The 57,671-nt window shown below is 45.4% G+C and carries 55 protein-coding genes and 7 tRNA genes (2 of these 62 only partly in view); 28 read left to right on the forward strand and 34 right to left on the reverse strand.

Annotation, left to right across the window (positions count from 1 at the left end):
* Both WC882_03215 and WC882_03220 read right to left on the reverse strand, forming a co-directional pair.
* Nucleotides 1–109: the 5' portion of an ATP-binding cassette domain-containing protein gene (locus WC882_03215; GenBank protein MFA5842657.1), read on the reverse strand. 710 nt of this gene lie to the left of the window's left edge; the window shows 109 of its 819 coding nt (coding positions 1–109); the start codon lies at nt 107–109; its stop codon lies off the left edge, out of view.
* Entirely contained in the window at nt 102–1,058 is a 957-nt protein-coding gene (locus WC882_03220) for a tyrosine-type recombinase/integrase (protein MFA5842658.1), read from the reverse strand. The genes WC882_03215 and WC882_03220 overlap by 8 nt, the downstream gene beginning before the upstream one ends.
* A 111-nt stretch (nt 1,059–1,169) precedes the next feature.
* On the opposite strand from WC882_03220, the gene WC882_03225 reads away from it, so the two are divergent.
* Together WC882_03225 and WC882_03230 are read left to right on the forward strand one after the other, a co-directional pair.
* Nucleotides 1,170–1,484 carry a hypothetical protein gene (locus WC882_03225; protein ID MFA5842659.1) on the forward strand — a complete coding sequence of 105 codons (315 nt, stop codon included), beginning with the start codon at nt 1,170–1,172 and terminating at the stop codon, nt 1,482–1,484.
* A gap of 18 nt (nt 1,485–1,502) precedes the next feature.
* Nucleotides 1,503–2,111 (forward strand): hypothetical protein, encoded by a 609-nt coding sequence (locus tag WC882_03230; GenBank protein MFA5842660.1) that lies wholly within the window; start codon nt 1,503–1,505, stop codon nt 2,109–2,111.
* Nucleotides 2,112–2,119: 8 nt separating this feature from the next.
* On the opposite strand, the gene WC882_03235 is transcribed toward WC882_03230, so the two are convergent.
* Complete coding sequence (locus tag WC882_03235) at nt 2,120–3,841, reverse strand: S-layer homology domain-containing protein (GenBank protein ID MFA5842661.1); 1,722 nt, start codon at nt 3,839–3,841, stop codon at nt 2,120–2,122.
* A gap of 224 nt (nt 3,842–4,065) precedes the next feature.
* Between WC882_03235 and WC882_03240 the strand changes: the two genes are divergently transcribed.
* From WC882_03240 to WC882_03280, 9 genes are all read left to right on the forward strand, one after another.
* On the forward strand, nt 4,066–5,196 hold the full coding sequence (locus tag WC882_03240; protein ID MFA5842662.1) for a deoxyguanosinetriphosphate triphosphohydrolase: 1,131 nt from the start codon (nt 4,066–4,068) through the stop codon (nt 5,194–5,196).
* A gap of 74 nt (nt 5,197–5,270) precedes the next feature.
* Nucleotides 5,271–7,478, forward strand: a complete 2,208-nt coding sequence (locus tag WC882_03245; GenBank protein ID MFA5842663.1) for a hypothetical protein — start codon at nt 5,271–5,273, stop codon at nt 7,476–7,478.
* A 97-nt stretch (nt 7,479–7,575) separates the two neighbouring features.
* Nucleotides 7,576–10,575 carry a hypothetical protein gene (locus WC882_03250; protein MFA5842664.1) on the forward strand — a complete coding sequence of 1,000 codons (3,000 nt, stop codon included), beginning with the start codon at nt 7,576–7,578 and terminating at the stop codon, nt 10,573–10,575.
* Between the two features lie 91 nt (nt 10,576–10,666).
* On the forward strand, nt 10,667–11,113 hold the full coding sequence (gene nrdR, locus WC882_03255) for a transcriptional regulator NrdR (GenBank protein ID MFA5842665.1): 447 nt from the start codon (nt 10,667–10,669) through the stop codon (nt 11,111–11,113).
* Between the two features lie 110 nt (nt 11,114–11,223).
* On the forward strand, nt 11,224–12,384 hold the full coding sequence (locus tag WC882_03260) for a L,D-transpeptidase family protein (GenBank protein MFA5842666.1): 1,161 nt from the start codon (nt 11,224–11,226) through the stop codon (nt 12,382–12,384).
* Between the two features lie 48 nt (nt 12,385–12,432).
* Entirely contained in the window at nt 12,433–14,778 is a 2,346-nt protein-coding gene (locus WC882_03265; protein MFA5842667.1) for a UvrD-helicase domain-containing protein, read from the forward strand.
* Between the two features lie 19 nt (nt 14,779–14,797).
* Nucleotides 14,798–15,520, forward strand: a complete 723-nt coding sequence (locus tag WC882_03270) for a hypothetical protein (protein MFA5842668.1) — start codon at nt 14,798–14,800, stop codon at nt 15,518–15,520.
* 3 nt (nt 15,521–15,523) lie between these two features.
* Complete coding sequence (locus WC882_03275) at nt 15,524–16,132, forward strand: nitroreductase family protein (GenBank protein ID MFA5842669.1); 609 nt, start codon at nt 15,524–15,526, stop codon at nt 16,130–16,132.
* Between the two features lie 91 nt (nt 16,133–16,223).
* Nucleotides 16,224–16,997, forward strand: coding sequence for a hypothetical protein (locus WC882_03280; GenBank protein ID MFA5842670.1), 774 nt, complete (start codon nt 16,224–16,226; stop codon nt 16,995–16,997).
* On the opposite strand, the gene WC882_03285 is transcribed toward WC882_03280, so the two are convergent.
* Nucleotides 16,967–19,219, reverse strand: a complete 2,253-nt coding sequence (locus tag WC882_03285) for a peptidoglycan DD-metalloendopeptidase family protein (GenBank protein ID MFA5842671.1) — start codon at nt 19,217–19,219, stop codon at nt 16,967–16,969. The two genes, WC882_03280 and WC882_03285, sit on opposite strands and share 31 nt — an antisense overlap.
* A gap of 180 nt (nt 19,220–19,399) precedes the next feature.
* Here WC882_03285 and WC882_03290 point away from each other — a divergent pair, with 180 nt between their 5' ends.
* Together WC882_03290 and WC882_03295 are read left to right on the forward strand one after the other, a co-directional pair.
* Complete coding sequence (locus tag WC882_03290; GenBank protein ID MFA5842672.1) at nt 19,400–20,188, forward strand: TIGR00282 family metallophosphoesterase; 789 nt, start codon at nt 19,400–19,402, stop codon at nt 20,186–20,188.
* A gap of 17 nt (nt 20,189–20,205) precedes the next feature.
* Entirely contained in the window at nt 20,206–21,423 is a 1,218-nt protein-coding gene (locus WC882_03295) for a S41 family peptidase (protein ID MFA5842673.1), read from the forward strand.
* Between the two features lie 45 nt (nt 21,424–21,468).
* On the opposite strand, the gene WC882_03300 is transcribed toward WC882_03295, so the two are convergent.
* The 15 genes from WC882_03300 to WC882_03370 form a co-directional block, all read right to left on the reverse strand.
* On the reverse strand, nt 21,469–22,167 hold the full coding sequence (locus WC882_03300; protein MFA5842674.1) for a PrsW family glutamic-type intramembrane protease: 699 nt from the start codon (nt 22,165–22,167) through the stop codon (nt 21,469–21,471).
* A 17-nt stretch (nt 22,168–22,184) separates the two neighbouring features.
* Entirely contained in the window at nt 22,185–23,018 is an 834-nt protein-coding gene (locus WC882_03305) for a hypothetical protein (protein ID MFA5842675.1), read from the reverse strand.
* Between the two features lie 375 nt (nt 23,019–23,393).
* Entirely contained in the window at nt 23,394–23,984 is a 591-nt protein-coding gene (locus WC882_03310; protein ID MFA5842676.1) for a hypothetical protein, read from the reverse strand.
* 101 nt (nt 23,985–24,085) lie between these two features.
* Nucleotides 24,086–24,178 (reverse strand) — tRNA-Ser (locus WC882_03315).
* Nucleotides 24,179–24,400: 222 nt separating this feature from the next.
* Complete coding sequence (locus tag WC882_03320; GenBank protein MFA5842677.1) at nt 24,401–25,192, reverse strand: aminotransferase class IV; 792 nt, start codon at nt 25,190–25,192, stop codon at nt 24,401–24,403.
* Nucleotides 25,193–25,209: 17 nt separating this feature from the next.
* The gene (locus WC882_03325) at nt 25,210–27,204 is read right to left on the reverse strand and encodes a chorismate-binding protein (protein MFA5842678.1); all 1,995 of its coding nucleotides are present in this window, start codon (nt 27,202–27,204) and stop codon (nt 25,210–25,212) included.
* Nucleotides 27,205–27,222: 18 nt separating this feature from the next.
* Nucleotides 27,223–28,416 (reverse strand): MFS transporter, encoded by a 1,194-nt coding sequence (locus WC882_03330; GenBank protein MFA5842679.1) that lies wholly within the window; start codon nt 28,414–28,416, stop codon nt 27,223–27,225.
* A gap of 12 nt (nt 28,417–28,428) precedes the next feature.
* Nucleotides 28,429–28,815 carry a carbonic anhydrase gene (locus tag WC882_03335; GenBank protein ID MFA5842680.1) on the reverse strand — a complete coding sequence of 129 codons (387 nt, stop codon included), beginning with the start codon at nt 28,813–28,815 and terminating at the stop codon, nt 28,429–28,431.
* A 24-nt stretch (nt 28,816–28,839) separates the two neighbouring features.
* Nucleotides 28,840–29,406 carry a hypothetical protein gene (locus tag WC882_03340; protein ID MFA5842681.1) on the reverse strand — a complete coding sequence of 189 codons (567 nt, stop codon included), beginning with the start codon at nt 29,404–29,406 and terminating at the stop codon, nt 28,840–28,842.
* Nucleotides 29,346–30,338, reverse strand: a complete 993-nt coding sequence (locus WC882_03345; protein MFA5842682.1) for a DUF475 domain-containing protein — start codon at nt 30,336–30,338, stop codon at nt 29,346–29,348. Before WC882_03345 ends, WC882_03340 begins: the two co-directional genes overlap by 61 nt.
* Nucleotides 30,326–30,949 (reverse strand): class I SAM-dependent methyltransferase, encoded by a 624-nt coding sequence (locus WC882_03350; GenBank protein MFA5842683.1) that lies wholly within the window; start codon nt 30,947–30,949, stop codon nt 30,326–30,328. The genes WC882_03345 and WC882_03350 overlap by 13 nt, the downstream gene beginning before the upstream one ends.
* Nucleotides 30,883–31,524, reverse strand: a complete 642-nt coding sequence (locus WC882_03355) for a Maf family protein (protein ID MFA5842684.1) — start codon at nt 31,522–31,524, stop codon at nt 30,883–30,885. The genes WC882_03350 and WC882_03355 overlap by 67 nt, the downstream gene beginning before the upstream one ends.
* Complete coding sequence (locus WC882_03360; protein MFA5842685.1) at nt 31,515–32,369, reverse strand: hypothetical protein; 855 nt, start codon at nt 32,367–32,369, stop codon at nt 31,515–31,517. Before WC882_03360 ends, WC882_03355 begins: the two co-directional genes overlap by 10 nt.
* 23 nt (nt 32,370–32,392) lie before the next feature.
* A complete protein-coding gene (locus WC882_03365) occupies nt 32,393–32,857 on the reverse strand; it encodes a TspO/MBR family protein (protein ID MFA5842686.1) in 465 nt (154 codons plus the stop codon).
* 129 nt (nt 32,858–32,986) lie between these two features.
* A tRNA-Ser gene (locus WC882_03370) sits at nt 32,987–33,077 on the reverse strand.
* Nucleotides 33,078–33,439: 362 nt separating this feature from the next.
* Between WC882_03370 and WC882_03375 the strand changes: the two genes are divergently transcribed.
* Nucleotides 33,440–34,393 (forward strand): hypothetical protein, encoded by a 954-nt coding sequence (locus tag WC882_03375; GenBank protein ID MFA5842687.1) that lies wholly within the window; start codon nt 33,440–33,442, stop codon nt 34,391–34,393.
* Between the two features lie 16 nt (nt 34,394–34,409).
* Here the strand turns inward: WC882_03375 and argS are convergent, their stop codons facing one another.
* On the reverse strand, nt 34,410–36,197 hold the full coding sequence (argS, locus tag WC882_03380; protein ID MFA5842688.1) for an arginine--tRNA ligase: 1,788 nt from the start codon (nt 36,195–36,197) through the stop codon (nt 34,410–34,412).
* Nucleotides 36,198–36,284: 87 nt separating this feature from the next.
* Nucleotides 36,285–36,899, reverse strand: a complete 615-nt coding sequence (locus WC882_03385) for a hypothetical protein (protein MFA5842689.1) — start codon at nt 36,897–36,899, stop codon at nt 36,285–36,287.
* Nucleotides 36,900–37,075: 176 nt separating this feature from the next.
* Between WC882_03385 and WC882_03390 the strand changes: the two genes are divergently transcribed.
* A complete protein-coding gene (locus WC882_03390) occupies nt 37,076–38,689 on the forward strand; it encodes an Ig-like domain-containing protein (protein MFA5842690.1) in 1,614 nt (537 codons plus the stop codon).
* An 88-nt stretch (nt 38,690–38,777) separates the two neighbouring features.
* Complete coding sequence (locus tag WC882_03395) at nt 38,778–39,572, forward strand: MBL fold metallo-hydrolase (GenBank protein MFA5842691.1); 795 nt, start codon at nt 38,778–38,780, stop codon at nt 39,570–39,572.
* Between the two features lie 9 nt (nt 39,573–39,581).
* Here WC882_03395 and murA read toward each other — a convergent pair whose 3' ends face one another.
* Nucleotides 39,582–40,844: a UDP-N-acetylglucosamine 1-carboxyvinyltransferase gene (gene murA, locus WC882_03400; GenBank protein MFA5842692.1), complete on the reverse strand. Its 1,263-nt coding sequence runs from the start codon at nt 40,842–40,844 to the stop codon at nt 39,582–39,584.
* Between the two features lie 91 nt (nt 40,845–40,935).
* Here murA and WC882_03405 point away from each other — a divergent pair, with 91 nt between their 5' ends.
* Entirely contained in the window at nt 40,936–41,574 is a 639-nt protein-coding gene (locus tag WC882_03405) for a hypothetical protein (protein MFA5842693.1), read from the forward strand.
* A 49-nt stretch (nt 41,575–41,623) separates the two neighbouring features.
* Here WC882_03405 and WC882_03410 read toward each other — a convergent pair.
* Together WC882_03410 and WC882_03415 are read right to left on the reverse strand one after the other, a co-directional pair.
* Nucleotides 41,624–41,708: transfer RNA gene (locus WC882_03410), tRNA-Tyr, on the reverse strand.
* Between the two features lie 74 nt (nt 41,709–41,782).
* Nucleotides 41,783–41,857: transfer RNA gene (locus tag WC882_03415), tRNA-Thr, on the reverse strand.
* Nucleotides 41,858–41,941: 84 nt separating this feature from the next.
* Here WC882_03415 and murB point away from each other — a divergent pair.
* The 7 genes from murB to WC882_03450 all read left to right on the forward strand — a co-directional run bounded on the left by murB (nt 41,942) and on the right by WC882_03450 (nt 48,371).
* A complete protein-coding gene (gene murB / locus WC882_03420; GenBank protein MFA5842694.1) occupies nt 41,942–42,856 on the forward strand; it encodes a UDP-N-acetylmuramate dehydrogenase in 915 nt (304 codons plus the stop codon).
* Nucleotides 42,857–42,977: 121 nt separating this feature from the next.
* Nucleotides 42,978–43,391: a pilin gene (locus WC882_03425; GenBank protein ID MFA5842695.1), complete on the forward strand. Its 414-nt coding sequence runs from the start codon at nt 42,978–42,980 to the stop codon at nt 43,389–43,391.
* Nucleotides 43,392–44,113: 722 nt separating this feature from the next.
* Nucleotides 44,114–44,572 carry a hypothetical protein gene (locus tag WC882_03430; protein ID MFA5842696.1) on the forward strand — a complete coding sequence of 153 codons (459 nt, stop codon included), beginning with the start codon at nt 44,114–44,116 and terminating at the stop codon, nt 44,570–44,572.
* Between the two features lie 69 nt (nt 44,573–44,641).
* Complete coding sequence (locus WC882_03435) at nt 44,642–44,968, forward strand: hypothetical protein (GenBank protein MFA5842697.1); 327 nt, start codon at nt 44,642–44,644, stop codon at nt 44,966–44,968.
* A gap of 3 nt (nt 44,969–44,971) precedes the next feature.
* Nucleotides 44,972–48,097 (forward strand): hypothetical protein, encoded by a 3,126-nt coding sequence (locus WC882_03440; GenBank protein ID MFA5842698.1) that lies wholly within the window; start codon nt 44,972–44,974, stop codon nt 48,095–48,097.
* Nucleotides 48,098–48,153: 56 nt separating this feature from the next.
* Nucleotides 48,154–48,230: transfer RNA gene (locus tag WC882_03445), tRNA-Pro, on the forward strand.
* Nucleotides 48,231–48,294: 64 nt separating this feature from the next.
* A tRNA-Pro gene (locus WC882_03450) sits at nt 48,295–48,371 on the forward strand.
* Between the two features lie 123 nt (nt 48,372–48,494).
* Here WC882_03450 and WC882_03455 read toward each other — a convergent pair.
* The gene (locus tag WC882_03455; GenBank protein ID MFA5842699.1) at nt 48,495–49,454 is read right to left on the reverse strand and encodes a hypothetical protein; all 960 of its coding nucleotides are present in this window, start codon (nt 49,452–49,454) and stop codon (nt 48,495–48,497) included.
* 155 nt (nt 49,455–49,609) lie between these two features.
* On the opposite strand from WC882_03455, the gene WC882_03460 reads away from it, so the two are divergent.
* Nucleotides 49,610–49,686 (forward strand) — tRNA-Pro (locus WC882_03460).
* 1 nt (nt 49,687) lies between these two features.
* Here WC882_03460 and dcd read toward each other — a convergent pair.
* Complete coding sequence (gene dcd / locus WC882_03465) at nt 49,688–50,230, reverse strand: dCTP deaminase (protein ID MFA5842700.1); 543 nt, start codon at nt 50,228–50,230, stop codon at nt 49,688–49,690.
* A gap of 10 nt (nt 50,231–50,240) precedes the next feature.
* Nucleotides 50,241–50,807, reverse strand: coding sequence for a redoxin domain-containing protein (locus WC882_03470; GenBank protein MFA5842701.1), 567 nt, complete (start codon nt 50,805–50,807; stop codon nt 50,241–50,243).
* 130 nt (nt 50,808–50,937) lie between these two features.
* Here WC882_03470 and efp point away from each other — a divergent pair, with 130 nt between their 5' ends.
* Nucleotides 50,938–51,504, forward strand: coding sequence for an elongation factor P (gene efp / locus WC882_03475; GenBank protein MFA5842702.1), 567 nt, complete (start codon nt 50,938–50,940; stop codon nt 51,502–51,504).
* Here efp and WC882_03480 read toward each other — a convergent pair.
* The gene (locus WC882_03480; protein MFA5842703.1) at nt 51,501–52,154 is read right to left on the reverse strand and encodes an RluA family pseudouridine synthase; all 654 of its coding nucleotides are present in this window, start codon (nt 52,152–52,154) and stop codon (nt 51,501–51,503) included. The two genes, efp and WC882_03480, sit on opposite strands and share 4 nt — an antisense overlap.
* Here WC882_03480 and WC882_03485 point away from each other — a divergent pair.
* Nucleotides 52,090–52,269 (forward strand): hypothetical protein, encoded by a 180-nt coding sequence (locus WC882_03485; protein ID MFA5842704.1) that lies wholly within the window; start codon nt 52,090–52,092, stop codon nt 52,267–52,269. The genes WC882_03480 and WC882_03485 overlap by 65 nt on opposite strands.
* A gap of 60 nt (nt 52,270–52,329) precedes the next feature.
* On the opposite strand, the gene WC882_03490 is transcribed toward WC882_03485, so the two are convergent.
* From WC882_03490 to ybeY, 3 genes are all read right to left on the reverse strand, one after another.
* The gene (locus tag WC882_03490) at nt 52,330–53,148 is read right to left on the reverse strand and encodes a hypothetical protein (GenBank protein MFA5842705.1); all 819 of its coding nucleotides are present in this window, start codon (nt 53,146–53,148) and stop codon (nt 52,330–52,332) included.
* 98 nt (nt 53,149–53,246) lie between these two features.
* On the reverse strand, nt 53,247–54,026 hold the full coding sequence (locus WC882_03495) for a helix-turn-helix domain-containing protein (protein MFA5842706.1): 780 nt from the start codon (nt 54,024–54,026) through the stop codon (nt 53,247–53,249).
* Nucleotides 54,027–54,109: 83 nt separating this feature from the next.
* Nucleotides 54,110–54,637: an rRNA maturation RNase YbeY gene (ybeY, locus tag WC882_03500; protein MFA5842707.1), complete on the reverse strand. Its 528-nt coding sequence runs from the start codon at nt 54,635–54,637 to the stop codon at nt 54,110–54,112.
* Nucleotides 54,638–54,983: 346 nt separating this feature from the next.
* Between ybeY and WC882_03505 the strand changes: the two genes are divergently transcribed.
* Complete coding sequence (locus WC882_03505; protein MFA5842708.1) at nt 54,984–55,658, forward strand: hypothetical protein; 675 nt, start codon at nt 54,984–54,986, stop codon at nt 55,656–55,658.
* Nucleotide 55,659: 1 nt separating this feature from the next.
* On the opposite strand, the gene WC882_03510 is transcribed toward WC882_03505, so the two are convergent.
* The 3 genes in view from WC882_03510 to WC882_03520 are tightly spaced (at most 32 nt apart) and all read right to left on the reverse strand, a layout consistent with a single transcriptional unit that may run on beyond the window.
* Nucleotides 55,660–56,208 (reverse strand): DUF881 domain-containing protein, encoded by a 549-nt coding sequence (locus WC882_03510; protein MFA5842709.1) that lies wholly within the window; start codon nt 56,206–56,208, stop codon nt 55,660–55,662.
* Nucleotides 56,124–57,008: a DUF881 domain-containing protein gene (locus WC882_03515; GenBank protein MFA5842710.1), complete on the reverse strand. Its 885-nt coding sequence runs from the start codon at nt 57,006–57,008 to the stop codon at nt 56,124–56,126. The genes WC882_03510 and WC882_03515 overlap by 85 nt, the downstream gene beginning before the upstream one ends.
* A 32-nt stretch (nt 57,009–57,040) precedes the next feature.
* On the reverse strand, nt 57,041–57,671 hold the final stretch of the coding sequence (locus tag WC882_03520) for a hypothetical protein (protein MFA5842711.1). Its footprint extends 998 nt past the window's final position; the window shows 631 of its 1,629 coding nt (coding positions 999–1,629); its start codon lies off the right edge, out of view; its stop codon occupies nt 57,041–57,043.

Below are 57,671 nucleotides of genomic sequence, written 5' to 3' on the forward strand. Positions count from 1 at the left end.
CGGACGGACCGACAATCGTCACAAATTCGCCGCCGTCGATCTCCAAATTGACGTGATCGAGCACTTTACGTTCGCCGTATTTTTTGACGATGTCGGTGAATTTAATCATGATATTTTCGATGCACCTCATGCAATTGCGGGTTGGTGAGGTGCGTGTAAATTTGAGTGGTGGTGATGGAGGAATGACCCAACATTTCCTGCACCGACCGAAGGTCTGCGCCGCGCGTCAACAAATGAGTTGCGAACGAGTGACGAAGAGTGTGAGGCGTAACTTTTTTTATAATACCAGCGAACACGGTGGTGCGTCGAACAATGTTTTCAATCGAGACCGTGGTGAGCCGAAATTTTTCACCGATTTCCAACCCATCGACCGCCCGATGACGACGCATATTGATAAAAAGCGGGCTCCAATTATCCTCACGCGATTTCAAGTAAAGCTCGAGCCATTCGGCGCAGCGGTCTGACAAAAAAACGATGCGTGGTTTTTTCCCTTTGCCTCGAACCATGAATTCTTTTCGCTTTAAATCCACCTGATTTCGATTAAGATTGGCGAGTTCGCTCACACGCAAGCCGGTGGAAAATAAAGTTTCCAAAATCGTGCGATCGCGAAGTCCGGTTTTGGTGTCCAACGGCACGGCCAGTAACAAACGTTCCACTTCTTCTCGCGTTAAAAATTCAACGGTGCGCTTGGGTGTTTTCCCGAGTTCAATTTTTTCCGGGGCGAGAGTGGGGATGTCGTTTTTAACCAAATATTTGAGAAAAGCGCGAAGTGCGATGAGGTGATAATTTTGCGTTTTAAGTGAAAGGGAATGGCCCGATTTTTTTCTAAGTTGCTTTTTTAATGTCGCGGCTTGAGCATTCTCCTCTTGAGGAAATCGATTCAAATACAAACGGTAGCGATGCACGAGGTCGAGGGTAATTTTATCCGGTTCAATGTCTCCGGCCCATGTCAAAAATCGCGTCAAATAATGATGATAATTTTCAATGGTTTTGACGGATTGTTGCTTACCGATTTCCGCGTGCTCGAGGAAACGAGTGATGAATTGAGAGAGGGGCATGAAGATATTGTACAAAATTTGTAACTTTCTTGTGGCTTTTTTTACAGATTAACGTTGCCTTTTATCTATTTTTATAGTATAATTATAGGATATTTTTTAACCTTTACTCTCTTGCCTTCCTCTTCATCTCTTCTCATCCAAGCCGTTATTGCCCAAGCAAAAGCCTCCCCTTTTCTTGATGCCGAGCGTATGAAAAAAATTGAAGAGATGGCCCCTAAAATGAATGAGGCTCAACTCAAAAATCTACAAAAAGCGATCCTGACTCTAGATCAAAATTCCTTGAATTTTATGAAAAAAGAACTTGAGTTTTGGCAAGATGTAGCCCGAGAATATAAGGTTTACAAAAACCAAAAACGCAAAGATGACGAAACTGAAGATCGCGCAAAAGAAGAAAAAACCATCGATGACCTTCTCAAAAATATTTAATATCTAAAACAAAAATACATGCCAAATCCTGAAGAATTCCATGCGGCCGAAGAAATCCAGGCCTTACGAACGAGCATCGATACTGAAGAACGGATCAAATCAAATTTGGCCGAAGTAACTCAAGGTCTACGAACGAGCATTGATGCCGCTCGACGAGTGGTTGCGGATGCTCCTGAGGTGGTTCTAAATGCGGCCATAAATAAAAAGGCCCAATTAAATAAAGCTGTGACGCGGGGGTTAGATGCAATCCCTGCAACTGCCATTGCCGGACCTTATGCTCCTATTTTAGCGTTAGGATCAACAATCTCCGGCGAAGTAGATGAGGCAAAGGGAAGTTCTGCTCCCAGGCCCGCCGTTGATCGATTTAAAGATGCTCTTTATCAATATGAGACTGTGGCGGATGGAATGAATAAAATCGCTGAGGCAGGGCAACCCATGCGTACAGCATTGGGATCCGTTGCGGCTCGTATGAATGAAGCAGAGACCCATATTAAGAAAGAAGGACTCGCCCTTATCGATAATGCCCTTTCTAAGGCAAGGGAAGAATTGACCCCATCAGAAAATCAACCGGCTACCCCTCAAGCTCCCGTTGCATCGCCGGAAACCAATCCCCCTTCAAACAGTTAAAAAAGGGATTACTTCCCAAGCAATCGATAGATCGTCTCCGCCACTTCGCCACGCGTCACCGCAGCACCGGGGTTAAAATTGCCGTCTCCATCCACATCCATCAGCCTATTATCCTTGGAATATTGAACATAGATTGCATACCAGGCGTCTTTTTCGGTGTCCGGATATAAACCGGTGATGGGATAATCGCCCAAATTCAAACCAAAGGCGCGCGTGAGAATTTTTAAAAATTCCACACGATTCAATGTTCCCCCCGGAAGATAAGTCCCATCGTCATAACCTTGAACGATATCCAGACTCAACGCGTAATTTAAATACGACACATACCAACTTCCTTTTTCCACATCACTGAAATCCGGAACACTCTCGTTGGTCGGAACTTCATATCCAAATCCCAACAACAACATTTTTAAAATTTCCACACGATTCACTTTTTGCTCCGCTCGAAATGTGCCGTCGTCATACCCGGTGATGATGCCTTCATCTTTTAAATATTCAATGGCCTCGGCGTATTCGTGCGCCTCACTCACATCTGAAAAAATCAAGCTCCCTTCCAAGTCATCGAGACGAACTCCATTATCATTCACGTCAAAAGTCGTTTCAACCCCTTTTACATATCCCACGAAACTCTGACTCGCTCCATCCCCGGGATAATCTCCCAAATAAACCGAACTTGCCGTGCGTGAGGTTCTCACATCGCACGTTGCTTTTTTCTCCCCATTCACATAAAGCTCCAATCCGCTTTGCGCCCCATATCCGATTTGAATTTCTTGCCATTCATATAAATCGAGCGAAGTCCCGCTTGAAATCGTATGCCAGCCGTCTCCGTGTGCACATTCGGAATCTATTGAAGGGGCGTAAAATTGATAATCAAGCTCCGCATTTTCATTGAGGCTGAGTAAAAAAGAACCGCTGGTTGGAGTTGTGTTCCCTTTCATATCCAAAATGGTTCCTATTTCCGAGGCGTCGTCGATATAGAGGTCCAATGTTAAATTCCCGTTTCGAGAAATGCCGTACAAATCGGATAAGTTTAAACCATAAGTGGCTCCCGTGGCATGATAAGCGTAGTCGCTCGGCCCTTCAACCGAGAATGTACTTCCCAAATAAAACTTAAGCGCTTCTTCCACATACACCCCCAATTCATTCATGACGGAAAGCGTTTCTTCATAATTTTCCAAATACGTGAGATAAGCGGAAACGTTATTTTTTAAATATTGCCCTGCGGTTCGATAAAAATTTACAATAATGATCACATTATCGTAATAGCGAACGAAATGAAGACTCCCGGCCTCGAGAGACCGATATTTAATGAGATCACTGGCGGTGGCGGACTCCGTATAATAAGAAAAATAATCCGCGCCTTCGGATTTCTTAATCCAATTTCCGTTCAAAAAATTGCCGGACGCGGCCCACAAATTGAATTGAAGTTGCGCTGCATTTTCAGAGGCCATGGGAAGAATGTAGGCATTGATCGTAGGCAATTCATCGCCAAATTCCGGGGCTTGGTCGAAAAGCGCTTCGTAAGTGACCTCAATCCCGGACGTGACGGTCATATTGCTGCGACTCACTTCTTGCCAAGTGGAATGATATTCAAGCCCGGAAAGATAACCCGGATCCGGAAAAAGATAATCAAGGTTGGTTTGAAGATCGCCCAATGTGACTACGGTTTCTCCTGTGGCCGCCTCGGTGGTTTGGAAAAATGAAAACGCTTGCGCCCCGGGGACGACCATGGAAAACGAAAATAAAAAAAGAACGAAAAAAGAGAAAAGTCGTAAGGATTGAAATGAAGAAAATATTTTTTGCATAATGAAAGGAAAATTCGGGGGAAAAAAGGCGGGAAGAAATACGGGATGCGTCACTTTGCGCCGCGTTGCGGCGCTGCGTGACTACTATAGCATTTTTTTAATTGTGAAGGTATTTTTTTAATAGCCTCATCAGATAGATTAAAAAGGTTATGATTTTCGATCGAGACCGCCAGTTCCAACACGAAGCCCTTTTATTGGCTCCTTACGGGATAAAAAGCCAGTTTTCCCGTGGACGCGAACACTCCGAGCCGGACGATCCGATGCGCACCCCGTTCCAAAAAGACCGCGACCGCATCATCCATTCTCGTGCGTTTCGCCGACTTAAAATGAAAACTCAAGTGTTTGTGGCCCACTATGGCGACCATTATCGAACCCGCCTCACCCACAGTATGGAAGTGGCGCAAATCAGTCGCGATGTGGCGCGCGCACTGGGTCTCAACGAAGATCTTGCCGAAACCATTGCCCTGGCACACGACCTTGGCCACACCCCTTTCGGGCATGCGGGAGAAGAAACCCTCAATCAATTGCTTCAGCCTTTCGGCCTGCGTTTTGAACACAATGAACAAAGTCGCCGTATCGTTGAAAAACTCGAATGCGTGTATCCGAATTTTTGCGGACTCAATCTCACGTTTGAGGTGCGACAAGGCCTCATGAAACACCAAACACCGTGGGACCAAAATCACAAAGAATTCAAAGGCGCGAGCCTCGAGGCGGCGGTCGTGAACCTCGCGGACGAAATCGCGTACACCAATCATGACGTGGACGATGGCCTGCGTTCCGGAATTTTAAAAGAACGTGACCTTGAACCGCTTGGGCTCTGGCAAAACGCCACTGAATTGGTTTTTAATCATTATGGAAGAATTTCCGACCCTTCGATCCGTTGGTCTCGCCTTGTGAGCCAAATGATCGGAGTCATGATTCAAGATCTTATCGCTCATTCATCCCAAAAAATCGACTCCGCACATTTAAAATCTCCGGAGGATGTTTATCGCAGTTCCGAATCGTGGATTTCTTTCAGCCCTAAACAAGCTCAGTTTAATCGAGAGATGCAATCGTTTTTAATGCAAAATCTTTATTTTCATCCTCGGGTTTTAAAACGTTCGCAAGACGGCCAAAAAATCCTCGAAAAATTATTTAAAACGTATCACAAAAATCCCGGAAAACTCCCGCTTGAAGCGCAACTTCTCATCCGATCCGGTGAAAAGCCGGAAATTGTGATTAAGGATTATATCGCCGGCATGACGGATGAGTTCGCAAAAAAATCATTGAAGGAAATGTAAAGAGGCGCTTGTAAGAATTCCTAAAATTTCATGTTAATATTGAATGGATTTTATTCTTTCTTTTCATCTTTTTTATGTCCAAAAAATATTATTTTATCGCTTTTTTACTTGCCCTCACTGCTTTTGGCGGGACGTTTTGGGCGTTGGAACGACAAAACACCTCAACTTCCGATCGCATCGAATCCAATGATGTGATCACGGAAGAAAATTCTACGGAAGAACAAGGCGCGATTTCTCGGGATGCGGTTTCTGAAATTCTTGCTCCGGCATGGACGGGGGTAATCTTGGCGGAAAATAATTATGAAGAAGGGGCCGAAGTGACCACTCGACAAGTAGCGTTTGAAAAAACAGCGACGTATTCCATGAACGCTTATTTGGGGTTCCCATCCGGAGGAAACACCCTCAAAACCCACGGGCTTTGTTATGATGAAAGTCTTGATCAAGGCTACATTGCCGGGATTATGACCTCCACGATCGCGGTGTTTAAAGGGGATGAGGTTACTTCTTATGTAGACACGGGATTGGGGGCTGGAGACTTTTTAATTAAAGATTTATTTTGCGACAATGGGGTGGTGTGGGTGGTGACGGACGGGGATGCGGTCAAAATCGATGGGAATTCCCTCGAAGTGGTGGGACAACTTACGCTTGAGCCTAATGGTTTTTCTTCTGCAACCTACTTTGATGCTAAAAATCAGCGAATTGTTTTCCCGATCCCGGATACGGCTTCGTACGATATTTACGATTCCGAAACCCTTGAAAAAATCGCTTCACTTCCCCTCAATCGAGGCGCCATTTTTACCATGGCGGATGGGAATTTTCTCACCCTGAATTATCCGGAAAAAAATGCGAACGGAGTTTATGAAGCTACGATTTTGGATGGGACCACACTTAAAGAAATCAACTCTTTTACCATTGAAGGCGGCGTGGGCGCCCTGGATGAAGCCTACGATCCCGTGCTGGAAGAATTATGGGTTTTAACACAGGGCGATCGCCTTGCGGTTTATGATTTGGCTCAACTCAAGGCCAAACCCATTGTCATTGATATTTCTGAAATTCCCGATGCCCATCGAATCGCTTTGACTCAAGATCAAGTCGTTGTTTTAACTGAAAAAGGATTTGATTATGAAGGGGCCAATGATTTCCGCGGAGGGATCGGGATCGTAGATCGCGACACTAAAAAAGTCACGGGCACGATTGAATTGCCGTCTCATCACGGAGCCATGGATCTCGATTTGGTGAACCATAAAGTTTATATCACCAATAACGGCGATAACTCGATCAGTCGAGTGGATCTTTCCACGCTTACTTTGGAAACCGTGATCGAGGCCGGGAGTTCAACGGAAAGTGGTGCGATTGCGAATGACGGGAGTCTTTTTCTCCGCAATCGGTTGGGGGGAAATTCGATCATGCATTTTGATCCGAATTCCGGGGATTTTACCGACATTCCCGTGCAATCGGCCTGGCCGGTGGGAGTGGTCTACAGCAAAAACCTGAATCAAGTTTTTACGTTCGACTTTTTGGGAAGTTCGGTGAGTTCCATTGATCCCGAAGCCAATGAAATCACTGCCACGTACAGCCTTGGCGTTCCGGACGGATCCACGGATGGTGTGGGAGATATGGCCTACGATTACACGCGCGATATCGTGTATGCCTCGATCCCGGAACAAAACATTGTCATGGTTCTGGACGCGGCCAGCGGGTCTGTGATCAAAAAAATTGAAATTGAAGATTACCTAACTGAGGGGAGTTATGCCGAATTGGGAGGGCCCGCCCAATTGGTGGTGGGAACGTATGAACCCTTGGCCAAACTTTTAGTTTACGTCAAAGAGGTGCACACGCTTTTTGTGTACGATGGGTTGAATGATTTTTCCCTTGAAAAAACCATTAACGTTGATACGGATTCGGATCCCATTTCCAGGGTCGCTCTCGAAAATTTCCCTTACGGAATGGAGGTGGATCAAACGTACGACCGCATTTATTTGGGACCCATGATCTACGATGCCAAAACATTTGAATTGCTCGGTAAATTAACCTATGGCCAAAGTGTTGCGGCCATCGATGTTGAGGATGGCATTTTATTCACCGTTTCCGTGAATGGCAAAAAGAACGATGAAGAAACCTTGTACGCGCTCGATTTTGGAGGTGATCTTTTGGGCCAAATGACGCTCAGCGAAAATCAATATGTTAAGCCGCGTTTTGCCTTTGATGCCACGCGTGGCGTTTTGTATGCGTTTTACATGGTGCCGTCCGAAGTGTGGATGATTGATCCTTTTGCGGAGTAAAATCGCTTCCCTTTGGACTCATTTTGTGCTAAAATTATTAGATTCCTAAAAAGAATCTTTGTTCCAAAAACAAAAATTAAACTTAAAATCATTCCTTATGGGACTCAATAACTATCATGAAGCCGTAACCGGTGAGGATCGCTCCGAACAATACCCTCGCGAAAGACGCCGAGAGTATCGGAAAGACCGCCGTGAAGCGGGTCGTGAGGCCGCCCGTGCGGAAGACTGGGGTGAAAAACGATTCGCTCGCGCCAAAGGCAAAGCCGATGAAGCGCTGGAGCAAGCCGTAACAGAGAATCTTCAATTGTCGGTGAAATTTTTAAAAGAATACAAAGAACTCAAGGATCGCTACAACGAACTGGATCAATCCGGGAATCTCCGCTCCAAAGAAGGCCGCCAAGTGAAACGTGAATATAAGAAAAAATTACGCCAACTTCGACAAACATTACGTCGTCATGTGGACGATGCGTTGTTGACCAAAGAGGAAGCCACTCTTTTGAAGGAAATCGGAGTGAATAAAGATCTAAAAGAAGACATTAGAGAAAAAACAACGGAAGAAAGCATCGAAGCTGACAAGAAAAAAGCCTTGCGGGAACTCCAAGACGCCATAGAAGAGGGAAAACCGAAAGAAGAACCTCAAAAACCTCTGCGCAAAAAAAAGGGCCGTGGAAGATCCTCCACCGGAGGAGGGACCGGAATCGGGAATCCCCCGGCCACAGACGAAAATGAAAACGATAAGGCTAAGCAACCCCCCAAGACGCCTGCGGAAACCGATCCGAATAAAGGTGGCGTTGTTCCGAAAAAACCGGAAGACGTTGACGATGCAGACACTAATGCCGGAAAAATCAACGATGGACTCTCCAATGCCTTAAAAGGAGGAGCTGGGGTTATTCCCGATGGCGGAAGAACACCTGAAACCCCCGAGGAAAAGTTGGCGCGAGAAAAAGCGGAAAAAGAAAAGAAAGAAATGGAAACACTTTCGGGCGAAGTGGAAAAAGCCTTAAATGAATACCGTAAACAAGTGCGCGATTTCCGTCCTCTGATTGAGGAGGGAAAAGTGGGCGCTTTTTCATTTAAAAAAGTGGAAGAGGCGGGATTGACGGCTCGCGACGGAAAACTTACAACCGATTTTGATGCATTTACAAAAGCGATTGCGGATAAAAAGCCGATCGATCAAATCAGGAAAGAAGGCCTAGCCCTTAAAACAGCATTGGCTGAACAGGCAATGCCGGAGCTGGCGTCTTATAAAGAGGTGTATGAAAAAGCGGGAGAAATTGAGAAAAAGAGAGCCGATTATACTGAAAAGGTTGACGCTCTCAAGGCCGCTTATCCGGGGGGAGAAGAAAAATTAAAGGAACAACTCGGGCCGGAATACGAAGCCTTGCAACAAACACCGGCCGCTATTGAGGCCGCTCTAAAAGAATTCAATTCTGCGGAGACCTTGGATAAACAAAAAGCCGCATTGGAACAAATGACCAAAGCCATTGAAAAAGGAGAAGCCGATCGTGCCGTGATTGAAGAAACGGTTTCCATTTATTTCAATGGAAATAGAACCCTCCCGGAAATCACGCAAAGCTTGGCCGCCGCAGGGATTACCTTGGATGAAAATGCTTCATTTTTACAGGGGCAAATTTCCAGCCAAGCCGCCCACCCATTGAGTGGATGGCTGGCAGGCAAAGGACTTTTCGGCAATATTTCCGCCGGTTTTGATCGAATCCGCGACGATATTTATCATGCACGGTTTTTGGGCGGGAATCCTCCCGATACACAAATCGCCAATCTCCCCGAAGCGAAAGTTCTTGATGAAGCCTCTTTAAAACTCGCAAATGCTCAAAATAAATTCAATGATAAATCCTCCACTCTTGAAATGAGACGGGATGCCTTAAAGGAAATGCGTACGGCTCAGGATGAGACATATCAAGCGGAACGCACCTTTGAACAAAAAATGGATGAATTGGGCCAAAAGGTCGAAGGCTATGCCACGAGCAAAAAAGCCAGCTATCTTGGTCGAGGGCTTTCAGCAATCCCGTTTTTCAACCTTGATTTGGATGAAATGAGTACCGTGGAATGGGCTGAGAAAGGAATGGGGAGAAAAATTGTTGCACCCTTACTCGGATTTGCACGCGGAGCCGAAGGGTTGGTAAAGTTGGGTGCCGGAGTTGTAATAGGAATACCCATGGCTTTGACCGTTACTCCTCTCTCTCAGGCTAAAAATGTATATGATGTTGTTTTTGGTGATAAAACATTAGGAGAGGGATGGAACCATGCTCGTGAAATTACCGATAATAATACTTTGACTCAAACCCTCACCAATGTTATCTGGGATGGGGTCTTAAAAACCGTTGTGCTTGGGCCCTCTATTTTTCTTGCTAATAAAATAGCAGGCGACAAGGCGCCCGCCTTTAGTAAAGGGATGTATAAATGGGCTTTTGAAAATAATTCTTTTATTGGAGGACTTAAATATTTGGTCGGTTCCGAAGGCACCGGATCGGTTCATGACAGTGGTTATTTCCGTGCCGGTGAAAGTATTCATACCGTATTAACGGCGCTTCTTCTTGGGCGTGCTGTAAGAGGGGCAAGAGCTACTGTGCCAACAGAGCCAGCACCAACTCCAAATCTTGGTTTCGCTGAAGCAGGGATAGATGCATTTGCAAATCAAGTCGCGGATGGATTCATCCGTGATCTTCCTGGGGTACCTTCATTAAGCGCAGTGGCTGGGACTTCCGTCCCTTATCTTGCTCCTACAGCAACTCTTTCCACAATCGCGAATCAAAAAAATGAGGAATATAAAACCCTTGCTCATCGCAATGCGGTGGGAGAAAAGGGACGTGTAACCATGGAAGCCTGGGCTACTTCCGTGATTGAAAAATGGAAGGGTAAAACGCCGGATGATTTAGACAAACATCCCGAGGGCCCCTTTTATATTGCAGGAAATGACATTCGTTTTTCTCAAAACTTTGAATTATTTAATGATGATATTTCCATCCCTCAAAACATTTTCCCGAAAAAAGATTTAAATGTCATGACTGCGCTTTTGAATAAAAAATGGAAGGAATTAAAGGGAGACGAAAAAGAAGAAGAAAAAATCGCCGCCTAAAAAACTTCACACATCTTTTTAAGCCGCCTCCCCTCGAGGCGGCTTTTTAAACCTGCTCGCCCTCGCCCTCATTTTCCCGTATAATCCGGCCATGCTCTGCCCCAAATGCAAAAAAGCCGAGACGCGCGTGATCGATTCCCGCGACACCAATGAAGGCCGCGAGGTTCGCCGCCGCCGCGAATGTGAAAAATGCGGGTTCCGATTCACCACGTTTGAACAAATCGAGACCTCCAATTTTATCGTGATCAAAAAAGACGGATCTCGTGAGCCATACCAACGCCAAAAAATCGAATCCGGCGTCTGGAAATCGTGCGAAAAACGCCCGGTGACCGAAGCCCAAGTGGAAGCGTTGCTCAACAATCTCGAAGACGGCTGGAGTTCGCTGGGCAAAGAAATCCCGTCAAAACTCATTGGCGAACACCTGATGGAAGCGCTTAAAACCCTCGATGAAGTGGCGTACATCCGATTCGCGTCCGTGTACCGACAATTCAAAGATGTGGAGTCATTCAAAGCGGAATTATCAAAATTATTGGATTAAAAAAATTTGCCTTAAGCTTCTCTTTTAGTGTATAATATGTAGAAATATAAATTCTACAGGTTGGATTTATAAAACATGCCCACTCCGAAACCAAAATCAAACCATTAGATATGAATAAAAGAAATTGGCATTTTCTCGCGATTTTATCCCTCACTATCGGATTAGCTGTGGGTGAGATGAATCTTCGAAGCTCGGATTCCAATCAAGGTTCTGTTTCCGCCACTAAATTTTCTCATAATTTTGAAACGGATTCTTTTAGTTTTAGTGATTCTTATAAATTAGGGGTTCGCCGTTCGCCATATCGATTCACAACCTTGAATGCCGCGGATGCGGATCCGCTGGCGCTCCAAGAAGATGAGACCAAAACCGGGCTCAAGGCCGTTTGTCTTGAAACCGATGACTTGCAAGGCGAAGCCGCCACCTACACGGCAACCATCACGGAAGTAAAAATGTCCGATGCCATTCAACCCGGGGAAGAATTTCGTGTGGAAATTTATGTTGAAAACACGGGAAACGTAACTTGGTTCGGAGCCAATAGCCACTGTCCGGACAAAACCATAGTCAATTTGGGCACCTTCAATGAACAAGATCGCGCCAGCCGCTTTTTTTATCGCGGCACCGACCAAGGATGGCTGGGCACGAATCGCATTCAAATGATCGAAGACTCGGTTCGTCCCGGAGAAACCGCCATCTTTGCGTTCAATTCCATTGCGCCGGCCGATGAATCCATTTATCGCGAATATTTTAACTTGGTGGCGGAAGGCGTGAGTTGGTTCGTTGACACGGAATTTCCGATGGATGTCCGAGTGGGAACCGCCACAGAGGACGATGAATATAAACTTCAATTCATGAAAAGCGTGAGCACGGATACTCGCAGTGTGACCGGAGATAAATCCATTGAAGTGGACCTTTCCGAACAGACCATGATGCTCAAATTCGGGGATCAAGCCGTGTATACTCTCAGGGTTTCAACCGGCAAATCAAACACCCCGACCCCAACCGGCAATTGGAAAATTTTAAGTAAACAAGAATTGCGCATCGGAGGCGAATCCCCTCATTATCGCATGCCGTATTTTCAACAATTCACGTCGTACGGACATGGGTTGCACGCGCTTCCGTACCTGGCAAGCGATGGCGGGACTTTTTGGGAAGAAGCGCTGTCTCATATCGGCGTACCTGTGAGTCACGGGTGTATTCGAATGCTCCCGGATGACGCAGTGGTTGTGTATAACTTTGGGGAAGTGGGAACGCCGTTGAATATATATCGATAATTTTGGCTCATGTTTTATGATATTTATGTGTTATATTAGGGCCCACTTATGGACCCACTCTCTTCTCAAACTCCGATTTCTCCTCTTCTTGAAGGCTTAAACCCGAATCAACAAGAAGCGGTTTTGGCGACCGATGGGCCTGTGCTTTTGATTGCCGGCGCCGGGAGCGGGAAAACGCGAACTCTCACGCATCGCATCGCGTATTTGATCAAGGAAAAAGGTATTTTGCCGGCCAATATTTTGGCGGTCACGTTTACGAATAAAGCCGCGGGAGAGATGAAAAAACGCGTTCTCAACTTGATGTACGGGCACGAAAAAGCGGAGGCGATCATGGAATCCATTAAAGGGCATGGGGCCGGATTTTATCGCACGGACTTGCCTGTGATGGGGACTTTTCACTCGGTGTGCGTTCAGATTTTACGAAAATATCTCCACTTGCTCGGCATTGAAAATCAATTTGCGATTTACGACGAAACCGATTGTGAAATTTTGATTAAAACCATTATGAAAGAGCTCGGAATTCCTCCCGAAAAAACCGCGCCCAAGGCCGTGCTTTCGCATATTTCCGGCGCCAAAAACGTACTCCTCACTCCGGAACAATATCAACATCAATCTCACACGTATTTTTCCGAAAAAGTGGCTCAACTTTACCCGATTTATCAAAAACGACTCGCTCAAAATCATGCCCTCGATTTTGATGATATTTTAATGAAGACGGTTGAACTTTTTCAAAAACAACCCGACGTACTTGCCGAACTCCAAGAGCGATTTCGATACATCTGCGTGGACGAATATCAGGACACCAATCATGCGCAATACATACTGGTTCGTGAGTTGGCGGCCAAATATCGCAATTTGTGCGTGGTCGGGGATGATTGGCAATCCATTTACAGTTGGCGCGGAGCCACGATGCAAAATCTTCTCGATTTTAAAAAGGATTATGCGGACGCGAAAACCATCAAGCTTGAGCAGAATTATCGTTCCACATCCGTGATTCTGGATGCGAGCCATGCGATCATTAAAAAAAATCACAAACGCACGGATAAAACCTTATGGACCGAGCGCACGGCCGGTGAAAAAATCAAGATTTTTGAGGCGCGCGATGAAAAACAAGAAGGGGAATTGCTGGTGCGCGAAATTGAACATGTGATTCGTTCCCATGAGACTCCTTCGTATAGCGATTTTGCCTTCCTATACCGCACCAATGCGCAATCTCGCATCTTGGAAGAAACGCTGATGCGCCACGGCATTCCGTATCGCGTGGTGGGGGGCGTTAAATTTTACGCACGCAAAGAAATCAAAGATGTTTTGTCGTATCTTCGTTTGATTCAAAATCCGGCGGACAATGTGAGTTTGCTTCGAATCATCAATATCCCGGCACGAAAAATCGGACCTGCCACGCTTGAGAAACTTCATGAATTGAGCCATTCGAGAAATGATATGCCGTTGTTCTCGGTGATCAAAGAAGTCGAGGCTTTATTAGGGAATGAATCCGCGTTGAGCGACGTCAAAATTTCGACCCTCAAATTGTTTATTAAATTATTGGAAAAGCTTACAATTCTCAATCAACAATACCCGGCGTCCGGGGTGATTAAACACTTAATCGCGGAAAGCAAATACAAGGAATTTTTGTTGGATGGCACGCCCGAAGGCGAGGCGCGATTTGAAAACGTACAAGAGTTGGTTTCCGTGGCGAGCAAATACGATGCACTCGAACCCGGAATTTCTTTGGCAACGTTTTTGGAAGAAGTGGCGCTCATCACCGACCTCGACCAAGTGGATGATCGAACCAATGCCGTCACACTCATGACCTTGCACTCAGCCAAGGGGCTGGAGTTCCCGTATGTGTTTTTGTGTGGATTGGAAGAAGGGATTTTCCCTCATTCACGCAGTCTTTTTGAGCCGCAACAACTCGAAGAAGAACGCCGCTTGATGTATGTGGGCCTGACCCGGGCCATGGAGCGCGTTTATCTTTCTTATGCGGAAAATCGGCTTTTGTACGGCACGGTTAAATCCAATGCGCCGTCGCAATTCCTGGAAGATATTCCGGAAGAATTGATCGAACGCGAAGGGTCTACGTTGAAAAAAGTTTTGGAACAAAATGATGGAATTTTATCCATGTATCAAAGCGGCGGACTTAAACGAGTGCCGCGAGAAAGCGAATTTGGTTTTTATCCGGATGCGGAGCCGGAGTACAAAGAGGTGAGCCAAGAAATCGGAGGATTTGGCCTTGAAGAATCCGCACTGGATTCCGGAGATCGCGTTCAACACAAAATGTACGGTGAAGGCGTGGTGGTGGGCCTGAAAGGAGGAATCGCGACCATTGCATTTAAAAACCGCGCGGTGGGGGTGAAAAAATTAGCGCTGTCTGTAGCGCCGCTGAAGAAACTTTAATGTTTTTAATGAATAAAAAATGAAAAAATTATTATTGATTTCTTTGTTGATTTTAACGCTGGGATTTTTGGGATGCGGAGAAGAGGGGACCGATACTCCGGATTACAGCAACGAGACTTATCGAAAAGTGGTTTTGGAAGGGACCGTTACCCTTAAGGTGGACCCCACTCAATGGGCCTCTCAATCGAAAGAAAATGAAGGGGCTGTTGTCTGTGCCCCCTCCGGAAATTTTAAAATTCAACTTTATTTCCCGGTGGAGGGCGGAACCATTCTTAAACAGGACAACACCATGACTTTAACTGATTTCAATTGTGCGGCGTATGGCAGTGCCACCCAGTCCTGTACAATGACCCCGACAAACAGTGCTTATACTCCTCGAGTTTTCACTTTTGACCAGGCTACCCTTGCCGTAGATCAAGATGTTTCCACTCTTGTGGGGACAGATGAACCCATGGATATTTTGAATTTTAAACGAGAATTCCCAATGGAAATTGACCCAAATGAATCGATTGTCGGCACCTCTACTTGCAAAATAAAAACCTACCTCATAGATTGGTTTGGTGTTTATGGTCAACTTTACGCCCCTTTTACCGGATCCTCTTGGATGCTTGAAGTTCCCCCCGGACAATCCTTAACCATGCAACTGCAAAATTCCCCTCTGCCTGCCGTCACAAGTTCTTTTTTTGTTTTTGATATGAATTATACTCAGAGTGAAACGCTTGTATTTGATTTGAATGAATAAAAAATGAAAAATTTATTAAAAAAGGACCTACTGGATCTCATGCGCTCTCGCCGATCGGTGCGTTCGTATAAACCCGACCCGCTTTCTAAAGAAAAAATCCAAGCCATCCTTGAGGCCGGATGTCTTGCCCCTTCGGCGCATAATCATCAGCCGTGGCATTTTATTGTGACCACGGATCGCGAGACCATCAACCGGCTGAGTTTTTCCGCGCAAAACTATCTTGAAAAACGAGCCCAAGCCTCGGATGCGGTGAATTATTTCGGTTCCAAAGAACGTGTGGATCGCATCAAAAAAAGACTGGAGCTCAAAGAAGATACGGTTTTTTATGGAGCCGCGTGTTTGATTTTGGTTGTGGTTGAAAAAGGCAATGAATACGCCCCCATCGACTGCGGCTTGATGGCCGAAAATATGTGCCTTTATGCCAAAGAACAAGGCATCGCGAGCTGCATCATCGGGTACGCTCGATATATTGATCGTTTGGAATTACTCAATGTGGGAATGAAAAAAGACCAAGAATTAATGTTTGGAATGGTGTTTGGGTATGAGGCCATGGACAGTTCTCAAGAACAGCCGGATCGCGATTTCAATAAAGTGCAAAAATGGATTGAATAAAAAAAATCCCAGAGAAAATTCTGGGCATTTGAACGATTTTTTTGTACTATTGGATCGTAAGATTTCTTTTTGTAAAAATTATTAAAATTTCATGAAAAAAATATCATTGTTTGTTTTTCTATTCTCTTTATCTCTTTTCTTCGGCTGTAAAATATTCCCCTCCGATGAAGCGCGATTTGATTTAACGCTTTTGCAAAGCAACCCGGATGCAAATCTCATGAAAGAGACCTCGTTTGAGTTTCCTCTCGATTCCGCAGTGGTAATGGATGGGGCTTATACGGGGATTGAATTTAATTTTTCAACTCAAGTCGGAAAGGAAACGCGCGAACTTACTTTTTATCTGCCCGGCGTGGACAGTTTTAATGTGTGGGGAGCATGGGATTCCGGAAAAACTCAATTTGAATATCAAATTTCCGATTTTTCGTCCGCTCAACCGTTGGTTCTGACTCAAGATGATTTCGTTGATGCATGGGATGGGCGAAATGAACGTCCGGTAACCGCTTATATTTCTCTCACGCGAACCACCCCCTCTTCTTCCAACAGCTCGGATGTGATTTATTATAATTTTCCCACTTTTGAACTCACCCTCCACTCTTTTTCCATTGAAAAAAATCGTTTGAGCGCAACCCTGACATTCAAAGGGCAAATGGATGAATCTTTACCTCTTTATTCCGGGGCCTTCTATGATCTTTCCGGAACATTTGAAATCCATGATGTATCGCTTGAGACAATGGATATTGATTGAGTTTTTCAAATAAAAAGAAGGGGAGGTCGTTGAAACGATCCCTCCCCTATTTGCTCAGGCTTTGGCCCAGGTGGTGGTGGAAGCGGCGCCTACCAGTTTTCACTGAGAGGACCGCCGTAGGCTCCCTTGTCGTTCCTTGTCCTGTCCGCATCATTCATGCTGCTCGAGGGATCGCCGTCGTTGATGCAGGGCGAACTCGACCTCAGAGTGAAATCTTCGCTTGAAGCGCTCGTGAACTCGGGATCGTCGATGTCATTGCCGCTTCCGACTCCAACCGCGGACGAATAGGAAGAAGCATTGTCATTGAGAGTACTGTACGAGATGTCTGCGGAGTAACTCGTGTCTTCGAGGTAGATGCCGTAGGTGCTGTGCCCGACCACGATGGAGTTCTCCACCGTGACCTCGGCGGCATCCGCTCGAATCCCGATGAATCCGTTTTCGTAGAACACGCTGTTCCCGATGTACACGTACGAATCAGCGCCCATACGGATCCCGCTGGCCAAGTTGTCGGATACGATCACGTTGTTGAGGTCGATGTTTGTAGAGCCCATGACGTAGAACCCGTAGCTATCGCATCCTTTCACGGTCGTATTTTTGACATCCACATCCACGGCCCCATCAAAAAGGAATCCTTGAGCCGATACGCCGTCGCATTCAATCACGAGGTTTTTCAAGGTTGCCCCGGAAAATTCAACCTCAATGACCTGCTCCGCCGTACCATGCAGGGTGAATCCCTCCAACACGGCCGAGGACGTTTCTCCGTCATTGAACATAACCACCGCATCGTCGTAAATCCCGGTACCGACTCCGTAAAGGGTCGTCCGGCTTGCCCCGCTGTCACTTTTCACCGTGATGTCCTTTCCACCGAAGTCGAGATCTTCATGATACGAACCTGCCGCAACACACACGGTGTCGCCATCGCTCGTTGCGTTGATGGCGCTCTGAATCGTGCTCTTATCTGCCGGCACGTGGTAGTCGCAACCGTCTCCGGGATCCGCATCCGCATCTGAATCACTGTCCGTGTCTGTGTCGCTGTCCGTGTCCGTGTCGGTGTCACTGTCACTGTCGCTATCGGTGTCCGCGTCCGTTTCTTCATCGCATTCGATCCACCCGTCTTCTCCGTACCAACACCCTTCCGTGAAGTGGGTGTGTTCGGACATAGGTTCCGGAATGGCCGCATCCCCATTCAGGTAATAGGCCATATGGATATGGGTTCCCGGATGGTCCGGACAAGCGGTCCCGGATACGTTTCCCGAGTTACCGGTCAGTCCGATAACGGTTGAAGTGGTCACACTCTGTCGACTCACCACTTTCACTTCGTCGAAATGCGCGTACCTCGACTTGTACCCTCCGCCATGATTGACGACCACGTAGTTGCCGTAGCCGTCTTCATCATAAGCCACGGTTTCCACGGTGCCGCTCTTGAGGGGAGTAACGGATTTACGCCACGAAGAACACCCGCCAAGCGCGAAATCGAGGGCGTACCGATCATCCGCGCCATAGCCATAGTCCATGTGAGATCCGTTGTTGTACCCGCGGGTGAGTTGCCAGTGTTCTCCGTCCGGAAAAGGCAGTTTGAGTTCGCTCGCACCGCCTTCCCCGTCCGCGTCCCCATTCCCGCCGTCTTCGTCCGGATCTTCGTCTCCTTCAGACACGTAGGTGTTGGGTGTGCCGAATTCCGTTCCGTCTGCGGTCCCTCCGCATCCTGAAAAGAATCCGAACAGAATGACCAAGGTTGCCGCAAGCGCGACAACCCGACTAAAGGTTTCTCGTTGACTCATGACTCACTCCTCTTGTTGCTCCGGAATCCGGAGACTTTGTTGCACACTTGTTGCCTGTTCTCGCACTTGTTCGTTGTTGTCGTGAAAAAGAGCCGCGAATCCGAAGATTTTACCTTCGAAATCGTAATAGTAGGTTTGACTCTCGCCCCATGCATTGGTTGCCGTGCGAATCAAAATCAAAATGCCATTCACCTCGCTCTCGTTGAATTGTTCTTGGGTTTGAGTGGTTTGATCCTCCTCTGTTAAGGTTTGCAGTTGTTTAAAGGTTTGAGTTTCTTCGAAAAATGCCATTTTAATGGAATTTTGGCCGTCCGAGAGATTGTCCCACAACTGGAGTTCTGTAGCGCTTTGGCTTAAGATCCAGTCTTGCGGGTAGGCGAATTCGAATCGACCTTCGGGATCGTTGTAATGATTCCAATCCGCGAAGGGATCTACGACCAACGCCTCATCGGACGCATTTTGCAAAGAAGAAAAGGATGCTTGGCTCGCGCATCCGCTCTGCAAAAGAAACAGTATACCGAGCCCCAATAGTGCGATTTTTTTCATAATGAAATGATACATAATAATAAAGAATTTAAAGAGAGCCTGTTTTTCAAAGAGCTTCGATTGCACTTTAACCGAACGCTCATTACCTTTTTATTAAAAAAAAATGAACCACACAAGATCGAGTAGCGATGATGAATGACATAGCGTTTTTGTCTCTTATCTGGTATCTTCTCCTTTGTTTCACTTCCTCTTTTTATGCGTATTCTTTTTCTCGGAGATATTGTGGGGAAACCCGGGCGTGAAGCCGTTAAAAAACTCCTTCCCGGACTCAAGAAAAAATATTCCCCGGATTTCACTTTTACCAATGGAGAAAATCTAAGCCATGGCAAAGGCATGAACGCTTCTCATTTAAAAGAGCTCATGGCTGCGGGCATCGATTTTTTCACGAGTGGCAACCATATTTGGGCGCAAAATGATATTTTCCCGATTCTTGACGACCCTAAATCCCCCATCATTCGACCCGCCAATTATCCGGACAGCAATCCCGGCTTTGGCTGGAAAATCGTTCGTGTGAAAAAAACCAAAATCCTCATCATTAATCTCATGGGACGCGTGTTTTTACGTCAGCATTTTGATTGCCCGTTTCGGACGTTTGACGCGATCCTTAAAAAAACCAAGAAGGATAAACCGAATCTTGTGCTCGTGGATTTTCATGCCGAGGCCACGTCTGAAAAAATCTGTTTTGCGTTGTATGTGCAAGGGCGCGCGCACGCGGTCATTGGCACGCACACTCACGTTCAAACCGCAGATGAAACGATTCTGGATGGTGGCACCGCTTATATCACCGATGCCGGCTGTGTGGGGCTTAAAAATTCCGCGATCGGCATCGATGCCGGCCCCATCATTGAAAATTTTCTTTCTCAAATGCCGGTCAAACACACCCTGGCCGCCCATGGACCCGTGACCCTCAACGGCGTGATTATTGATTTTGAAAAAGGCCGAGCCACACACATCGAACGCGTTTTACAAGAAGTTCTCATTTAAAATTTAAAATTTCCAAAATGTTTTTCCCCCGACAATCTCGAACCCTTTCCCTCATTTTAATGCTTTTATTGGGTGGGTTTTTAGGCTGGGAAATTGCCATTTACAATGTCCAAAATCAGATCATTCCGATTTCAACTCCGGACACCAAGCCTTCTCAAACCGAAGAGGTCACCCCCCTCGATCTTTCCTTATTTTGGGATGTCTACGATCTTCTCGACAAAGAATATGTGGATCCCACTAAAATCGATGACGAAGCGCAATTATACGGTGCGATCAAAGGATTGGTAAAATCCTTGGAAGATCCTTATTCCGAATTTATGACTCCCACGGAAACAAGTGAATTTGAAAATTCTCTGGCCGGAACCTTGCAAGGCATTGGCGCGGAGCTCACGATGAAAGACAATAACTTAACGGTTGTAACCCCGCTTAAAGGCTCTCCGGCGGAAGAAAAAGGACTCCGGTCCGGCGATATTATTTATATGATTGATGATGCGTACGCTTCGGATTTTTCTTTATTTGAAGCCATTTCAAAAATTCGCGGAGAAGAAGGGACGGTTGTAAAACTCACCCTTTTTCGTGAGGGAGAAACGGATCCGATTGTGTTGGAAATCGAACGTAAAAAAATCGATCTTCCCAGTGTGGAATTGGAATACAAAGGCAAAAACAATGACATCGCTTATATTTCCATCTCTCAATTCGGAGATAAAACCTCCGTGGAATTTGATAATATTGTGACCGATCTTTTACTCCGGCCCGTGAACGGGATTGTCTTGGATCTTCGCTACAATGGCGGAGGCTATTTGGATGCGGCCGTGGATATTTTGTCCGATTTTCTGGAAGGAAAACAAGTTGCGGTCATCAATAAACAACGCGAAGACAGTGAAGATGAAATTCTTTACACCAATGAATCGGCTCGCCTTTCCTCGGTCCCCTTGGTGGTGCTCGTGAATGAAGGATCGGCTTCAGCTTCGGAAATTTTAGCCGGGGCGATCCAAGATTATAAACGCGGGCTCATTATGGGAGCGCAAACGTTCGGAAAAGGCAGTGTTCAAGTGGTGGAACCCTTCCGTGACGGATCCAGCCTGCGCGTAACCATTGCCAAATGGTACACGCCCAATGACCGTTCCATCAGTGATGTTGGCATTACTCCGGATACGGTGGTGACACAAAATGAGACGGATTTTGAAAATGAAATCGATACGCAATTGGAAGCGGCGATTGATTATTTGGAATAGCAAAAAGGGGAATCAGCTGATGTTCGCGAAACTACGAAAGCTCATTTATTTCTTAGTCCCCTTCTCTTTAAATGGTGAATTTTTAGCATGAATTTTACTTGCCTTAAGCCCAAAATACCACGCCAGCCCCACCACAACCGGAGCAAAAGGAATCAAAAACCATTGATTGCTTGCAATAAAAAAATTGAAAAATCCGTGCATTAAAATCGCAATGAATAACCCGTTGTAAAGTATACTTTTTTCTTTGGTGGTTTTCCCATACTTGGCCACACCGATGAAATACCCCATGATCACTGCGGAAAGCGCGTGCATGGGTACCGTCAAAAATGCACGCAACCATGCCACGAATTCTCCATTTTGAAACACATATAAAATATTTTCAACTGTGGCAAATCCCAAAGAAGCCATGATTGTATACATAATCCCGTCATAAGGTTCATTGAATGCCGATTTCTTCCATGCATAAACTCGAACCACTGCGAATTTTGCCGATTCTTCCACCAGCGCTATTAAAAAAATCATGGTTAAAAAAGTCACCACCAAACTCGAAGGATTGGAAAGACTTACCCCCCACAATCCAAGCAACTCTTGTTCAATAAATGCAACCGGAATCGTAATCAAACTCCCTAAAATAAATGTCTTTAACAACAATGCCCACGGCTCCCGATCATACTTGTCGCGTAAATAAAAAATCATAAAAATCATCACCGACGGCGCAATGGCCAAGACCAATAATTCCAACATAACTTGGGAGTTTAAAATTATCGTGTGCTCACTGCGATCCCGGACAAGGCCCATTTGGAATTCTCTTCCGTGTAATCCAATTCAAATTCAATGGTCAACTCTTCGCTCGAGTATCGACCCTTTACAATCAACCATCCGTATTCATCGATGGCGGGCGAACCGAACACCGGCGTTCCGGTCTCAATCAACTCGGACATATCGATCACCGGGGGTGTTAAAAAATCGCCAAAACCAATGTTCAATTCTTGTACAGACGTTTCCGTCTTCCAGCCTTCGGAAATGGTATTTTCATAAAAATCCATAAAATCACCTTGGTTTACCGCATCGGAAAAAGAACCCAGTGCTTCCCGAGCCATGGTGACAAGTTCTTCATTCAATGGAATGGCCAATCCCGCGCCCGCCTCTTCTCTCGTCCCGTCCGCGGGAATCTCCTCGCCATTCACCTGTGCGCACGTTTGATCCAATGTAAAGAAATTGATACGCCAATCGCCGTCTTCTTTAAGAAATTGCATACAAATCGGTCCCGAGGTGCCATCTATGTAAGAGATCGTTCCCCCCAATTCTCCGTACCCTCCGTTTTCATCGGTTTCCATCGATCGGCTCATCCAAGATACCTTGTCATGATTTATTAAATTCAATGCATTCACTCCGGCTTGAAAATACTCAAAAGAGGTCGTGTCATGGAAGGTGCTGTCCGTGAGATCGTATGCGGCTTGTAAATCCCCGTTTTTAATGTTTTCAAAAAACGAATTGGCCACTTTTTGCAGGCCGGAAGTGAGCATAAAAATAACCCCGATAAAAACACCAACGGAAAGCACGATTACAGCCAAAACTTTTGCAACTTTGTTCATAAAAAATATTTTAAATAATATCGAGGTTCAGTATAAAGGATTTTATTAAAAAAGGAGACAAAACCAAAAATCACCATGAGAATTTTGCCTCACATTTTTTTCACAAAATCCGTTCTTTTTCGTATCAATAACGCGATAATGAGCCATAAAACACTCCCAACAAAAATCCAAAAACATACAAAAAGAAATTGAATATCCCATTTCCCTTGGCAAGGGAAACTACTGATCGGATCTTGTTGGCAAGGATAAAATCGACTGACAATATTCCCGATTAAAAAATCTCCGCCAAATAAATCCGCGCAAAACAAAAGGAGGGAAACCAGCATTAAAATGAGCGGAGTTTTAATTTTCAACAAGGTTTTAAGTTAAAAAACTTTATTCAAATTTTAAACTTGAAAGTATCTCCGCTAATTCATCGTTGTTGTCTTCATCAAAATAAACTTTGAACGATAAAATCGTGGTTCCTTTTTGGATGTAATACCCCGTAATCGCAAACATGTCATCGACTCGAATGTGTGTAACGGCGTTATCGCCCATCAAAATTTGATCATATTGGATTCCGGTTTCTTGAGACATTTCATCGAGCGTCTCTCCGGGGAGATCAAAATCGGCGAGGATGTATTGGTCCAAAGTTTGATCTGTTGTCGAGGTTTTCACTTCCACGGAAGGAAGACTACAAACCTCGCAATTTTCAGGAGGGTTCATGTGTAATTCATATCTTTCTTCATCCCAAAGGCCTTGTTCGTCCGCCGTGTAGATGGCCGGGTAGGTGAATGAAAAACCTTCGCCTTGCCATGTTTGGGCGGCATCAGGGGTAACAGGTTCTACTGTGGTTATTTCCGGCGTGGTTACTTCGTCGGGTTCTGTTGTGTTTAGCAAAGTCGGACCTTGCTGGGATGTCAAAAAGGTACAGCCGGAAAACAGAACTAAGGCAATAATAAAAATGCTGAAAGAAAGTTTTTTCATGAAAAAGGGGATAAAAAAATAGAAGAAAATTCGACAATTCGCTGAAATTCAGTCTCTTCTCAAACTCCCTTCGCCCGCCTTTGGCGGACTACGGGAGTGGCTGGCGGAGAGGGAGGGATTCGAACCCTCGCGGGGAAAAAAATCCCCCTACAGGTTTAGCAAACCCGCCTCTTCAACCACTTGAGTACCTCTCCGCATTGCACGAGGGGGCACAGCTGGTTCCCCCTCGTGGACTCCCCCTCCGAGTTGTTTTCGCGACCTCGGGACCCACGAGACCCGTAGGTCGCTCACTTTTGGGGGATTTTAAATTTTCACTCAACTTCACTCACCTTATTGCTATGATAAGGTTATGCTTTTTGAAAGAACAAAAACGTGCGCTGGGATTGTAGGGGATTTGGGGTTTCTTTACAACCTTTTTACCCTTCCAATGTCCTAAATTTATCCATAATCCGTTTTGTTACAAGGCCCGGAGTTCCGTTTCCAATGATTTTTTCGTCTATTTTTATGATAGGAACTGCACCGGGGCTTGTTCCGGTGACAAAGACTTCATCCATGCCCGAAAGCTCTTCTTGTGTAACTTTTCCGTATTGAACGGGATTCCCATCTGCTTCTTCCCAACGGCATACTGCGGCTTGCGTGACTCCCGGGAGTACGCCTTCAATATTGGTGAACAATTTCCCTTCTTTGACCCAAAATAAATTACTGCGAGAACCTTCCCTCACATGGCCTTCCGTATCCACAAGTAAAGCCTCGTAAACTCCTTTTTCTTCCGCTATTGCATGAGCGTCATGAGATGCGGTGTAAGGAAGCGATTTGGCTTGCGGGGTCGAACGTTCAACCACTACAAACGTGGCGGAAACCCCTTTATAAATCTCCGGATCAATAATGAAAGGCTCGATTCTCACCCAAACTTCTTTTTCCGTTGCGATGACTTTGATGCGCGCCGGGGATTCTTCTTTGTAAAATTTGCTTAATGTTTTTCTCACCCAGTCTTGAATTTTCTCGACAAGATACGGGAGTGTAAATTCGGTTAATGTTGCGGAATTTTGAAGTCTTGTTAAATGTGTGTGTAATTCAAAAATATCCTTTCCATAGGTTCGCATGACTTCAAATACGCCGTGAATTTCTTGATTTGACGGATCAAACACCGCGAGTTGCTCTGCGGTTGGTTCCGAAACATGTTCTCCGTTGCGGGAATAACAAGTCATAATCGTGGGACAAAAAATTACAAAGAAAAGAATGCTTTGGCTTTATCGAGGGTTTCTTGATATTCGGCTTTGCCTTGCGAGTCTGCGACAATGCCTCCCCCTACATTCAATACCAATTTCCCTTTTTTAGCGATGAGGGTTCGAATTAAAATATTCATATCCATGTCGCCGGAGTCGCTCAAATAGCCGAGGGCGCCGGTGTAAAAGCCGCGGGTTACGGGTTCAAGTTCGTCGATGACTTCCATAGCGCGTTTTTTGGGACAGCCGGTGATGGAACCTCCGGGAAAACAGGACTTGAGAAGGTCGAGAGCGTTGTATTCGGAACGCAATGTGCCGCGAATTTCGGAAAACGTGTGCCACACGGTCGGACATTTTTGCAAGGCGCGATGGAGCACGACGTTCACGCTGCCAATGGCGCACGTTTGGCCAATGTCGTTGCGCAAAAGATCGGTGATCATGTTGAGTTCTGCGGTTTCTTTTTCATTGGCGAGAAGGTCGTTTTTAAATTTTTCGTCTTGAATCGGAGTTTTGCCGCGAGGGCGTGTGCCTTTGACCGGAAATGTGAAAACGGTTCGATCGCGAAGGGTTAAAAATCGTTCGGGCGAAGCGCTGAGTATCGTAAAATCATCGGTCTCAAAATAAGCGCTGAGGGGCGCCGTATTTTTTTCACACAATCGCACAAAAAGCGTGCGTAAATCCCCCTTAAATGGCGCGGTGAGGCGATGCGTTAAATTGACTTGGTAAATGTCGCCTTCAAGAATGTAATTTTTGATTTTCGCGAAAGCGTGATCGTAGGTTTTTTGAGGCATTTCAGGAGTGAAATGAAGCGGATTGAGTTTTTTTACTAAGGGAATTTTTCGTTTCCAAATCGCTTCAATGGTTTGAGGGACGGTTGAAAAAATCTTTTTAGTGCGATGATTAAAACACACGAATTGGTCGTAATAATGAAGAGTGGCGAGAGGCAGAAGATCAGGGTTTTTGGTGTTTTTTTTAAGATTGAAAAGGGAATAGCCAATGTCGTAAGAAAAACTTCCAATCCATCCTCCGCAAAACGGAAGCTTGTGGGGGTTTTTTATATTTTGTGTGTTCATTTTTTTCTGCATTTTTTTAAAAACATCATCCTGCTGCGTGCCGACAAACGTCTTTTTTGGATTGAAAGCGAGAATGGACCAGCCTTCATTTTGCTCGAGTTTTCCGGTGTATAAAAAAGAGACCTTTTTTTCGGTTTTTTGAAGTTTTTGAAATAATTGGAGGGGGTCGAAATGTGAAATTTCAAGCTTTTGGCAAGCGGGCGGGAAGAATTTTTGTTCACATGGGAGCGAAACGCCTCGCAGACCCGAAGCGGAGCAAAGGGTCCCTCTTTTGAATTTTGAATTCGAATTCAGAGAGACACAGGATCGCTGCGCTCCCTGTGTCTGGTTCTCAAAAATTTTCTCTCCCTCTTGCCTGGGAACCCATTTCAAAAAATTTCGAATCAAAATATCTCCCCCTTGCGTGAGAAAAGATTCGGGATGGAATTGAACGCCAAACACCGGGTATTTTTTATGTTGGATGCCCATGATAATGCCGTCTCGGGTCCGGGCGGTTTGGATGAAATCTTTTGGCGTGCGATCCAAAATGAGCGAATGGTAACGGGCAACATTGAAGGGATTTTTCGCTGTGCGAAAAATCCCGATCCCCTCATGCTCCACTTCACTCACCTTCCCGTGCATCACGCACGGCGCTCGAACCACGTTTGAGCCAAAGACTTCTCCAATACATTGATGTCCCAAACACACGCCTAAAATCGGTTTGGTTTTGTAAAACTCACGAACCACGTCACAGGAAATTCCGGAGTCCTTTGGTTTTTTCGGCCCCGGTGAAATTACGATGGCGTCGTACCCTTCACGTTTAATTTGCCCGATTGTAATTTCATCATTTTTCTTCACCACAACGTCAGCCCCCAATCGCTCCAACTGCTGATAGAGGTTGTAAGTGAAAGAATCGTAATTATCGATTAGGAGAAGGCGCATGAGGAAAAATGACCAATTTTATAAAGGCAATTCCTTGCTGATCGCCACATTCACTCTCATGGTTTTTCGGTGGCGAAGCAAGAGGAGAACCAAGGCCACCGCCATGTACGCGGCGCACAATGCCCAGGGCGCGAACACGTTTTGCGTGATCGCAACGCCTCCCAACAACGGTGACAAAATCGCGGATAAAAACATCACGCTTTGAATCACTCCCACAATTTCTCCGCGTTCTTCTTTTTTTGCCGAACCTGCAATTTCACTCGTATTGACCACACGAATCAAGGCATTGGCAAAGGACATCATGACCATGGCGATTAAAAATAATGTGAAATTTTGACTCAAAATCATTCCGTAGGACACAAAAGCAACGGCCGCGGCGCCAATTTCCAACCTACGTTCGTTGAATCGCTTCAACCAAAAATGCTTGAGTAAAAATCCTTGATTGAATGCTGTAATCACGCCAATGCTGGCCAACAACACTCCATTCCATGACGCCGAAATGTTGTACGCCATATGCGTGAATAAGCTGAAAATCGTCTGCATGCTTCCAAAACTCATGGTGTATAAAAACCAAATCACCAACAAATACGCGATCGTGGGAGAAGCGAAGGCTTTTTTTAAACCTTTAAACGGATTGATGGATAATTTTCGGGATGCGTCTTTGTGGAGGTTGCTTTCGGGCAAGAAAAAATAAGCGAAAATGGCATTGGCCAACGACAAACCCATGGCCATCCAAAAGGGAAAGGACATCGAATACGTGGAAAGCAATGCGCCCAATCCGGGGCCCAGGATAAATCCGATTCCAAAAACCGCTCCCACCAATCCCAAATTCGAGGTGCGTTCTTTTTCGTCTTTTGAAATATCGATGAGATAGCTCTGCGCTGTGGCAATGTTTCCGCTCGTGATGCCATCGATCACGCGACCCAAAAGCAGGAACAAAATGCTCCCGCCCCAGGCAAATAAAAACCAACCCACTGCGGTTCCAAACAGGCTTAAAATCAACACCGGCCTGCGCCCATAACGATCTGAAATCCCTCCCAACAATGGCGCGGCAAAAAATCCAAAAAATGAATACACGGAAAACAAAGCCGCAGCAAAAAATTCCGAGTGCGTTACGTTCTCCACATAAACCGGTAAAATCGGCGCCACCAGCCCGATGCCCAGGACATCGATGAAGACCGTGAGAATGATAATGAGTTTGGCTTTGGACATGTGGGCACGATTCTACTCGTTTACTTCCTCCACAGTCCAGGCATCTCCCACCCAAACGGCTGCAATTTTTACAGGGAAGCCCCAGTTTTTCACGGTTTGCATGGCTTTTTTGACGTGTTCTTTGTGTTCAGCTTCAGACACGGGATTGCCGGCACACTCGGCATGCGCCACAATCACCACGGTTTTGGATCCGTGTTTTTCCACGGAAATGGCGACGCGTTTTTTCATAGAAGCCAAGGTGGCCTGATCTTCATTTTTAGCTAAAATCCCATCCGGACCGGGCTCGGTGACGGTGTCCACATAATCAACACCGTATTTTTGTTTGATCCACGTGTTGACCGGAAGTTGGGTGCGGCCATCCATACAATTGATGACCGTGGCAAAAGAACCATGACTCATAAAATAGGGGTTAGGGATTGAAAATTAAGATTTAGAAAATCGACGCATGAGTAGTCCGTTTTTCAATATAAAAATCATACTCCCTGCCATAAATCCTCCCACCAACGCGGAGGGAGTCAATAAAAACAATAAAAATAAAACACCGGTGACGATGGTCGGGGAAAGCATGCCAGTCATAAAAATAAATTCATTTTCATATTTCACCTTACCTTCAACAATGGATGGCTTTTGTGCCAATTTTTTAAATAAAAATAAATTGGTTAAAAATACCAAATCCGCATACCCGAATACCGCAAACATAAATCCCACTAAAAAATTAAATTCTCCGTTTAAAATAACATTTTCCGGGTCCCCCATTTTCACCCTGTAAACCCCATAGGTCATTCCCAAAATTAAAAGATACGCTATCAAAAATTTTATTGGATTTTTTTTCATTTTTTCCATTTTCTTTAAATTGGGCGAAGCTTCTTTGCCAGCGATTTCATAATACTTTTCGTACTCTTTTTTGCGCGCTTCAAAATTAGTGACGGCTAAAAAATAATTGGCAAACATAAGAACCACCATGAGCGCCAAAAGAATATAAATGTTCATAAAACAGGATTTAGGGCTGAATTTTTAATATGACGGTGTGACTTATAAAAGAACCATCCCACCACCCCAAATGTTACAATCGGAGAAAGCCAAGAGGGGATTTCAACGCCGAATGAATCCAATAACATGATCATTCCCAAAAACAAGATCGAATACATGGCGCCGTTTTTGATGAAAATATATTTTTTAATGCGTTCAATGTTGCCAATCGTGATTTCTCGGACCACAAAGGCGCCCAGTCCGTTTCCCAATAAAATCAAAGGAACCGAAAGCGTAAAAGCAAAGGCTCCAAGCACGCCATCAATCGAAAACGTAGCATCGATCACTTCCAAATAAAGGATTTTGCTGATGTCGGAAAGGTCATTGGTCATGAGTTTTTTCTCGCCGGCTTCCGCATTTTGCTTGAACCCGTGCGTGATGAAAAAAGCCGTAGAGCCCACCACAGCCCCGAATGCCATCATGGCTTCGCGCTGGATTGCGAACCAAACGATCGTGGCGAGAAGAACCGAAACCACGGCATAAAACCAAATGCCGTTTTTAAGAAAAAATTTTTCCGTACGCGGGAGGCCAAAGTGTTTTTCTTCCAAAAAGAGCCAGTGAAAAAACAAGAAAATCAAGAAAACACCGCCTCCGGAAAGAAGAATCGGGGCCGAGGCTTCGATGGCTTCTTTGACCGAGGGATCATTCGAAAATGTAGACGTTAAGGCTCCGATCGGGCCCAAAGCCGGGTTCACGACCCACACAATAATCCATGGCAGCAAGCCGCGAATCACAAATACGGCAAACAACAATCCCCAAAATAAAAACCATTTTCGCGCCTTTTTCCCCATGGTGGACAGCACCTCGGCATTGATGATGGCATTATCAATGCTGGAAATGGTTTCAAACAAACACAGACCGCCAACGGTAATGAGAAGACTTAGAATTGACATTTTTTAGGTTTTTTAATCGGAAGCATTATATCACTAATATATCCAATAGGAGTTGAAAAAACCATCCCTCCCCAGAGTGATATTTCGAATTTTGTAAATCGTCGAATAAAAACATTTTCTTTTGTGTAGAATCGATGATTTTGAATGCGAGTTACAGTGAGATGAATGGTTTTTAAATATTTTTTCGCGAGTGGATCTGTGAATTTTTCGCCATACATCGAAAGGATCACTCGGCGCCCCATTTTTTTCATATTTTGAATCGCTTTTTCATCTTTTTCGATATAGCCCAAGGTGTTGTTGAGGCAAAGAACGGCATCGAATTTATGATTCAAATGGAAATGAGGTTTTGTGATGTCCCCTAAAATAAATTGCACATTTTTGAATCCCGATTTTTTAATTTTTTGGCGAGCAATAGTTAAAAAAGGCGCCTCGCAATCCAACCCCGTTACTTTTAAGTCCGGACGTACTTTTAATAATTCCAAAATTCTGGTGCCATCCATGCATCCCACTTGCAAAACTTTAGCGTGAATCGGTAGATGCTTTTTTAACCATGAATTTCATAAAGCCAATTGTCTTTGTTGGGTTTGGGAAGTTTTTCCAATGTATCGCAATTGAGATAAAAATCGACTTGTTTTAATTGTTCCAAAATCGCTTTGAGTGCCTTGAGTGGCAATCCCACTACATTGTCGTAATCGCCAATGATTTTTTCAACAATAAAAGCGCCTTTGCCCTGAATCGCAAACGCCGCGGCTTTGTCGAGCGGCTCGCCCGTGGCCACGTATTTTTTAATTTCGCCGGGGGTGAGGGATTTTATTTTCACGCGCGTGGTCACGGCTTTTTTAATGATTTTTTTGCCTTGAATTATCGCGATTCCACTTATGATTTTCAGTGTTTTTCCGCTGATTTTTTTTAACATTTTCTCCGCCGCAATTGGCGTGTGAGGCTTCCCCAAAATTTCTCCTTCCAAAAATCCCAACGTGTCTGCGCCGATGATAATATCGTCCGACGAATGATGTTTTGCCACGGCCTCGGCTTTTTTGAATGCCAAATAACACACAAGTTTTTTTGGAGGGTACGGCAAATGCTTTTCTTCCTTATAATCCGACGCTTCTACGCGAAATTTCACTCCAAGTTTTTTTAACAATTCACGTCGACGTGGCGATTTGGAAGCAAGAATTAGAGTCATTGTCGTTTGAGTTTCTCAATAAGTTTCGGCAACACGGTGAACCACTCCTCTACCAGAGTTGGCGCGAGATCCGTCCCTTCCACTCCCGCAAAATAATAAAATTGACCCTCTTTTATTCCCACCATTCGCGCCCCCGGTTTTTCTTTCGCTGCAAAAATCTTTTCAAGCAGAGGTTTGATTTCTTCGCTATTCAATATTTTTTTAATCCAAAACGCATCGTTGCCGTACACATCGAGAGTTTGATACATTCCTCCAATTCCCTCAATTTTTTCCGTCTTATTTTTTTGATTCGACTCCTCCATTTTTTTCTGAATAAAATTTCTTAAAAATTCAGGCAACTGACTTAAATCCGCTTCCGGCATTTTTGTTTTTACAAAAAAAACCTTGTCTGAAACCAAGGGGCTTGTGATTTGAACGCGTTCCCCCACTCTACGACGACGATGATGGTGGTGATGATGTCGAGATCTCGTGACTCCGAATAAATAGGAATCGTACTGACTTTGATTTTGATTGAAAAATTCAACCTCGAGCGGGCATCCTTGAGGCCTTCCTTCATAACACAACCGCACGCGACCGCTTCCTTTTTGCGTGAATCCTCGAGGGATAAAAAACTGATTCAAATAACGAATTCTTTCTTTATTGAGTCCGGAAACGCTAAACCTTACGATAAGAATCAACAGAAAAAAAGCTCCTCCCAGGGCCTGGACTTTCCAAGATTCATCCAAATGAGGGGCCACCCAAATAAGGATGCCTCCCCACAACGCAAACGGGAAAAACACTCTAAAAAGAATCCGCCCGATGTGCGGTTTATAAGGTTGGATTTCCCCGGATTGAAAATTTTCCATAAAAAAGAGCTAAGAGTTATTTCCTAATTGAGCATCCAAATCGCGGCATTGAGAACCGCGGCAAAGCTGACCCAGGCGATGTACGGGAGGAAAAGATAAGCGCCTGCGGATTTTATTTTTTTCATTTCAAAAGCGGTCCAAAGGATGAAAACCCACAATAAAACCAGTTCGAAAAAAGCGATATCCGGTCTTTTTAATCCAAAAAAGAGGGGCGACCAGATTAAATTGAGCGCGAGTTGAATGTAAAAAAGAATTTGGGCTTTTTTGGTTTTTGCCCAGCCTTTTTGCCAGAGTAAAAATAGGGCGATGCCCATGAGGGCGTACAACAGCGTCCATGCAGGCCCAAAAAGCCAATTGGGCGGACTGAAGGAAGGTTTTTCAAGCGTGGCATACCAAGAACCGATGGCCGGGAATGTAAAAAAACTGCCGAGCAGTCCGGCTGACTCACACAGCACAATCGCGAAGAAGCAAAGGAGGAATTTTTTCATAGGGAGGGGATTTTAAAGCTTGTGTCATGGTGAGGAATCCCGAAAGGACATCTCGAACCATACATTCATGAACAAGTTAATGGGAAGAAATTCAAAATACGGGGGAGAAAAAATGCTTCGCATTTTTTCTGGCGGAGAGGGCGAGATTCGAACTCGCGATTCCGCAATGCGGAATGACGGTTTTCAAGACCGTTGCCTTCAACCACTCGGCCACCTCTCCAAAACGAAAGGGAGACCCTGGGGTTCTCCCTTTCGGGAACCCTCTCCCAGCTGTTGTTCGTAAAATAATTTTCGCTCAACTCCGTCGCAAGCCAGTTTCGGGACCCACAAGCCCCCTAACTGTTTGCGACATCGTGCGCTCAAATTATTTTACTCACCTTATTGATAAGATAAGGTTATGACTCGTTCGGGGCCCACAAGACCCGAACTCGTCATGTTTTTTAAAGAACCTTTAAGAACGGTTGGATTCTATCGGATTTTAGGAAAAAGGCACAAGTAAACGGAAAGATTACTGATTTGACAAAAATACAAAATTTGTTTATATTTCCACGCCTCTCTCCCTTTTATCTCCAAAAATAAATCATGACCCCTGAGCCTAAAAATCTTGTAGTAGAAGAATCCTCTTTGCTCGGCATCCCTAAATACAACCCCACCGTCGACATTAAGTCTTCCGATGGACGCCCGGTCATGACCGAAAGTATGATCCAACGTGCCATTTCTTTAACTTGGCTACGGAATACTTTGGCTACTCAAAAGCCAGACTGTACTCAAAAATTGGATTGGAATGATCTTTATGTTTGGCTTTTTACCTATTTGGGTTTATCGAGGCATGAATTGATTACAAAAGCTAGAACCGGCCCATTCATTGAGAAGAAAAAAATCCCCACCTCCGCAGAAATACCTAACATTTTTTGGCAAACAAAACTTTTAACCAGTGATTTTAATACTTCATTTGAGAGAGATACCAGTTATTCAGTGAGCGGACGAATTAATGAGCGTATAAAAGAATGTCTTGATCTTTTCAAGCAATTATCTTGCCTCCCTATAATCCAAACTGAAGGCAATGGGTCTGCTAAGGGATACCTTCTTCCTCCCGAGATGAATCCTGTGTTGGAGGGCCCCGATCTCCCTGTTTTTGCTGTGATGGTTGCCATTCATGAAGCGTTGCGTGAAGTTCGAGGCAAAAGTCCACAACTTTCAGAGCTGACGGCCGAGGCTTGTATCTTTGATGGAATTGAAACAGTCACTCTTTTTGGGCAAAAGTTCCAAATACAAGAGCTTTTAGCAAAAATTAATGATGTTAGGAATAGAATACCTCCTGCTTTATTGGAGAGCCCTCCTATTTTCGAACATGAAGCGCTAAAAACTCACCCCCTTGCTGGAAAAAGGCGGTCAGCGGCGCGCGAATCAACCTTTATTCCTAAAGACGATGGACGTCAGACAAGCCCTTCTCGATTGTTGGTAGAGGGCCGAACTAGGGTTCCTAATTTTGTCTGGGATACCGGAGGAGCGACCAAGCGAACATGGGGACGATAATCCATAAAATTTAGCCCTACATCCTCTCCACCGCCTCAATCCCCAGCAAAGCGAGGCCGTTTTTGAGCACATGGGCGCAGGCAACGACCAAATGCAAACGTGCGGCGCGCACTTCGGGGGTCACGCCTTCGAGTACCGGATATTGGACGTAAAAGCCGTTGAGAAGTTGCGCGAGTTCGTTCAAATAATTCGCGACCAAATGAATGTGATAACTGTTGCCCGCACTCACCACGATTTCGGGGTAAAGTTGAAGTTTTCGGAGAATGGCGATGATTTCGGGTTCTTTGAGGTCATGGTTCGAGACGCCACTTCGTGGCTCCTCACCATGACAGTCGCTCCGTGTCTGCTCACCATGACTTGCCTTTTCGCCCCCCTCAGCCTTCCTCAAAATCGATTTCAACCGTGCATAGGTGTACTGCAAATACGGACCCGTGTTCCCCTGAAAATCAATCGACGCCACCGGATCGTAAAGCATAGTCATGCGGCTGTCGACCTTTAAAATAAAATATTTGAGCGCCCCGAGTGCGATGGCTTGCGCCAAATGTTTTCGTTCTTCGCCTTGGTATGGCATTTCGCGCTCGTCGAGTTCTTTTCCCACCATCCCTTCGAGTTCGTCGAGAAGGTTGTCGATGTCCACGGTCGTGCCTTCGCGCGATTTCATCTTGCCGCTGGGCAAATCCACCATGCCGTAACTCAAATGATAACACCGCGTGGCCCACTCGTATCCGAATCGTTTCAAGACTTCAAATAAAACCTTAAAATGATAATCCTGTTCATTGCCCACCACGTAAATGATTCGGTCGAGAGTCGGGTCGTTTTGCATGCGCCCCACTGCGAGTTGAATGTCCTGGGTCATGTACACGGTCGTGCCGTTGGAGCGGAGAAGTACTTTGTACCCGGTTTCGGAATCGCCGAGCCCGCAATCCTTGAGATCGATGGCAATGGCGCCGCCTTCAATGCGTTCGGCGCGGCCTTGTTCGAGCGCTTTTTCCACCAGTTTTCGCCCGCCTTCGGACATGTCGCTTTCAAAGGTTGAAAAATCGAATTTTGCTCCGATGCGGTCGTAGGTTTGATTGATGCCTTTCCACACCCATTGGTCCATTTTTTCCCACAATTCACGAACGTGCGGGTCTTTTTCTTCCCATTGTTTGAGCATCATGTTCACTTTTTCTTCGAGAGAAGGATCTTTTTCCAATTCTTGCGCGTATTTCACATAATAATCGCCCACAAAATGATCGCCTTTTTTGCCCGTGCTTTCCGGGGTTTCGTTGTGCCCGAAAAGTTCATAGGCCAGCATACTTTTACAGATGTGAACGCCGCGGTTGTTGGCGTTTTGAGTTTTCACGACCTCGTAGCCGTTGGCTTGCAAAAGATTCGACACCGCCATGCCGAGAAAATCGTTGCGTGCGTGGCCGAGATGGAGCGGTTTGTTGGTGTTGGGAGAGGAATATTCGACCATGACTTTGGTGCCGTGGCCGAGGGTGTTGGTGCCGTATTTTTCGGCTTGAGAGCAAATGGTGGTGAGGTTCTGAACGAGATAGTCGGGTTTGATGTGAAAATTAATAAATCCCGGGCCCGCGATTTCCACGCGATCGACAAAATCGAGGGTCGGCAAATGTTTGACGAGGGTTTCGCCCACTTCTCTCGGAGGTTTTTTGACGATTTTGGAAAGTTGAAGTGCGATCGGGCACGAATAATCCCCGTGATCCGGATTCGAGGGGTACTCAATAGGCGCGCTCACTTTTTGATTGAACGCAGAGAGAATTGCGGATTCGAGGGCTGTGATGAGTTGATCCTTTAACATGCCCCTAACTTAACAGAAAACCACAAACGCAGCGAGTGATTTTAAGTGAACAGCCCGGTGTGTAACCGAAAATTGTATCTTAAATATTTATTCCCACTTTTTTAAAAGTCCGCTTAGCGCACTCATCAATCTCCTTAAAACATTTTCCAATTCTACTTCCTTAAGTTCCAACCCATTAATTTTTATTAATGATATCATCTTGCCATTCATTTGAACCCTGTTGCAAAGGGTGGTATCCGCACCTCCTAAAATCAATGTGGCACCGCCGTTTTCAGTTTTATGAATAACCGTTATTCTCCCATCTTTAATCACGAGTTCTGCATGTACCCTTGAAACAAAAATGGATGTTTTTTCGTCTGCAGGAACCTCGACATAATAATTCTTGCCTTTGGCTCTTGGCTCTCTTCCAATCATGATGTGAATTTCTTTTCCTTTTTTTTCTTTTGGGAGAGCGGTCTGCGTTCCTTCTGGGCTTACATATTGTGCGCTCCCTGAGTCATCGATTGTAAAAGTTCCCAAATTTAACCCCGAAGTTCCCATCATAACAACTAAAGTGGCTTCTCGAAGATCCGATAATAACGCCCCGGGGTAGTTTAATTGTGTTGCCGCCCCTTGATATATCCTTTCCTCGGGTGGCTCTTGGTTCTCAACCCTTTTTGTTTTAGGAGAAGAAAACGAGGGCGGAATGGGTAATTCTGACATATTTTTAATTAAATTTTACGTTTTTTATAACCTTTTGACTCCCCTGATTATTACAAAAATCCTTTTTAGGCATAGCATAAATATATTTATTTGGAAACCCCCTCTCCCTTGAAAATATTTTTCTTTTATGGTATGATTCTAAGATTTCTTTTTAAAAAACATTAAAAACAAAACCCATGTCTATGCTTTCAAAGGTTTCGTCCAAGTCTGTTTTAGCCCTTGTTACAGGCCTCACGCTGGTGAGCGGGCTCGTGTTCCTTTCACCCTTTTTGGCCACTGCGGCTACAACCGATGCTCCGGCTACCACTACGGTTGCCACTGCCTCGGATACCAAGGAGCCAAGTTATGTGGACAATGTCAAAGCCGTTCCCGGCGATGGTGCTGTCACCCTTTCTTGGGATGCTTCCACCGACAATGTGGCGGTGACGGGTTACAAAATTTATTTGGGAACCGAAACCGTGGATGCAGAAGGCAAGTCTTATAATATGGACTCCGTAACGGTGGGCAATGTCCTCGAATACACCGTGACCGGACTCACCAATGACACGACTTATTATTTTTCCGTGACCGCACTCGATTTCGCAGGCAATGAAAGTGTGGATTACAGTCTCGAAGTTTCGACCACTCCTTCCGCTTCCGCCAACGATGGCGTGCCTCCGACCGTGGTTTCCTCCGTAGCAACCAATTGCACGGAACTGAAAGTGACTTTTTCCGAAGCCGTGGAAGTCCCGGCTCAAGATGCGGGTTCTGCTTTCTCGATTGAAAATCTCGACAACACCCTTTATCTCGAAGTGACGGCCGTAACTGTGGATGAAAAAAATCCAGCGGTTCTCGTGCTCACAACGGATACGATGGAAAAAGGCGCCCAATATCTTATGACTGTGGGCACCGCGATTAAAGACCTCTATGGCAATGCCATGGTGAGCGGCACGTCCGACACCGCGGTTTATACCGGAGTTGAATGTGTGGTTGTAGAACCCCCCTCTGAAGATACTCCGACAGGTGACGTCCCTGCGACGACCGAAGAAGACACGACCGCCCCGGTTCTCAAAACCGTGGAAGCAGTTGATCTCACGACCGTTGAACTCACTTTTAATGAAGAAGTGGTGCTTCCGGTGGATGCCAATGCAGACGATGGCATTGATTTGACTCTTGCTCCGTTTGAAATTTCCGATGATTCCGGTGTTGCGGTTCCCTTGGTTTCCGTGGCGTACAAAACAACGGATGAAACCACGATCGATGGCACTCCGGTGGAAGATAGGACGATGGTGATTTTGACCACTCCCGAACAAACCGCTTCCGCGGATTACTTTATTACCGTGACCGGATTGATGGATGCCAAAGGCAATGCCACGATCGGCGATCTCAACAGCTCCGGAACGTATACGGTTCCCGCCCCGGTGGTTGAAACCCCGGTGGACACGATTGCCCCCGAAGATGTTTCCAACTTTCTTGCTGATGTTGCAAATGCGGTTGTGAATTTAAGTTGGGAAAAGAGCGTGAATACCGCAGGGGACCTTGTGGATCAAATTCTTTATATGAGCAAAGACGAAGGGGTCTCATTTGAACAAGTGGGAGCCTTGGGCAGCGACACCACTTCCTATGTCTACGAAAGTGGAGTGGAAGGCGAAACGTATATGTTTAAAGTTGCCACTCGAGATGCCGTAGGGAATGAAAGCACGGGAATGGTGGTGACTGCCGCCTTGCCTGTGACCGGCCCGGAAATCATTCTTTTGGCCATTGGCGCCTTGCTGGGAGGAGGACTCTTGGGAAAGAAAAAAAAGAAATAAGCGAGTTCATTTTATTTTAACATTTTGTTCATGACACCCCTGCTACACTGCGGGGGTGTTTTGTAAAAAAAATATCATTTATGGCGGTTTGATTTTCATAATTCTTATTGCGATCTATTTTTATAAAACACCGCGATCCGACACGCTGTATCTTGATTTTTTGGCTATTGGCCAAGGGGATTCCATCTTGATCACGATTCCGGGGCCGTATCGCATTCTCGTGGATGGTGGGCCGGACCAAAACGTACTTTCCGAACTCGGTGAGGTTATGCCGTTTATGGATCGAACCATTGATCTCGTCATTCTTACCCACCCGCATGCGGATCATGTCGATGGGTTGGTTCAGGTGTTGCGACGATACCGAGTGCGAGCCGTGCTCATGACCGGGATGACGTACAACGATTCCTCGTATGAGGCTTTTCTAAATGAAATTCAAGATCAAAATATTCCGTTTTTCATCGCTTCCGCTTCTCAAGATTTTGAGTTCGGCCATGCAACCTTCGATCTTCTCTTCCCTTACACTTCTCTGGCCGGGACTTCGATGGAAAACATCAATAATTCCTCAATTGTTTTTCGGTTGGAGGCGTGTGGACATTCCGCACTTTTCCAGGGTGATGCCGAACTGGAAGTCGAAAAATCACTTTTATCTCATGGGATTGATATATCGGCCGAACTGATAAAAGCCGGCCATCACGGGAGCCGAACCGCCTCAAGTCTTGATTTCTTGGAAGCCGTGGACCCGGATTTGATGGTGATCCAATTTGGGGAAGAAAATTCATTTGGACATCCGCATTCCGAGACGCTTGAAACGTTGGAAGCGTTGGATATTGCAATGCAAAGCACGGAAAAAGAACGAGTCCGAGTTGAATGGAAATGCCCCTAAATTTTCTCTTTATTCCCTCTCGATTTTTGCCCCCAAACTTCTCAAGCACTCGTCCAATTTTTCATACCCACGATCGATGTAGTCGATGTCATGAATATGAGTAGTCCCTTGAGCGGCCAACGCAGCAAGCACCATGGCGGCCCCGGCGCGAATGTCGCAACTTTTGATCGAGGCGCCTTGCAATTGAGTTGGCCCGTAAATCGTGGCTTGTTGCGGGTTGTGGAGGTCAACTTTTGCTCCCATTTTTTCGAGCTCGGATAAATAATTGAGCCGGCCTTCAAATAAGGTTTCAAAAATACGACTTTTTCCCTTAGCCTGCGTGAGCAAAATGGAAAATGGCGCTTGCAAATCCGTGGCAAACCCCGGGAAAACCGCGGTTTTTAATTGCTCGACCGGTTTAAAGTATTCTCCTTTTGGCAAGGGCTTCAATGTCACGCAATCCCCTTTGATTTCAAATCGCGCGCCCACTTCCTCCAGTTTCTGCCAAAAACTATCCAGATGTCCGGGAACAATCCCCTGCAAAGTCACCTCTCCCCGCGTCAAAAGCGCAGCCAAAGCCAAGGTCCCGGCCTCGAGATAATCACTGGTTACCGTGTATTCCGCGCCGTGTAATTTTTCAACCCCGTGAATCACCAAAGTATGTGTCCCCATCCCTTCAATTTTCGCCCCCATTTTCACCAAAAATTGGCATAAATCCTGGACGTGCGGTTCCATGGCGGCCCAATGAATCGTGGTTTTTCCTTCCGCCAATACGGCGACCATCACTGCATTTTCCGTTGCCGTCACACTGGCTTCAGACATCAAAACGTGGGTACCCTTGAGTTTTTTTCGTCGCGCTTGCACGGCAAATTCTTTTTCAATGATCTCGGCCCCCAATTTGGTGAACGCGTGCGTGTGCGCATGAATCGACCGCTTGCCCAACACACAGCCTCCCGGAAAAGCCAGTTCAATTTCACCATGACGCGCCAATAGGGGCCCCATGAGCAAAATCGAAGCGCGCATGTGCTTCACCAATTCAGGCGAAGCCGTAGTATTTTTAATTTTTTCCGTTCGAACATGGACCGTTCCTTGTTCAAAGCTCACTTCCCCTCCAACCCCTTTTAAAATATCGATGAACGCATGCACATCTGAAATATCGGGCACATTATGAAGCACGCACGACTCATCGGTCAGCAACGTGGCGGCCAAAATCGGCAAACTCGCATTTTTAGACCCATGGATGTGAAGGGATCCTTGCAACGGGATTCCTCCTTGGATAATAAATTGGGGCATAATTGGATTATACTTGATCTCAAGAATAAAAAAAGTTATGCTTGGCCACGCCTTTAAATTAAGGTTTTTTAGCTCCTTAATCCTTTTCTTCATGAAACGTTCCACTTTTCTTCTCGGGCTTTCCATCGTAGCATTCGCCCTCCTGTTGAGTGGTTGTTTTGGTGGAGAACAAGGCCCCACTCTTTTTGATGAAAACAATCCAATCGAAGGGGACGAATCCGCGGTTCCCGTTGTTGACACCACGGAATTCGGTTATAAAGCCGAAGGGACTCAATGCGTCAAGCAAATTCATGGAGGATGCGTCCCTTACGAAGGATTTAATTTCTATAAAGGCAGTCTTCTCGGGCTTCATTTTTTATATCCAACGAATTGGGCGGCCACGGAATCGGATGATTTACACATCAAGTATCTTCCCGCCGAACGGACCGGAGACAGCGATCCCACCATGCTCGTGATGTGGCGCGCTTACGGATTGGATGAATCATATAAGGCGGTGAATGTCACTCTCGCGGAAGAAGGAGTTGGAAAAATCGGGGATTATGATGTTAAATTCGAAATTTATGAAGGCACATGGAATGAAACTCCGGTCAAATCCGAATGGATTTATCTCACCATGGACAAAGATAACCCGGCTGCGAATTTCGTGTTTTTCTTAATGACCGAACCTGAAAACTTCATCATCGACCAAGAAGTGATCCAGGCGGCGGCGAGTTCGATTTTGATGGAGTAAAGAAAATGCAAAATTCGGGAATACGAAAAAATCGTTTAACGATTTTTTCTGGTGGGCAGGGAGGGATTCGAACCCCCGAAGGCAGAGCCAGCGGATTTACAGTCCGCCCCAGTTGGCCGCTTTGGTACCTGCCCGTGATTTTAAATACCGATAGTGGTGTTCTACATTAGAACGCCCAATTTCGCAAAAATATTTATCCTATTCCTTCTGGAGCCGACACTCGGATTCGAACCGAGGACCCATAGTTTACAAAACTATTGCTCTACCCCTGAGCTATGTCGGCAAAGAGCGACAGAATAAAATCATATTTACCTGGGAGTTTCAAGCAAAGATTGCATTTTCCCCTCCAAAACGCTACGAATAAGCCATGGCACTTAAGGATTTTCCCGGAGTTAAACAACAGATCCCCCTTAAACTTTATTCCACGTTTCGTGTGGGAGGACCTGCGGATTATTTTTATTCAGCGCGAGATGTTGAGAGTTTCTTGAAAATTTCGTCAGAAGCGAAAAGTGAAAACTGTCGTATTTTTGTCTTGGGAAACGGGAGTAATGTTCTTTTTTTGGATGAAGGATTCCGTGGATTGGTGATAAAAATGGAAATGACGGGCCTTGAAATAAAAGAGGACCGACTCATCGCTGAGGCGGGAGCCACATGGCCTTCCATCCTTAAAGTGGCTGAAAAAGCAGGGTTATCCGGACTCGAAGAAATGAGTGGCCTCCCCGGGACTCTGGGAGGTGCGGTTTGCGGTAATGCGGGTTGCTTTGGGAAAGAAATGGCCCAACTTGTAGAAAGTGCCCTTTTGTACGATCCCCTTTCCGGAAAAACCAAAGAAGTTGATCAAAATTATTTTAATTTTCGTTATCGCTGGAGCCGACTCAAAGAAACGCATGAAATTGTTTTACGCGTCACCCTAAAGCTTAAAAATCGAAGTCATGAAGGAAAAAAATCCGACATTTCGCTTGATAATGCGGGGAAACAGACACTCACTTCGTTCGCGTCTGAACGCGCCAAGAAACAACCTCCGGGCTTCAGTTCCGGTTCTTTTTTCAAAAATCCTTCCCCTGAAAAGCCGGCTGGACTGCTCATTGACCAATGCGGGCTCAAGGGATTTCGCGTCGGTGGCGCCCAAATTTCACCCAAGCACGCTAACTTTTTTATCAACACCGGGATGGCTTCGGCACAAGACCTCCTTTCCCTTCGTGATCAGGTTAAAAAATCGGTATTTGACCGTTTCCAAATCGCACTGGAAGAGGAGGTTATTATCGTTAAAAACAACCCATAACTTGCCCGGGAGTCAACCCGTCCTCCCGCATTCGAGTTGTATAGAGAACTTTTTTATAGTATAATTATATAAACCTCTCGATTATTATTTATTCATTATTTAATTTTTAACAATCCACTGTATGGTTTCCTCCCTCACAAAGACCACGGTGAAGCAAGGTGCCATTGTCCTCGGACTCATGGCTTTCGGCCTTATTGCGCTTCACTTGTTCTCAGTTGACATCGCCCATGCTCAGCTCATCTCAACCGAAGATGTGCCCCAAAACGTTGCCGATGCCACAAATGGCGAAGGCAGCTTCCGCACCCTGGCTCGCACCATGGTTAACTTCTTCCTTTATTTCCTCGGATTCTTGGCCACCCTCATGATCATCTATGGAGGTGTTCTCTATGTCACATCCGCCGGCAATGATGAAGGAGTTGGCAAAGCCAAAAAAATCTTGATCTACGCGGTGGTTGGAATCGTCGTCATTCTTCTCTCTTACGCCATCGTAAATACCGTGATCGGCGCCGGAGTCGGAGATCAGGCTTCCACCTAAACGTCGGATTTAAAAAAACAGTGGATTTTGATTGTCAAAATCAAGACCTCATTTCGCTCTGGCGAAATGGGGTCTTTTGAATCATTTTTAAGCGAAAGGGGCACCTAATTTGCGACGGTTCGAGCGCCCCCACCTTTTCTTTGAGTTTAAAATAGTCTTTTAAAGTTTCCGGAGCCTCGATGCGGTCATTTTTCACAACCACGGATTTTTCCGTGATTTCCAAGATTTCACTCCGATGAATGATACGTTTTTCACTGGTTAAAAAAAGGAATTTCTTAGTCACATACAATTGCGCAAGGGTTAGGGTTTCCATTTCCATCACAAAATCGTCAATTCGACCCAAATATTCCCCATCTTTAGTGACCACAGGCTTGTGAATAAGCCATCGTTTTTTCTCCGAAATTTCCATCACTCGGACCAATTCCCCTTCTTCCAACAAGGCATCGCCGGAAGAAATTTCCCAATATTCTCCGTTAAACGGCGCCACATCCAAGGCCGCGATCCATTGCCCTCCCACAGTGATGAGCGCCACAAGATTGCCCCTCTCGGGGTCTAAAATAAGTTGCGTAATAATTCCGCCTTTTTGTTCTTCATCAAGGAGGTAAAAGGGAAGTCCGATGAGTTGGGAATACAATTTCAGCATGGTTTTAGGGTAAACAAATGCGCCACAGAGTGCAATATGAGCCTTTTGGCTAAACGTTGGAGGGCGGTATAATGGGCTCATGCAAAAATCATCCTTTCCGTCCCTGCCTTTAAAATTTCGCTTGGCTACGGGGTTGTTGTTTATTTCTATGATCATCCCCGGTTGTGGCCATCCATCGAATACCATTTCTATCGTCAGTCAAAACACTGAATTTATATGTAGCTTTTGGGACGAGGAATGTAGAACGCACTATCAAGAAATCGAAAAGAATCCGGTGGTGCTATCCGGGGATAACGATATTGTTTCGATTACGGTTACGCAAAATACTTGCACTGATTTGGAAGTGGATTCCATAAAAAAGAAGGAAGATCTTATAATGATTTATTTGGTTGAAGAGGGTATGGCTTGTACAGGGGGGAGTGATTTAACGACAATGACATTGGACTTGAGTGAGCCTATTTCCCTGAATCATTTGACGGTTTACAAAGAACCCGAGAATGATAATGAATTTGAACAGGTTTTTCCTTTTGTTGAATAAATTTCCGGGTGTTGTTTTTCTCCTCAAAAAGGCGTATAATTATAAGATTTTTTAAGGATTATTTTTTGTATGGCCTCCCTCCTCCAAATCGCGATCCAAAATTCCAAAGTTTTGACCGATAAAATGCGTCAAAAATTATTGGCTTCCGAGCCTCAATTGAGTGAGGCGCAAATTCAACAAATTTTAGCGGTTCTTAAGGAGGAAGAAGGCAATTATGAAAAAATTATGCAAGAAGATGCGGCAAAAAAAACCGCCCTTGCAAACGATTACAACCTAAAAATTCGTGACTTCAATGCGCATACGATCCCGGCGGCCATGCGTTCCATTGAATCCAAAGATAAGGCCGACGAAGAAGAATCTCTCTCCGGTTTGCTTTCCGAACTTGATAAAACCTAAGCCATGTTGTTGCGATGTCTATTCAATCAGTGGGAAGGGTGGAGAATCGCGGAAGCGAGGAGGGTTTTTGGTGAAACAGAGAAGGCACCCCCTCCTCCAGAAGCGGGAGAAACATCGGCGCCCCTTAAAGAAACTCCTCTTACCCCTGAAGAAGCCGCAAAAGAACTCAAACAAGTGGAAGGTAAGCTTCAAGCGCTTAAACTTGCCATCACCACGCTTGAAAAAAATTTAAGCAGTGTGGATCCTCAAAAAGCTACGCCTCAAGGAACCGAATTCCAAGAACTGCACAACCAAGCGCAAAGAATGCATGATGGTTTTTCAAAAGCGCTTGAGGCAGTCTCAACGGACCCCCTTTTAAAAACCGAAGCGCTTCAAGCCAATGTGGACCAACGCTTGGATCGTATTTTGCAAAAAACAGCATCAACTATCCCCGATTCAACACTCTTGAAGGCAGTGACTGCCTCTACGGTTTCCGCGACAATAACTTCAACTTTAGCCCCTGGCGCCCCCCTCCTTGCTCCCTCTCTCAAAAAAGTCACCTCTACCCCTCCCGATTCCATTGAGACAAAAATGAAAGCCCTCGAAATCCGCAAAAATGAGACATTAGAAAAAATGGGGGGTAAAAATTTCGACCTTTTCTCAGCATATCAATCCCTCCCGACTTTTCTTAAACAACGCATTGATCGCAGTGATGTTTCTCGGAAACAAAACGCAGACCCTTTAATGAAACTACGCGCCCTTGAATCTGTTGTGAATGCCTTGGAAGAATACCAACGATTGACCGATTCCACTCAAGGCATCCGGTATGGAGCGACTGAAGGAGCCTATGGTCCCAATCTTTTTGACGATCATTTTTCGAAAGCCGGGACCGTTCTTCATAATGCTTTTTTTGATACTGCGGGCGGGATGGGAGGAAAAGGCTCGTATGTTGAACTTGTGGGAGCAAGGCTTGGCATTAATCCCGATCCTAATGACCTACAAGAAAAAAAACTAAACGCTCATTTTGCACTTAAGGTGAAGGGGCTCCCGGATAGCGAAGCGGTTACGACCGCCTCTTCTTTCTCCGAAGATTCCATTTCCATTTCACTTAAAGGAAAAACCATCGAGGAAGCGGTGGCGGATGCCATGCGCGAATTCGTTGAAAGAAAAGACGTTCAAAAAACCCTCAAAAAACAATTTCGCCAACATGAAGAAACGCTTGGACTGAAAAGAGATGCTGTTGCACGCCAAGATGCACATATCGATAAAGTTGCCGCAAGACAAGATCGTAAAGAGGAACGAAAAGATGATCGCAGACTTGATGACCCCCAACATCCGTCGAGCCACCCCGATTATAAGGGTGAATCCCGTGAGGATCTCGTCAATCGCATCCGCGAGGATCACGGCAATCCCGAGGATTACATTATTCGATGGGAAGAAAAAGGTGGCAAAAATGGACACTGGATCGCTAAGCGGTTTCAAGATCGCACAGAAGAAGGAACTGCCCAAGCGCCAGCCAAAGAAACGGAAAAGAAAGGGGAAAAACCTCATGAAGATTTATTGAAAAGAATTATCATTGACCAGCCGGTAGGTCTTGGGCCCATTTCTCCCAAAACGCAAGAATTACTTGTGAAATCCGGCGTCAAAATCCAACTCGAAAAAATCGGGCAAGATCCCCAAGCAAAACAATATCAAACTCTTTTGGTTTTTTCTGAAAAATCTCCGCCTGCCAATTATCCTTTTCCCCAAGGGACACGAATGAATTTTTCTACAAAGGATGAGAAGGGTCCCCTTACCCTTACCACCACGGATGAAAAAGGCACTCAAAAGGTTTATTTAGTGACCTCGGATGGATTAACTCTCCCTCCGGCAAAGCCGTCCCCTGCTCCCGCTATTCAGAAGGAGGGAAAACTCTCTAACATCGAAACGAGTCAAGCAGGACCCATAAATATTGATTCCGGTCTTGATTCGGAGATTAAAAATGAAATTACCGATACCGATCTTAATATTTTATCCAAACTCACCTCTTCAACTCCTGAATTTACCACCTCTGCAGATCGCCTTTATCGGTTAGTTGTGCAAGAAGGACACTCAAGAATCTTGTGGAATTCAAAACCTCAAGAAAAAAACATTTGGGGAGATGTCTCCAATGAAAACCTGCATGTTGTTGAGACTCCTCCGGGAACTTACGTCGATTGTACTCTCGTGCCTTCCGGTTCTTACCTTAAAACAAATGAAGGAAATCGCTATTTTAGCTCTCACAATGGGAAAGAATTTGTTTTTGAGGAAAAAGGAAACCTTAAAATCGCAAAATATCCGACCTCTGATCCCACAAGGTCCACGTACTACCGTCTTGAATCCAATGGCGAACTATCTCCTTGCACCAAGAACGGCCAAACCGAGCAAGAATTCAAGAATGCGTCAAAAGAAATACTGGGGACAAGCTATTCCCTTAATGACTTAGCTATAAGTTGCCAAATCGGAGATCAAGATTACGATCTTTTACGTTCCATTATTCTTTTCGCTGAAGATGGCTCTCATTTTAGGATCCGTGAATTTACGCAAAAAGGACACAAAGACTACGATAATATTTCAGAACTTATTCCTCTATTAGATCAGAGAAAAGATTTGGCCCAAACATGGTCTCAATTACCTGTTCGACCGGGAGAAAAAATTCCTGATTTAGGCAAATTTTCCCCTGAAAATTTCTCTTTTATTGCCGATAATATAAATGCACTGGAAAATGTTCCGGGTTTACCGGCCACACAACTTCGTTCAGAAGTGGGAAATGCTTATCTTTGGACCCGATTCACCGAGCCCGCATTGCGCGGAGAACCTATTGATTGGGCTACTGATTTGAGTAAATATGAGGCGCTTATCCAATCCCCCGAAAGAGACTCTCATATCGTTAATACCTTGGCTTATCTTTATCTTGCACGAGCGCAAGCAAGTACATCGCCGGAACGAAAAGCAGCCGATAAACAAAAAGCTATCACCTTACTGGAAAAAGCTCAGACAGAAACACCTTCCCCGAAAGAAAAAGAGGCGCATGAAGCCAATAAAAAATTATTGACTGACCTCAAGGCCGAAAAATCGATCAAAGAATTACTGGATCAAAGAGCTAAAACTCTTCCGGCGCCTGTAAATTAAAGGCGAAATCCCTTCCCTTGAGCTCTTTGTTTGTTTCCCGTATACTCCCTTTACGTCGGGGTGTGGCGCAGTTGGCTAGCGCGCACGCATGGGGTGCGTGAGGTCGGAAGTTCAAGTCTTCTCACCCCGACCAGAAGAAAAAATGCTTCGCATTTTTTCTCTTCTCCCTGCATTTTTCTTTTTTTCATCATTTCTATCGGGGTGTAGCGCAGTTGGCTAGCGCGCCTGGTTTGGGACCAGGAGGTCGGAGGTTCGAGTCCTCTCACCCCGACCAGCAGAAAAAATGTTTTGCATTTTTTCTCTTCTCCCCGCATTTCACTCCCGCAGCGTCGCACCGCGCCGCGAAGGGAGCTGATTTTACTGCGAAACCGAAGCGCGGCATTTTTCTAAAGTTTCTTTATAAGCTCAAGCAGGTTTCTTCAAGATCGGCACTCCAGTCATAATCGTCACTTATTTTATCGCACAACGCCACGTCTGATTTTGCCTTAGCCTCCTCCGCATACACGGAAGCTTGGCATCTTTCGATTTTTTCCTGAGCATTCGGCGCCCCCTCAAAAAGATCGCATAAACTTATGTTGTCGGTTAAGGCGGCAAAACCTTTAGAATACTTATCAAACCCTCCTATGTAAGAATCCAAATAACCGGATTCAACAGCATCGGGACAAGGAAAAACGGTTTTCCCTTCGGTTCTCACATCATATAATTCGTTTTCGCACACCTTGAGCACACAGCCATAATCGTATTCGGTATTACAAAATTTCTTTGAAATATTTTCCATCAGCGTCAGCCCTGTTTTGCATGAATCCGCCCAATAAGCACCATCGGCCTCTTCATCTTCTATTTCATTGATTTTTTCACAAAAAGCCACATCGTTGGTTTCCATGGCTGCGCTTGACAGGCAGTATCTTTGATAATAAGCATCCACTTTTTTCACGCAAATTTCAGGATCGTTTTTTGTAATGGCTTCTTGGGACCAGTTGCCCCAAGCACTGGAGGGGGAAGAGTATAGATAAGTATTTACGACCATGATCGAAATTACGGCAAACACTAATGACAACAAGATGGGCCAACAATACCCCATCGTGAATTCAAGCTTTTTCCCTATTAAACGCCTTAAGATGAAAAATAAAACAAAAGAAGCGATGAATAATCCGGCAACAAGCCCTCCGGAGATCGAAACGATGCTATCAAGGGACCCGTTGATAACGAGGAGAAGCGGAAAAAAGCCGGAAACATTTTCAAGAACATCTAACCCGGCAACCAAAAACACAATAACCGGAAGGATAAAAAGATAAATCAACAAAAGATAAAATAAACTTCGGCCCACTTTTAAAAAGATTTTGTTGGCTTCGCTCATAAGAAAAAAGTATTAAAAAAATTGAACCTTTTAAATTATACATTACTATCAATTCGCGATCAAAATACTATGTAACTTAGTTAGCGAGAGGCGCGAATCTTTTTTCTTGTGATTGCCACCCATGGATTGATTTGCTAAGATCAGTCCGCTTTTATCGGGGTGTAGCGCAGTTGGCTAGCGCGCAGCGTTCGGGACGCTGAGGTCGGAAGTTCAAGTCTTCTCACCCCGACCAGTTATAATTTCCCCAGTTCTCGATCTCCAAAAATACGACTCCCCACGGCCTTGGTTTGGCCTTGGTATTTTCCGTTGTAAGGCGTTTCCGCGGCCTGATCCATTTTGCAAAACACCAACTGACAGATGCGTCGGCCTTTTTGCAATTTGATGGGAAGCGAATTGGCGTTGTACAGCTCTAGCGTAATAGTGCCCTTAAATCCCGGATCCACCCATCCCGCATTTTGGATAAAAAGCCCGATTCGACCAATCGAACTCCTCCCTTCCACAAAAGCGGTGAGGTCATTGGGAAGCTCAATGTATTCTTGCGTGGTAGCTAAAAGAAAAGAATGCGGCGGGATCGTGATCGAATCCCCTTCGATTTCCCGATAAGGGATTTCCGTGTCGAGGGTAATGGACTCCATGTGGGTGTGCTCCATGAGCAAATAATGGCCCCCCAAACGACAATCGATCGAGGCAGGTTGAATGGAATCCTCGGAAAGAGGCTTCACAACGAGGCCCCCTTCCAGGATCATTTTTTTGAGTGTTTTATCGGAAAGAATCATTGAATTTTTTTTAAATTTTACCCACCAAATCAATCCCGGCTTTTAAGGTGGCGGCGCCGGGTTTCCAACTGGCCGGACACACCTCGCCATTGTGCTCCCTTACAAATTGAGCGGCTTGAATTTTTCGCAACAATTCCGCGGCACTGCGACCAATGGTGTTGTCATGGATTTCATAAGCTTTTAAAACGCCTTCCGGATCCATGATAAAGGTTCCGCGGCGAGCCAGTCCCTCCCCTGCCATATACACGCCAAATGTTTTGGCCAGAGTTCCGGTGGGATCCGCCACCATGGGGAATTGCAGTGTTTTAATAGCCGGCGAATGGTCGTGACAGGCTTTGTGCACAAAAACCGTGTCTGTGCTCACGCTGAGAATTTCCACGCCCAGAGCCTTGAATTCCTCATAATGCTGAGCCAGTTCTTGAAGCTCGGTGGGGCAAACGAACGTGAAATCCGCGGGATAAAAGAAAAGCACCAACCATTTTCCTCGATAATCGGAGAGTTTTACTTTACCGAATGCGTCGTTGTGATAGACCTCAAACTCTCCCTCGGGAATGGGAAGGCCGATCTCGACTTTCATTTCTGAATTTTCCATAATGAATGGGATTAAAAGATTGAATTTTGATAGGTTATCATATCACTTTCTTCATTGACCCTACCAGCTCTTTTCAGTATTCTTTGTTTCGTGTTTTAGTATTTAACTTTTCCGTATGGCTCAATCCATCACCGATCTCCGCCGAGGACGCGTTGTGGTTCATGAAGGCGAACCTTGTCTCATTCTTGAAAACAGCTTCATGCGCACCGCGCAACGCAAGCCTGTGATGCGCACCAAATTGCGTGGGCTTATTTCCGGAAAAGTGATTGCAAAAACTTATATTGCCGGTGAAGCCTTTGATTTGGCACAGATTGAAAAAGCAAATGCCCAATTCATGTATAAAGATGCGGATTTCGCTTATTTCATGGACAATACGACCTACGACCAATTCCAATTGTCTCTTTCGATGTTGGGCGACGGGATTCAATATCTCAAAGACGGAGAAGAAGCCATCATCACCAAGTACGAGGACAAGACGATCGGGGTTGAACTCCCTGCCAAAGTGACGTTAAAAGTGATTGAATCCATGCCCGGGGTCCGAGGAGACACGGCCCAAGGAGGAACCAAGCCCGCCACACTGGAAACGGGCCTCGTGGTTCAAGTGCCTTTATTTATCAATGAGGGCGAAATGATTCGCGTGAACACAGATACCGGGGAATATGTGGAACGAGCGCAGAGTTAGCCCAACCTTTTCAATACAAATTTCATATCCGGAGGCGGCGGCGCGGTCACGGTGATGTCTTTTTTGAGGAAAGGATGATAAAAAATCAGGGTTTCGGCGTGGAGGAATTGGCGGCCCATGTGAAAAATGTTGTTGAACCTGCGATTGAAAGGCCGATTGCCGTATTTGATGTCCAGGGCCACGGGATGGCCGATAGACGCGAAGTGCTGGCGAATCTGATGCTTGCGCCCGGTCTTGATTTCCGCTTCCACCAAGGCGCACATGAGCCCCGGAATTTTAAAGATTTGACGCACTTTGTAATACGTTTGGGCGGAAATTTTCTCGGAAGACGTGCGGCCGGGCAATGGTTTGGTGATCACCTCCCCTGTTGGGATGCCCATCACAAGAGCGAGGTACCGCTTATGAGTGGTTGCTTTATGTTGAATCGAGTCGGTTTTTGCCGGACCTTTAAAAATCGCCTCCAATTCATGGCGATCTTTTTTCTGTTTTCCAAAACAAAGAATCCCGGACGTGTCGTAGTCGAGGCGGTGCAACAGATAAGGTTTTCCGTGCTGGGGGTCGATGTTTTCGTTTTGAACTTTTCCCATGACTGTGGAATTCAAAAAAATCCCCGGAGACGGCACGGATGCGATGCGCGGCGGCTTGTTCACGATGAGAAGGTGCTCATCTTGGTACAAGATTGGAATCGGCGGTCTTTTCATGCCAACAGATAAGCATGAAATGCAGAGGGAAGCAAAAAAATCGCTCCCTGAGGAGGCGGCTTAATCTAAAATCGCCGTACCGGTACGGCGAGCTAACCTGAAAAATTATTTTCTTCCCAAAACTTTAAAATTCCACTTCTTTCCACGGTCCTATAACACTATCCCCATAAGTTCTCCCTGGGCGATTTGCTTGTGCCAATATTTCTCCTTCAAATGTGACCAAACCTCTCCATTGGTGATCTTGTGGGACGTGGTCTCTAACAAAGTCAGGATCCGGAATGACATCACAATCTTCGGATTCTCGTACCTGCGCTACGCCGACTTTTGTATAACCACGCTCATGGATCCTAAGCAACTCTCTTTCTTCTTTAGTTAAATCTTGTATTGCTTCAGCAAACAGCTGACGAGTTTTCCCGATATAAAGTGGACTATTTTCGCTTTCTTCTCCTTGCAATGAAACCGTTACCAATGCGCATCCAAAGGCTTCTCGTAATATCCCTATGGTCTCCAGATAAGACTCTAAGGTTTGCTCCTCATCTAATCCTTGTCGTGCAAAATCCATAGATAAAATAAAAAGCGGGATTACGTCGGTCTTCATTAACTGAACGATTTTCTCGAGTCTTTGGCGCATTTTTTTACTTCCTGCTCTAACTCCATGACTGATCGCTATAACGCTTGACCTGCCCCCGCTTAATTCATAGGCAAGCTCTGCGAAATCAGGAAAGTTATCTCCTCGCAAGGGTTCTGTGTTTATGTGAGTTGTAACATAGGGATTAAAAAGACCTACAATCCCCTCAATATTGCCTCTTATTTTCCCCTTGGTTAAAGCTTGTACTTTTGTGGGGCGATCATGCACGGCACAAGACCTGCATCCTTCCGGACATCCACGCGTTGTTTCAACCATATCAATCCTGAATGAATCTTTTATATCTTCAAAACGCATATGAGAAAAAGTTATTGAACTTGGGCAATAACTTTAATTCCTCATGAATTCGTGTCTAATTTTGTCTTTTTGAGCTCGATTCTAATCTACTAATCGATCTAAAGCTGGTTGGAAAAATGATTGAATTGCATCCGTTGTATTTCTGCGAGGGGTTTTGATTTAACCAAGAGTGAGCACGGGTATTCCGGATCTGATACATCATTGAAAAGTACGTATTCGCTCGTGTCTGAAAAAATAATCCATTTGTTACAAAAATCCATTTGTTTAAACACATCAAAGCGGTTCTTATATCTTTCCAGATCTTGTTTGTTACAAAATTGTGCAAGTTTTGGGCCGAATGTGGTACAAATCGCGTGATGTTTTGCGTGTTTGGCTCTTTTTTCCCGAAATTTAAACGCCAGATCTACGGGGCCTATTGCGTTGATAAAGCTTTCAAAATCACCAAAATCGAAATTGGTATCATAAGGGACTTCTGCCATAAAAAAATACGCTTCTATTATTTGTTCCGGAGTGTAAAAGGTTTCGAATTCTTGAATGGATTCTCTTGGAGCCCTTAAAAAGGGTGCTATTTGTTTGATTTTATGAGCTGTTTTTCTGAATTTTCTTTCTTTTGTGGCTAATTCGGCAACAAGAGATTTTAATGATAAGGCTCGAATGCCCTCTTTATTGTTTTCGACTAATTTCAAACCTTCTAATCTGGAAAATGCATAATACACCGTGCTTCGTGGTAATTTTGTTCTATTGGTGAGCTCATATATTGTTTGCGCAGGGTTTTTTAAAAGCTCGAGATATAAAAATATTTCAGCTTCGCTTAAGCCTGCGTCAAATAAGAGTTTTTTTAATTTTTTGTAGATCAACATAGGGATGAATTTAGCCATTTTTTCTCAAAAAAAGCAAGGGGTCATTCATATCATCGTTCGAACATCCCCCCAGTATTTCACCGCTATGCGACGCTTCAGGACTATCTTCCTAAAATCTTATATGCGTACTTCAGCATCTCTTTTTCTTGCTCCGGTGTTTGGTGGTCAAAACCCAACAAATGAAGCAATCCGTGCACAAATAAAAATTGGAGCTCCTCTTCGAGAGATTGTTTCATGGTTTTTGCGTTGCGGCGTGCGGTGGGAATGGAGATGAAAATTTGGCCCAGAGAAGAGACTATCGGCCCCCCCTCAATCACCGCGGCTTCGGCTCTAGCTAAACCTGATGCAGCTGAAGCGTCCCCAATAGATATGGATTCCTCCCTAGGGAGGCTCGGTGCGTTCATCTCCTCCCCTACTTCTCGGTTGGCGAACGAAAGAACGTCGGTCGGCTTATTCAATCCCCTCCATTCGTGGTTGAGTTTTTGAATTTCTCGATCATTTAAAAGCACCAATTCCACTTCCTGTTCCGGAATGGCTGGAAGTTTTTTTTCAGCAGAACGGAGCAAAAGGAGAAATAACTTCTCTGTGTAAGGCGTTTTTGTGGTGTTGGTAAAAAGAAGAGAAAGCATAAGTAGAAATGCCTTATTTAAGCCAAAAATTAATGTAAAAAATGTGCCCGGGCATAATCTTACCATTGCTTCCGCCATAAATACAGAATGGGAAGTCGTTTCGCTACGCTCACGCCCAAATTGCATTTTTCATACAATATTTCTCGAATTTTACCATTTTTTTGTCTAGACAACTGTCCGGACAGTGTCTACTGTTGTCTATAGACATGTCCGGTCAACTGTCCGGACACAGACCTTATTCCAGGTTAAAATCTGTCCGGACACATGTCCGGACAACCGCAATAAATTGTCTAGTAGTGACCGGACAGCCAGTAGATAACAGGTCTAACCCCTAATCTCCACCCCTATGAGCCCTCAAGATTTCACTCTCACGCGCGAGGAAGTATCTGAAAAACTTAACATCTCCATCCGAACCCTGGATCGTTACATCCGGCGCAACTATTTTAACGTCAAACACTCGGGCCGAAATGTGTGGATTTCTAAAAATTCTTTTGAGGAATATTACAAAAAAAACTATGGCCAAATGACGCCCACAACCGATTCCGAGGAGCTGAGTGAATCTCAAAATGTGGCCTTGTCCGGACAAGAACAAATGACCGGACAGGCTTACAATGCCTTTGGTGTAGGAGGCCTCAAGCAACCGCTTTTAGAGCTCTCTGCGCATGAGCACGCGTACGACACGGCATTGAGTCCGGTTTACATTTACAAAGGCCTCTATGACGAGCTTAAAGAGCGTAATGATGAACAAATCAAGCGCCTCGAGGGCGCGCACTATCGCGTTGGCCAATTGGAGGCTCAAGTAAAAAGCATGATCCCTATGGTTGAATTCAAAAAACAAAAAGACCAACTCCAACTCATGGACCGCAAATATCGTGAATCTCTCGAAGAGGCGAGCCGCAAGCTCAGCCAAAGCAAACGCCTTTTTGAAGGGGAGCGCCTCAACAAAAACATCTATATTTCGCTGGTGTATGGACTTTTGGCCCTGCATGTGATTTTCTGGGGGCTCTTGAGATTCGCTTAATTTAGAGGTTTTCTTTTGTTTGAACCGAAATTTCTCCATCCGGATACGTATTTTCAAACCGCGAAATGACTCCGCCCGGTTGATTTAAAATTTCCCACAATACGGTGGCGTCGCCAAACGCATTGAACGTGTAGGGGGGCGCAAGAACTTCGCCGTTTAAAAGCACCATGTCGTTGATGGTGTAAAATCCATCGGTCGCGTCAATGAGTCGAATGCCATTCACAACCACGGCCTCGGCGCCGGCGGCCCACAATTCATTGGTGGTATCCACGAATTCTTCCAAGCCCAATCCCGCGTTAACCGTGATTTGAACCCCAGGTCCTTGGATTGGCTTATAGCCGAGCAAAATCTCGTTTTTTTCGATTTCCGCGTTCATTGTGGCGTAGCCGGAAGTTTGCGTGGAATACTGTTCCAAGCGAGCCTCTAAAGCAGAAATTTCATCTTTTAGGCTTTCATTAGCCGTTTTTAGAGCATAGATTTCATGAAAAATGTCCCCGGCGTCCGTGTCGCGGATTCGGTCCTCGACTTCCGCGTACGATCGCACTTGCATGGCGATAAAAATGCCGGCCACCATTCCGACCAGCGCCAAAATCCATTTAAGTGAAATTTTAAATTTCATTTTCATTCGGCGATGGCGGTTATGAATTGAGTGGAATATCCGCCGATGTAGGCGGGGAGGGTAAGGCTTTCATTTTTTTTGAATTTGAATTGAATGCCGTATTTTGCCACGCGGGTGTAGAGCGCGGGCAAATCGTTTTCGCTGCTTAATTTTTGCAAAACAAGATCCGGGAGATCGATTACGACTTGGATTTTGAACGGAGGCGCGACATTAAAATTGTTGATCAGGATCGTGTTCCCGGCACTGGTGATCGGAGTGGAGGCCACGATGCGTTGATCATTGATCGACAATCCGGTGATTGGAAAAGTTCTTAAAAGGTTGACCAAGTCGCGCAAATCCGAGGCATGAACCAAACTGTTGGAATCCACAACCCAATCATCGCGTGAAATGGTGGAACTGTCTTCGAGGATAATTTCAACCCCACTTCCCGTGAGTTCTGTGAGGCCGAGACCGACTTGTAGGGTTTTAAAATAATCGGAATCCGCAGAGCTATAGGTCGCCATTTTAGCTTCCGCTTCATCCACTTGAGCTTGAAGTTCCGTGAGGCTCTTTTGTAATTCTTCTTGGTCTTGCACAAAGGATTCGACGAGTGATTTTTGAAATTCATATTCGTCGAGCGGGTACGAACTCTCGGGTTGGACCGCGCTTTTCAACTGAAAAATCAACAACGCGCCGATCAAGGCTCCAGCGATAAAAAAAGGGACGTCTGTACTGGGGGATATTTTTTTCACTGCCCCGATTATAATGAAAAAAAAAATTTTAACTACCTCCCGCGCGATAAACTCCTCAGAAATGCCTCTTTACTCATTGTTTGCTTTTTATGGGGAGTTGCAGGATCGGCGGGTTTCGGGGCAGAGGATGTTATTGATATTGTTTGCAGTTTACCTGGATCCAGGGAAATATTTTCAACTGATACAGTGGGCCTCGGCGCCTCGGGCGATGCAGTTGCACTCGCTCTTTGTCCTGCTTTTTTGGGAGAAGAATCTAATGCAGCCGTGAGCTGCTTAATGAACGGACCTATTTCTTTAAAGGATAGGCCAGATGCACTAAAGGATGTGCTAGGTGAACCCATTGCATACCATCTCCTTCCGCTTCTTTCATCTTCTGAACGTAAGTTTACGTAACCATAATGATGTGGCTTACTCCCGGCGACGTTTTGTAAAAGCCACAAAGCTTCTATTTGCTCCGGCAAACTTGGATCCTCGGAGATTGCTGTCCTTCTCCCCGCCGAGTCTGAGGTGTCTTTAAAATGATATCTCTTCTCCCTTAAATCCTCCCCGAGTGCCTCGTTTAAACAGACAAGTAGGACCTCTGGGGGTATGTTCTGCAAATCTTCTCCGGGCTTAAAATAAGCTGGAGTTGCTGTATCTACCATTCGCTCTCCAATGGAGGCC

It is taken from the genome of Candidatus Gracilibacteria bacterium (genome assembly GCA_041658685.1).
GTDB lineage: Bacteria > Patescibacteriota > Gracilibacteria > UBA1369 > UBA12473 > JBAZZS01.